Consider the following 54,776-nt stretch of genomic DNA (forward strand, 5'->3'; position numbering starts at 1 on the left):
AACCGCAACCGGGTCGCCCGCGCCATCGGCGAGCTGGACCGGCCGGCGGTGGTGGTGAGCCACGACCTGGACCTGCTGCAGGATTTCGAGCGCGTGCTGGTCGTGGTGGACGGCCGCATCGCGGCCGACGACGCGCCCGGCGCCGCGCTGCGCTGGTATCGCGAGCACTGCGCATGATGGTCGAACCCTTGTACGTGCGCGGCCGCAGTCCGTTGCACCGGTTGCCGGCGGCGCTCAAGCTGGCGGCGCTGGTGGCGGCCGGCGCCGGCCTGTTCCTGGTGCACGACCCGCGCCTGCTGGCGATCGCCGCGGGCGTGGCCGGGCTGCTGGTCTGGTCTACCGGGGTGGGGGCGGGGGCCCTGTGGCGCCAGACGCGCGGGCTGCTGTGGGTGCTGGCCGCGATCGGCTTGTTCGCGGGCGCGTTCCAGGGCTGGCTGCACGCGCTGGGCGTGTTGCTGCGCATTGTTGCGCTGGTGGGGCTGGCCCTGGCGGTGACGCTGTCGACCCGCAGTTCCGATTTGATCGCCGTCTGCGAGCGGGCCTTGCTGCCCTTGCAGCGGCTTGGCCTGCTGGACGCCGGCAAGGTCGCCCTGGCCCTGGCGCTGGCCCTGCGCTTCGTGCCGGAGATCTGGCGGCATTTCCAGGAGATCCGCGAGGCGCAGGCCGCGCGCGGCCTGGCGCGGCACCCGCTGGCCCTGGTCGTGCCGCTGGTGGTGCGCACGCTCAAGCGGGCCGACGAAGTCGCCCAGGCCATCGATGCGCGCAGTTGAGCCGCGGGCGCGTGCCTGCCGTTTTTCATTCCCCGACGTCGTTCCGACCAGGAGCCTTCGATGAAAACCAGAGATGTCGTGCTGATTGCCTTGTTCGCCGCGCTGATCGTGGTGCTGAGCCTGGTGCCGCCGATCCCGCTGCCCGCGATCCCGGTGCCGGTGACCCTGCAGACGCTGGGCACCATGCTGGCGGGCGCCATGCTGGGGCCGTTGCGCGGGGGCCTGGCCTGCTTGCTGTATTTGGTGCTGGCCGCCATCGGCCTGCCGGTGCTGCCGGGCGGACGGGGCGGCCTGGGCGTGTTTTTCGGGCCGACCGGCGGTTTCCTAGTGGGTATGACGCTGGGTGCCGTGGTGACTGGCTGGCTGGCGCGCCAGGCGGCCGCCCGCGTGCAGCGCGGCGGGCTTGCCGTGGCGGCGTATGCGGCGGCGTGCGTGGTTGGGGGCATTCTATTGGTGTACGCAGTGGGCGTGCCCTGGCTGGCCGCCGTGACGCAGATGGAGTTGGGCAAGGCGGCGCTGGCGGTGGCGGCTTTCGTGCCGGGCGACCTGGTCAAGGCCGTGGTGGCCGGCTGGGTGGCGTGGCGGGTGGAGCGGGTGTGGCCGTTGCTCCGGGAATCCCCTTACTGACGTGTATTTGCAAACTCGGCAAGATTCGCCATTATCAAATGCGTTCGATTTTTACCGTGAGCGGAGGTTTCCGGGTCGGTGGATGGAGTGCGGGATTGGGTGGTCGTGGCATGCACGAGGGCGGATTGTGTTCTTGAGACGTCCAGGCCGGGGCTGGCGCGCGCGGGCCGGCCACGTCGCTCGGCTCGGGCGCGCCACCAGGCGCCCTCGGCCCCCTGCGGGGCTGCCCTCGCTCCAACTGGCCGGCCGCGCGCGCCAGCCCCGGCCTAGACTCGCGGCGGCGGCATGCCTGGTCCGCTGACGAGCGGTTGGCGGATCGGCGGGCTATACCGATGCCTGGCATCGCATGTAGGTGTCACACCCCTGCGTACAGCCGTGCTCGAGGAGACGACGTGGACGGGGCCTGACACCGATATGAGACATTGCGAGCCCGCGCGTGCCGGCGGGGCCCGGGCGGCCAGTTGGAGCGAGGGCAGCCCCGCAGGGGGCGAGGGCGCCTGGTGGCGCGCCCGAGCCGAGCGACGTGGCCGCCCGGGCCCCGCCGGCACGCGCGGGCGTCTCAAGAACTCAAGAATTCAAAAATCCAAACACCTCAACCATTAACAAGCAGCTCAACGCCAACTCACTACACTAGGGAAGTCACGGGGTTTTATTTGAAGGGTATTTGATACACTTCAAGGCCGTTTAAGCATTTTTCTGTATGACGTTCAACCGGGCTCGGCGTACCCCGTCGGGGCAATAACAAGAGCCCTCACAGGAGACAACAAATGACGCGCAAGCATTCCCGCTTGTCCGTGGCCGCCGCGGCCGTTGCCTTGAGCCTGCCGCTGCTCGCCGGCGCGCAGGTCAAGGTCGGTGTCACGGTCGCCAGCACCGGTCCCGCCGCTTCGCTGGGCATCCCCGAGCGTAATACCGTCGCCTTGCTGCCGACCGAAGTCGCCGGCCAGAAGATCGAATGGATCGTCCTGGACGACGCCACCGACACCACCCAGGCCGTGAAAAACTCCCGCAAGCTGGTTTCCGAGGACAAGGTCGACGTGCTGGTCGGCACGTCCGTCACGCCAGGCTCGCTGGCGATGGTCGACGTCGCTGCCGAGGCCAAGGTGCCGATGATCAGCGTGGCCGCCAGCGCCAAGATCGTCGAGCCGGTCGACGACAAGCGCCGCTGGGTGTTCAAGACCCCGCAGAACGATGCGCTGATGGCTAGCGCCCTGGCCGACGCCCTGGTCAAGGCCAAGGTCAAGACCCTCGGCTTCATCGGCTTCGCCGACGCCTATGGCGACAGCTGGCTGGCCGTGATGCGCGACGCCCTCAAGGGCAAGGGCATCGAGATCACCGCCGTCGAGAAATACGGCCGCACCGATACCAGCGTTACCGGCCAGGTGCTCAAGCTGGTCAGCGCCAAGCCCGACGCCATCCTGATCGCCGGAGCCGGCACGCCGTCGGCCCTGCCGCAAAAAGAACTGCGCGCCCGCAACTACCAGGGCACCATCTACCAGACCCACGGCGCCGCCAACAATGATGTGCTGCGCGTCTGCGGCAAGGACTGCGAAGGCATGCTGCTGCCCGCGGGCCCGCTGCTGGTGGCCGAGCAACTGCCCGACAGCAACCCGGTGAAGAAATCGGCGCTGGCCTACACCCAAGCCTACGAGGCCAAGCACGGCGACGGCTCGACCAACACCTTCGGCGGCCATATGTGGGATGCCGGCCAGCTCATCGTGGCCGCGCTGCCCACCGCGCTCAAGAGCGGCGCCAAGCCCGGCACGCCGGAATTCCGCGCCGCCATGCGCGACGCGCTGGAAGGCATCAAGGACTTGCCCGCCTCGCAAGGGGTGTTCAACATGAGCGCCACCGATCATGCCGGCTTCGACGAGCGCTCGCGCGTCATGGTCAAGGTGGAAAAGGGCAAGTGGGTATACCAGCCCGACCTGTGACCGTATTGCCGCCGGCGCGGCGCCGCCGCCCCGCCGGCATCTCCGCGCACCGGCCGCCAGGCCGGTGTGTCGTATTCGCGGCATTGTCCGGAGCGGGGCCGGCGATGCCCGGAAACCCATAAGGTAGTGGTTCGATGGATTTCTCTATAGCGCTGATCCTGCTGCAGGACGGCATCGTCAACGGTGCCATCTATGCACTGCTGGGCATGGCGCTGGTGCTGGTCTTCACCGTCACCCGTGTCATCTTCATTCCGCAGGGCGAGTTCGTGGCGTTCGGCGCCTTGACGCTGGCCATGCTGGTCAACGGCCGCGTTCCCGGCACGGCTTATCTGCTGCCGCTGTTGGGCGGCATCGTGCTGGTGCTGGAAATACTGCGCGCCCTGCGCACCGGCAGCTGGGCCGCGCTGCCCAAGGTGCTGGCCAGCTGCGTGGCGCTGCCGCTGGCGCTGCTGTGGCTGACCACTTCCTATGTGGGCAGCGACAATTCCCTGTGGTTGAACATGCTGCTCGCGCTGGTGCTCATCATCCCGATGGGGCCGATGGTGTACCGCATCGTCTACCAGCCGCTGGCCGAGGCATCGGTCCTGGTGCTGCTGATCGTGTCGGTGGCGGTGCATTTCGCGCTGACCGGACTGGCGCTGGTGTTTTTCGGCGCCGAAGGCTGGCGTACGCCCGCCTTCGTGAGCGGCCAGGTCGAGCTCGGGCCGGTGACCTGGTCGGCGCAGAGCCTGTTCGTGGTCGGCACTTGCGCGCTGCTTATCGTGGCGCTGTGGCTGTTCTTCGACAAGACCCTGTACGGACGGGCGCTGCGCGCCACCGCGGTGAACCGCCGCGGCGCGCGCCTGGTGGGCATCAGCACCGCCATGTCGGGTAGCCTGACCTTCACGCTGGCGGTGGCCATCGGCGCCATGTCGGGCATGCTGATCGCGCCCATCACCACGGTTTACTACGACACCGGTTTCCTGATCGGCCTGAAGGGCTTCGTGGGCGCCATCATCGGCGGGCTGGGCAGCTACCCGGTGGCGGCCGCCGGCGCGGTGCTGGTCGGCGTGCTGGAGGCTTTCTCGTCGTTCTGGGCCAGCGCCTACAAAGAAGTCATCGTGTTCACACTGATCATCCCGGTTCTGGTGTGGCGTTCGTTCGGCAGCCATCACGCCGACGACGAGGAGTGATCCCCATGAACCCCATGAACCGCATCCTGCTCATCCTGTTCGTCGCCTTTATCGCGATCCTGCCGCTGGTGCCGGCCACGCCGGAATTCTGGATCACGCAACTCAACTACATCGGGCTGGCCGCCATGGTCGCGCTGGGCCTGGTGCTGCTGACCGGCGTGGGCGGGCTGACCTCGTTCGGCCAGGCCGCCTTCGTCGGGCTGGGCGCCTACACTACCGCCGTGTTGACCAGCCACTATGGCGCATCGCCCTGGCTGGCGCTGCCGGTGGGTTTGCTGCTGACCGCCGTGGTGGCGTATTTGCTGGGCATCATCACGCTGCGCCTTTCCGGCCATTACCTGCCGCTGGGCACGATCGCCTGGGGGCTGTCGCTGTATTTCCTGTTCGGCAACCTGGACTGGCTGGGCAAGCACGACGGCATCGCCGGGCTGGAGCCGATCAGCGTGTTCGGCTTTTCGCTGGCCAGCGGGCGCCACATTTACTACTTGATCTGGCTGTTCCTGCTGCTCTCGCTGTGGGCCACCAGTAACCTGTTGAGCTCGCGTCCCGGGCGCGCCATCCGGGCCCTCAAGAGCGGCGCCGGCATGGCCGAGTCGATGGGCGTCAACACCGCCGCCTACAAGGTGGTGATCTTCGTCTGGGCCGCGCTGCTGGCCTGCCTGTCGGGCTGGATCTACGCCCACATGCAGCGCGCCGTCAGCCCCAGCCCGTTCGGCTTGAACTACGGCATCGAATACCTGTTCATGGCGGTGGTCGGCGGCGCCGGCCATGTCTGGGGCGCGCTGGTGGGGTCGGCCGTCATCCTGGGCCTGAAAGACCAGTTGCAGAGCCTGTTGCCGGCCTTGCTGGACACCAGCGCCAACTTCGAGCTGATCGTCTTCGGCGTACTGTTGATCCTGGTGCTGCAGTACGCGGCCAATGGCTTGTGGCCGATCCTGTCGGCCGGCTGGGCGCGCCTGACCGGGGCGGCCGGCTCGCGCCGGCGCCTGGCAGCCCCGCCGGCGGCGCCGGCCCTGCCGCATCGCGAGCGGCCGCAGGGCGGCGCGCTGGTGCTGGAAGTCGATGCCGTGCGCAAAGAGTTCGGCGGGCTGGTTGCCGTCAACGACATTTCCTTCAAGGTGCGCGCCGGCGAGATCGTCGGCCTGATCGGCCCCAACGGCGCAGGCAAGAGCACGACCTTCAACCTGATCAGCGGGGTGTTGCCCGCCACGCGCGGCCAGGTGCGCTTCCTGGGCGAGCGCATCGATGGCCAGTCGGCGCGCGAGATCGCCCGGCGCGGCGTCGGTCGCACGTTCCAGCACGTGCAATTGCTGCCCGGCATGTCAGTGCTCGAGAACGTGGCGCTGGGCGCACACCTGCGTTCCGACGTCGGCGTAATGGCCGGCGCCCTGCACAGCGAGCGGGCGCAGGAAGCACGCCTGCTGCACGAAGCGGCCCAGCAGCTCACCCGGGTCGGGTTGGGGGATTATCTGTACGAACAAGCCGGCAACCTGGCACTGGGCCAGCAACGCATCCTGGAGATCGCGCGGGCGCTGGCCAGCGACCCCGTCCTGCTGCTGCTCGACGAGCCCGCCGCCGGCCTGCGCTACAAGGAAAAGCAGGAGCTGGCGCAGGTGCTGGAGCAGTTGCGCGCCGAGGGCATGAGCATCCTGCTGGTGGAACACGATATGGACTTCGTCATGCGCCTGACCAACCACCTGGTGGTGATGGATTTCGGCACCAAGCTGGCCGAAGGCGTACCGGCCGAGGTGCAGCAGAACCCCGCCGTGCTGGAAGCCTACCTCGGCGGCATCGACGACGATCTGCCGGAGGCCGGGGCGGCCGTGCCGGCCGACGGGAGCGCGCAATGAGCCAGCAACCGATTCTCGAAGTGCGCGGGCTGTGCGCCCGCTACGGCAAAGTCGGCGCGCTCAGCGAAGCGACCCTGAGCGTGGCGCCGGGCAGTATCGTCACGGTGATCGGCGCCAACGGCGCGGGCAAGTCCACTTTGCTCAATGCCATGATGGGGGCGCTGCCGACCACCGGCCATGCCTCCGGCGCCGTCTGCTACGCGGGCGCCGACGTATCCGGCTGGCCGGTCGAGCGGCGCGTCGCCGCCGGCATGTCGCTGGTCCCCGAACGGCGCGAGCTGTTCGGCAGCATGTCGGTGGAAGACAACCTGCTGCTGGGCGGATTCCGCCGCTACCGGGCGCGCGAAAGCGGCTGGCGCGGCACGCTGGACGAGGTCTTCGAGCTGTTTCCGCGCCTGCGCGAACGGCGGCGCCAGGAAGCCGGCACGCTGTCGGGCGGCGAACGCCAGATGCTGGCGGTCGGCCGGGCGCTGATGGCCAAGCCGCGCCTGCTGATGCTGGACGAGCCCAGCCTGGGCCTGGCGCCGCGCATCGTGCGCGAGATTTTCCACATCATCGCGCGGCTGCGCGAAACCGGCGTGGCCATCCTGCTGGTCGAGCAGAACGCCCGCGCCGCGCTGCAGGTGGCCGACTACGGCTACGTGCTCGAGACCGGCGAGGTCATCCTGCACGGGCCGGCGCGCGAACTGGCCGGCAATCCGCGGGTGATCGAAAGCTACCTGGGGCTGGGCAAGGGGAGCTGAAGCGTGGTGCCGCGGTGTCAGGCACCTGCGGACCCTGACACCTGCAACACTCGTTGTCGGGCTGGACCCGCTAGGTCTTGCTGCCGGGCCAGCGGCCGCCCAGCGCCTGGGTGGCCGCGGCGGCCGCCGCGCCGGCCAGCCGCGACATTTTCTTGACGGCGGCCGGGGTGAAGCGTTCCTTCGGGCCGGACAGCGAGATGGCTCCGCACATTTCGCCGTCCGGGCCGAATACCGGGCAGGCCACTGCCGCGCAGTTCGGGTCGCGCTCGCCCATGGAGATCATGCTCAGGCCGGCCTCCGCGACGGGCTGGCGCTTGATCAGGTAGGCCGTCAGCAGGCGGCCGGCGGCGCCCTTGTCGAGCGGCAGCAGGTCGCCGACGCGGATGCGGTCCAGCGTCGAGTGGTGCGAGTCGACGCGCAGCAGGCACATGCGCGTGCGGGCGTCGTGGTAGGCATGGAACGACGCGCTCTCGGTGCCCTGGTCGACCAGTTGCTGCAACAGCGGCTGCACCGTTTCGGTCAGGCGGTAGGTGGCTTCGTAGGCGCGCCCCAGGCGGTGCGCGTACGGGCCGAGCGCATAGCGCCCGTCGTTGCGGCGCACTACCAGGGCGGCCTTTTCGAGCGACGCGATGAGCCGCAGCAAAGTGCTTTTGTAGAAGCCCGTGGCGCGGGACAGGTCGGCCAGCGTGATGGCGTCGGTGTGTTGCGCGACGGCATCGACGATGGCCAGTGCGCGTTCGACGGCGGCTACGCCGTCGGAGGAGGGCTCGGGTTGGGGGCTGCGAGGCATGGACGAGGGTGCGGGGTTTAGGCCGAATCCGCGTCGACGAGCCGGCTGATCACCGGAAAATAGCGGTTGCCGTGGCCTTGCTCGATGGCGGCCGCGAACCACTGATCGACGGTGCGCGCGCCCGGCGCGTCGACGCCGGTCTGCGCGGCCAGGGCCAATGCGTAGCGCAGGTCCTTGCGGGCATATTCGACCGGAAAGGCTTTTTCGGGAAATTCACCGGGGAGAATAGCCTTTAAGCCATGGTTGCGCAACGCGAAGCTGTCGGCCGAGCCGCGCGTGAAGGTCTCCAGCAGCACCTGCGGGTCGACTCCCGAGCGCCGCGCGATGGCGCGCGCCTCCGACAGCGCCGCGACGGTCTCGAACAGCACCATGTTGTTGAGGATCTTGACCACCTGGCCGCAGCCCACGGGGCCGCAGTGGGTGATCTCCGACGCGAAGGTGGCGATCAGCGGCCGCACCCGCGCGTACACCTCGGCGGTGGCGCCCACCATCACGGACAGCGTGCCGGCCTCGGCCGCCGCGCGCGTGCGGGCCACTGGCGCGTCGATGAAAATGGCGCCCTTGGCGGCGAACTCGGCGGCCAGCGCGCGGGTGACGTCGACCGGCGATGTGCTGGTGTCCACGATCACCTGGCCGGGCCGCGTGTTGGCCAGCAGCCCCTGGGGCGCGCGCGCGACCTCGGCCACGACCTCGCCCGAAGGGAGGGAAAGGAACAGGACGTCGCTGCGCGCCGCCACGTCCGCCAGCGCGACGGCCGCGGCGACGCCGTGCGCGGCCAGCCGCTGCAGCGGGGCGGGGTTGCTGTCGTAGCCCAGCACGGGCAGCCCGCCTTTTTGCGCCAGGTTGCGGCAGATGGGTTCGCCCATAACACCCATGCCGATGAAGCCGGCATGCTTGAAATCAGTCATGTGAGTGGTCTCCGTGATTGTCGCGGCCTGCTTACAGGCCCCAGTAGATGCCCTTGGATTGCTGGTACAGGCGCAGCCCGGACAAGCCTTTCTCGCGCCCGATGCCGCTTTGCTTGAAGCCGCCGAACGGCGTGGCGATGGAAAGCTGCTTGTAGGTGTTGATCCATACGCTGCCCGCTTCCAGCCGGCGCGCCACCCGCCAGGCGCGCCGGTAATCGGCGGTCCAGATACCCGCCGCCAGCCCGTACGCGCTGTCGTTGGCCTGGGCGACCAGGTCTTCCTCGTCGTCGAACGGCAGCACGCACAGCACCGGTCCGAAGATTTCTTCGCGCACCACGCGGGCGTTGCCGTCCAGCCGGCCCAGGATGGTCGGCAGATAGAACGCGCCCGCCCGCAGCGCGTCGCTGTCGGGGCGGCGCCCGCCCAGCAGGATCTCGCCGCCGTCTTCCAGCGCCGAACCCACCATGCCCTCGATCTTGTCGCGATGCGCGAACGAGGCGATCGGTCCCATCTGCGCGCCGGCCGCATCCGGCAAATCGACCTTGAGCCGCCCGGCCCGCGCCACCAGCCGTTCCACGAAGGCCTGCGCGATGCCGCGCTGCACGTACAGCCGCGAGCCGGCCACGCAGGATTGGCCGCTGCCTTCGAAGATGCCGCCGATGACGGCATCGATGGCGGCGTCCTGCTCGGCGTCGGCGAACACGATGTGCGGCGACTTGCCGCCCAGCTCGAGCGCCACCGGCATCAGCTTGTCGGCGGCCACCCGCGCGATCGCCCGGCCGCTGGCGGTGCCGCCGGTGAACGACACCATGCGCACGCCGGGATGTTCCACCAGCCGCTTGCCGGCCGTGGCGCCCAGCCCGGTGATGACGTTGAGGATGCCCGGCGGCAGGCCGGCCTCGAGCGCGATGCGGCCCAGTTCGAGCGCCGGCGAGGAAGTGACCTCCGACGGCTTGAGGATGACCGCGTTGCCCGCCGCCAGTGCCGGCGCGACCTTCTGCGCCTCCATGGTCATGGGCGAATTCCATGGCGTGATGGCCGCCACCACGCCATAGGGCTCGTACTGCGTCATCGACAGGTAATCGCCGCGCGGCGGCGTGACTTCGGCCGTGAGCGTCTCGCACACGCCGGCGTAATAGCGGAACGTGGCCGACGCGCTGGCGACCTGGGCCCGGCATTCCGCCTGGACCTTGCCGTTCTCGATCATCTGCAGGCGCGCCAGCGTATCGGCATGGCGGTCCATGCCGTCGGCAATGGCGCGCAGCAAGGCGGCCCGCTTGTGCGGCAGCATGTCGCGCCAGGCGGGCTGCCGCACGGCATTCCAGGCGCTCTCGACAGCCTGGTCCACGTGGGCCTCGGAGGCCGCGCTGATCAGGAAATTGGCTTGCCCCGTGGCTGGGTTGACGGATTCGAACGCCTGGCCGGGCGCGGCGATCCATTCGCCGGCGATGAGCAGCGGCTTGAGGGCGGGAGGGGTTTCAGAAGCGGCGGACATGCATGCGGTTCCTTGTCGTGGCGTGGCTGTCCGCAGGTGGGGAAAACCTGGATGACAGCATTTTGTCGTTGACACCTTGTCGGGCGCAACCTATAAAATAGAATACGTGTTCTGTAGAACGGAACACAAAGAATATTACAAACGATCCTGAGATGACAAGAGGAGATTCGTAAAAATGCTCAAGCAGTGGATCCGCGCCGGCCTGTGCGCGATGGTGTTGACAGGCGCGGCGGCGCACGCCGATCCGTATCCCGCCAGACCGGTCAGCATGGTCGTGCCCTATCCCGCCGGCGGGGCCACCGACGTGGTGGCGCGCGCCGTGGCGGAGCAGCTGACGCAAGCCTGGAAGCAGCCCGTGGTGGTGGAGAACCGTGCCGGCGCCGGCACCACGATCGCCGCGGCCGCCGTGGCGCGCGCGCCGGGCGATGGCTACACGCTGTTCATGACCACGTCGGCGCACACCATCAGCGGCCATCTCTATCCCCAGCTGCCGTACGACCCGGTCAAGGACTTCGCGCCGATCACGCTGGTCACCAAGGTGCCGCTGGTGCTGGTGGTGAATCCCGCGGTGCCGGCCGCCACGCTGCCCGAGTTCCTGGACTACCTGAAGGCGCATGGCGACAAGGTCAATTTCGCGTCGCCCGGCAATGGCACCGCCCAGCACTTGAGCGGCGAGCTGTTCAAGCTGGCCACGCAATCGCAGATCATCCACGTGCCATACCGGGGCGACGCGCCGGCGTTCACCGACCTGGCGGGCGGGCAGGTGCAGATGATGCTGGCCACCATCACCTCCGCGTTGCCGCTCATCAAGTCCGGCAAGCTGCGCGCGCTGGCCGTGGCGCATGGCAAGCGCGTGCCGGCCCTGGCGGAGGTCCCCACCTTCGCGGAGGCCGGCATGCCCGGGTTCGAGGCCGCCACCTGGTTCGGCCTGCTGGCGCCCGCCTCGCTGCCGCCCGGACTGGCCCAGCGCATCTACCAGGACGTCGCGCGCATCGTCGACACCCCGCAGATGCGCCAGCGCATCGAGGCGCTGGGCGGCGATGTCGCCAACAGCACGCCGCAGCAATTCGCCGAGTTCATTGCCGCCGAACAGCAGAAGTGGGGCAAGGCGGTGCAGGCGGCAGGGGCCGCCAAACCCTAGCGGCGACGCCGCTCGCACAAACACAAGAGGAGACATCAATGAACAAGAGCACATCCTGGCTGGCCGCCGCCTGCGCGGCGTTGTCCCTGGCCGGCGCGGCGCCGGCGTCGGCCGCCTATCCCGACGCGCCCGTGAAGTTCGTGGTGGGCTTCAGCCCGGGCAGCACCATCGACAGCGTGGCGCGTATCGTGGGCGACGCCCTGGCCGCCCGCACCGGACAGTCTTTCGTGGTGGAAAACAAGACCGGCGCCAACGGCATGATCGCGGCCCGCACGGTGGCCCAGGCCGATGCCGACGGCTACACCATCCTGATCAGCAATTCCAGTTCCATCACGGTCAATCCCTTGCTCTACAAGGACCTGGGCTACCACCCGCTGAAGGATTTCGAACCGGTCAGCACCGTGGTGGCCGTGCCGTTCGTACTGACCATCAATCCCGGCAGCAGCCGCATGCAAGCGGTGGACAGCGTCCAGGACCTGGTTGCCATGGCGCGGCGCAACCCCGGCTCGGTCAGCTACGGGTCGGCCGGCAACGGCAACCTGATGCACCTGGCTGGCGCCCAGCTGGCCACCATGGCGGAAGTGCAGATGCTGCACGTGCCCTACCGCGGCGCGGCGCCCATGGAAGCGGGCCTGTTGGCCAATGAGGTGGATTTCGGCTTCGACACGCTGTCGGGCGTGCCGCTCATCAAGTCCGGCAAGCTCAAGGCGCTGGCCGTGTCCACCAAGGAGCGCTGGCACGACCTGCCCGACGTCCCCGCGGTGGCCGAGCTTGGCTACCCGGAATTCGACATTTCCTTCTGGGTCGGCGTGTTCGCGCCGGCCGGCACGCCGCCCGAGGTCGTGGCCAGCCTGAACCAGGCCATAGCCGCCGCCGCCGCCGACCCCCAGGTGCGCCAGCGGCTGGCTGCCCAGGGCCGGCCGGCGACGCAGTCGCCGCAGGCTTTCCGCGCCAAGATCGCCGATGAGCTGAAACAAAACCAGGCGCTGATCCAGCGCGCCAACATCAAGATCGATTGACCACGCCGGCGGCCATGCCGGCGCGAAAAGGAGCAAAGCGTGTCGTGGCAGAACGAACTGGATGAGCTCGCCTTGCGCAAGCAGCTGGCGGCCCGCATGGGCGGCGAGGAGAAAGTGCGGCGCCATCGCGACGGCGGCAAATTGCCGGTGCGCGAGCGCATCGAGCGCATGGTGGACGCGGACTCGTTCCGCGAAGTGGGAGCGCTGGCCGGCAGCGGCCAGTACGATGAGCAAGGACGCCTGCTCGACCTGACTCCCTCCAACCTGTTGATCGGGCGGGCCCGCATCGACGCGCGGCCGGTGGTGGTGGCCGCCGACGATTTCACCGTGCGCGGCGGCGCCAACGACGGCGCGGTCGGCGACAAGCTGGTCGAGTCCGAGCGCATGGCGCAGGACCTGCGCGTGCCGCTGGTGCGGCTGGTGGACGGCACCGGCGGCGGCGGGTCGGTGCGCAATGTCGAGGTCAAGGGGCATACCTTGCTGCCCAAGCTGCGCATGTGGCCGTTGATGGCGCAGAACCTCGCCACCGTGCCGGTGGTGTCGCTGGCGCTGGGTTCAGTGGCGGGGCTGGGCGCCGCCCGCGTCGCCGCCAGCCATTACTCGGTCATGGTGCGCGACACGGCGCAGTTGTTCATCGCCGGTCCGCCGGTGGTGGCGCGCATCGGCCAGCAACTGGACAAGAATGAGCTGGGCGGCAGCGACATCCACACCCGCAATGGCGTGGTGGACGACGAAGCGGAATCGGAGGAGGCCGCCTTCGCGATGGCGCGCCGCTTCCTGTCGTACCTGCCGCGCTCGGTGCACGAGCTGCCGCCGCGCGGGCCCGTGCCCGCGGCGGCCGACCCGGACCTGGCCTGGCTGCGCGCGGCCGTGCCGCGCGACAGCCGCGCCGTCTACAAGATGCGGCCGATCGTCGAGGCCCTGGTGGACCCCGGTTCATTCATGGAGCTGGGGCGCCGCTGGGGCCGCGCCGTCATCACCGGGCTGGCGCGCCTGGACGGCTGGCCGGTGGCCGTGTTCGCCAGCGATCCCTACATTTACGGCGGCGGCTGGGACGGGCCCGCCGCCGAAAAATTCACCCGCCTGCTGGACCTGGCGGAAACCTTCCATTTGCCGGTGGTGAATTTCGTCGACATCCCGGGTTTCCAGATCGGGCTCGCGGCCGAGAAATCCGGGGCGATGCGCTATGGGGTGCGCGCCCTGACCGCGGTGGCCCAGTCCACTGTGCCATGGTGCACGATCCTGGTGCGCAAGGCATTCGGCGTGGCCGCCGGCGGGCACCAGAGCGCGGGACGCTTCAACTTCCGCTATGCCTGGCCTTCCGCGCAGTGGGGCTCGCTGCCCATCGAGGGCGGCCTGGAGGTGGCTTACAAAGCCGATATCGAGGCGGCGGCGGACCCGCAGGCCAAGATGCGCGAGATCGAGGCCCGCGTGCGCAGCCTGACTTCGCCGTTCCGCAGCGCCGAGGCCTTCGTGGTCGAGGACATCATCGACCCGGCCGAGACGCGCGCGGTGCTGCGCGAATTCATCGACGTGGTGACGCCCTTGCGCCAGCCCGGCGAACGCCGCGTCGGCTATCGGCCTTGAGGAGCGCGCCATGAAACGCGTATTGGTGGCCAATCGCGGCGCGGTCGCACGGCGCGTGATCCGGGCGCTGCGCGAGCTGGGCCTGGAGTCGGTGGCGGTGTATTCCGAGGCGGATCGCGACATGCCTTATCTGCGCGAGGCCGACCACGCCTGCCTGATCGGCCCGGCGCCGGCCGCGGCCAGCTACCTGGATGCGGCGGCGCTGCTGCGCGCGGCGCGCGAGCACGGTGCCGATGCCGTGCATCCAGGCTACGGCTTCCTGTCCGAGAGCGCCGAATTCGCCCAGGCGGTGGAGGATGCCGGCCTGACCTTCGTGGGCCCGTCGCCGCGCTGGATCCGCCTGCTGGGTCACAAGGTCCAGGCGCGCGAGGCCATGCGCGCGCGCGGCATGCCGATGGTGCCCAGCAGCGCGGTGCTGGGCGATGACCTGGATGCGGTGCGGCAGGCGGCCGCCGGGCTGGGCTATCCGGTGCTGGTCAAGCCGGCGGCGGGCGGCGGCGGCATCGGCATGGTGCCGCTGGCGGGGCCGGACGAGATCGCGACGCAGTGGCCGCGCGCCAGGGCCATGGCCGAGCGCGGCTTCGGGCGCGCCGACCTGTACCTGGAGAAACTGTTGCAGGCGCCGCGCCACGTGGAGTTCCAGTTCCTGGCCGACCGCCACGGCGGCGTGCGCTGCCTGTACGAGCGTGACTGCTCGACGCAGCGTCGCCACCAGAAAGTCATCGAAGAGGCGCCGGCGCCGGGCATCGCGCGCGCCGCGCTGCAGGCGATGGCCGCGCAACTGCAGGAGATCCTGGCGGGCCTGGGCTACGACGTGATCGGCACCGTCGAGATGCTGTATACGCCGCAGACCGGCTTCTCGTTCCTGGAGGTCAATACGCGCCTGCAGGTCGAGCACGCCGTCACCGAGCAGATTACCGGCGTGGACCTGGTGGCCGCCCAGTTGCGGCTGGCCGCGGGCGAACGCATCGACGCGGTGCTGCCGGCCGTGCCCGCGCCGGCGGGCCATGCCGTCCAGGCGCGCGTCTATGCCGAAGACCCGTTGCGTTTCCTGCCATCGCCCGGCCTGCTGCGGGCGTTCGAGCCACCGGCGCAGGACGGCGTGCGGGTCGAGACAGGCTATGCGGCCGGTTGCCGGGTCTCGAGCCACTATGACCCGTTGCTGGCCAAGGTGATTGCCCACGCGGCCACGCGGGACCAGGCGATCGACCGGCTCGGGCAGGCGCTGGCGGCATTCCGCGTCGAAGGCGTCAAGACCAATATTCCATTCGTCATGCGGGTGCTGGCGGACCCGGAGTTCCGGGCCGGGCGGCTGTCGACTGGCATGGCCGCCCGCGTGCTGGCCGCCGCCGACGCGCCCGCGCAGATTTCCTGAGGAGAACGCAATGAGCAAGTTGGAAACACCCGTGGGCGGCCGCGTCGTGTCGGTGGCCGTGAATGCCGGCGACCGCATTGCCGCGGGCGACGTCGTGGCCACGATCGAATCGATGAAAATGGAGATCCCGGTGGAGGCCGAGCGCGGCGGGACGGTCGTGCGCGTACTGGCGGCGCCGGGCGAAGAGGTCGACGAGGGCCGCGCGCTGCTGGAGCTGGAGTGAAGGCCATGCCCATCATTCGCACGGAAATGCGGGCGCAGGGCAGCGTGGCGCTGCTGACGCTCGACCACCCGCCGGTCAACAGCCTGGGCGCCGCCACGCGCCAGGAGCTGCACGCCGCCGTCGACGCCGCGCTGGCCGACCCGCAGGTCGTGGCGGTGGTGCTGGCGGGGGCCGGCAAGCTGTTTTGCGGCGGCGCCGAGATCCGCGAATTCAATACGCCGCAGTCGACCCGCGAGCCGACGCTGCGCGACATCGTCCGGCAGTTCGAGCGCGCCGCCAAGCCTATCGTGGCCGCCATTCATGGCATGGCGCTCGGCGGCGGACTGGAGCTGGCGCTCGGCTGCCACTATCGCGTGGCCCGGCAAGACGCCATGCTGGGCCTGCCCGAGGTGACACTGGGCATTCTGCCGGGCGGCGGCGGCACCCAGCGCCTGCCGCGCGCCATTGGCGTGGCGCGGGCGCTGGACATGATCGTCACGGGCGATCCGGTCGATGCGCGCACCGCGGCGCAATGGGGCCTGGTGGACGCGGTGTTCGAGGACGATCTGGTCGCCCGGGCGGTGGACTATGCGCGGCAGCAGGCCGGCGCCGCGCTCGACCAGCGGGTGCTGGGCGCGCGCCGCGCGGCGCCGCCGGCCGACGCGTCGGCCTATGAGCGGGCGCGCGCGCTGGGCGAACGGCGCTATCGCGGCTGCATCGCGCCGGCCGCTTGCGTGGATTGTGTCGAGCAAGCCGTGGCCAGCGATATCGACACGGGCCTGGCCTATGAGCGCCGGCGTTTCGTCGAACTGGTGGAAGGCGGGCAATCGCGCGCGCAACGGCATTTGTTCTTCGCCGAGCGGCAAGCCCAGAAGCTGCCCGCCGAGTGGCGCGGCGACCTGGCGTTCGCGACTGTCGGCGTGGTGGGCGCCGGCACCATGGGCGGAGGCATTGCCATGAGCCTGGCCAATGCCGGGATCGACGTGGTGCTGGTCGAGCGCGACGCGGCGGCCCTGGAGCGCGGCTGGGCCACCATCCAGAAGAACTATGCCGCCACCGTGGCCAAGGGCCGCCTGACCGGGGCCGAGCGCGACGCGCGCCTGGGCCGCATCCGCCGCAGCCTCGACATGGCGGAGCTGGCCGACGCGGACCTGGTGATCGAAGCGGCATTCGAGGACATGGCGGTCAAGCTCGATCTGTTCCGGGCGCTGGACCGGGCCTGCAAGCCGCAGGCGGTGCTGGCGTCGAACACGTCGCGCCTGGATATCGACACGCTGGCCGACGCCACCGCGCGGCCCGAGCGCGTGCTGGGCACGCACTTCTTCAGCCCCGCCAATGTCATGCGGCTGGTCGAGGTGGTGCGCGGGCAGCGCACCGGCGGCGCCGTCATTGCCTCGGTGTTCCGCCTGGCGCGCCGCATCGGCAAGCTGCCGGTGCTGGTCGGCGTGTGCGACGGCTTCGTCGGCAACCGCATGGTTAGCCCATATACCCGCGAGGCGCATTTCCTGCTGGAAGAGGGCGCCTCGCCGCAGCAGGTCGATGGCGCCCTGCAGCGCTTCGGCTTCGCCATGGGGCCGTTGCGCATGGCCGACATGGCCGGCCTGGACATCAGCTGGGCGGCGCGCAAGCGGCTGGCGCCCACCCGGCCGGCGCACCTGCGCTATTCGCGCGTGGCCGACAGCCTGTGCGAGCAGGGCAGACTGGGCCAGAAGACCGGCGCCGGCTTCTACCGCTATGCGCCGGGCAGCCGCGACCCGCTGCCCGATCCCGAGGTCGAGGCCCTGATCGTGCGCTGCGCGCGCGAGGACGGCATCGCGCGGCGCGCCATCAGCGATGCCGAGATCGTGCAGCGCACCGTGTATGCGCTGGTCAACGAAGGGGCGAAGATCCTGGAGGAAGGCATTGCCGCCCGCGCTTCGGATATCGACGTGATCTACGCCAACGGCTACGGCTTTCCCATGCACCGGGGCGGACCGATGTTCTACGCCAGCCAGGTGGGCCTGCCGGAAGTGCTGCAGACCATCGAGCGCTTCCATCGCGAACATGGCGAGCTGTGGACACCGGCGCCGCTGCTGCGGCGGCTGGCGCAGGAAGGCCGCGCTTTCGACGCCGCATGACCATGACCCACAGCCGCGGAGCGGACGCGACGCGCCTGCGCCGCTTCCCGCAGCAGATAGACAAAAGGAGACCCGCATGACTGACGCGATGCCCGGGCCCGGCCCGCAGGCGCGCTATTTTGCCGCGCTGGCCGCAGGTCGGTTCGAGATCCAGCGCTGCGACGCCTGCCAGGCGTGCCAGTTCTTTCCCCGCGCGATATGCATGCACTGCGGCGCCACCCGCTTGCAGTGGCTTCGGCCCAGCGGCCGCGGCACGGTGTATTCCACCAGCGTGGTGCGGCGCAAGCCCGAGGCGGGCGGCGACTACAACGTGGCGCTGGTCGACCTCGAAGAAGGGGTGCGCCTGATGAGCCGCGTCGAGGGACTGGCCCCGGGGGCGGTGCGCATCGGCATGGCCGTGCAGGCGCGGGTACGGTCCGAAGGGACGGAGCCATCGCTCTTTTTCGTGGCGCGGGAGGAAACATGAAGAACCTGGAGAACCTGCGTGGCCAAGTCGCCATCGTGGGAGTAGGGCACGCCGGCATCGGCGAAGCCCATGGCTATACCGAAATGGAGATTCTCGCGCAGGCCGCCGCCCGCGCCGTCGCCGACGCCGGCCTGTCGATGCGCGACATCGACGGCCTGGCGACCTGCAGCTCGTCGGCCACCATGTGGAGCATGCCGGTGGCCGAATACCTCGGCCTGCGGCCCCGCTACATCGAGGCGACCATGCTGGGCGGGTCCAGCTTCGTGGCGCATCTGCTGCCTTCGGTCATGGCCCTCGCGGCGGGCCAGTGCGACGCTGTGCTGGTGTGCTACGGCAGTACCCAGAGAACGGCCGCCTTTGGCCGCAAGGAAGGCGTCAAGGCGCGCGCCCTGCTCGATCCGCAGCCGTTCGAGCAGCCTTATGCGCCGCTCTCGCCGGTCACCTCCTATGCGCTGGCCGCCGCGCGGCACATGCACCAGTACGGCACCACGCGCGAACAGCTGGCCGAGGTGGCCGTGGCCGCGCGGCAGTGGGCCCGGCTCAATCCCGAGGCCGCCATGCGGGACCCCCTTTCCATCGACGACGTGCTGGGCGCGCGCATGGTGTCCGAGCCGCTGGGCGTGCGCGATTGCTGCCTGGTCACCGATGGCGCCGGCGCCTATGTGATGGTGCGCGCCGACCGCGCGCGCGATCTGGCGCAGTCGCCGGTGTATGTGCTGGGCAGCGCCACCGCGGTGTGGAACCGCCAGATATCCAGCATGGCGGACCTGACCGTCACCGCCGCCGCGGAATCGGGGCGGCGCGCTTTCGACATGGCCGGGTTGGGCGTGGACGATATCGACGTGGTCGAGTTGTACGACGCTTTCACCATCAATACCCTGCTGTTCCTGGAAGACCTCGGCTTCTGCCGCAAGGGCGAAGGCGGGGCGTTCGTGCAGGGCGGCGCCATTGCGCCGGGCGGGCGCCTGCCGGTCAACACCAACGGCGGCGGGCTGTCGTGCGTGCACCCCGGCATGTACGGCATCTTCCTCGTCATCGAGGCCGTGCGGCAGTTGCGCGCCCAGGCGGGCGAGCGCCAGGTCGCGGGCGCCGAGATCGCGCTGGTGCACGGCAACGGCGGCACGCTGTCCAGCCAGTCGACCGCCATCCTGGGCGGGCCGGCAGCGCGCTAGCCGCGGCCGCATCGCGAGGAGGACCGAGATGTTGGACAAGACTGTGGAATCGCTGCACGAGGCCGTGGCCGGCGTGCAGGACGGCGCCGTCGTGCTGGTCGGCGGCTTCGGCGCGTCGGGCGTGCCGACCGCCCTGATCTGCGCCTTGCTGGAACAGGGCGCGCGCGAACTGACGATCGTCAACAACAATGCCGGCAACGGCGCGCGCGGGCTGAGCCAGCTGATCGAAGCCGGACGCGTGCGCAAGATGATCTGCTCGTTCGCGCGCTCATCGGACCGCAAGAACCCCAACGCGGCGGCGTTCGCCGAGGCGTACCGCGCCGGGCGGATCGAGCTCGAATGCGTGCCGCAGGGCACCATGGCCGAGCGCATGCGGGCCGCGGGCGCCGGCATGGGGCCGTTTTTCACGCCCACGGCCTACGGCACCCCGCTGGCGCGCGGCAAGGAGACGCGCGTCATCGACGGCGTGGGTTATGTACTGGAAACGCCGCTCAAGGGCGATGTGGCGCTGGTCAAGGCGCAGCGGGGCGACCGCTGGGGCAACCTGGTGTACCGCTATGCCGGCCGCAATTTCGCGCCGGTGATGTGCATGGCGGCCACGCTGACCGTGGCGCAGGTCGACGAGATCGTGCCGCTGGGCGCCCTGGAGCCGCAGCATGTCATGACGCCGGGCATTTTCGTGCAGCGCGTAGTGCAGGCGGGAGACGGGCATGAACATTGAAAAACTGTCGCGTCGCGAAATCGCGCGACTGGTGGCGCAAGACATTCCGGACGGCGCCTATGTGAACCTGGGCATCGGTATTCCGACGCTGGTGGCCGGTTTCCTGCCGGCCGACCGCGATGTGATCCTGCATACCGAGAACGGTATCGTCGGGATGGGGCCGGGCGACCCCGCGCGGCCGCTCGACCTGGACCTGATCAATGCCAGCAAGGAGGCCGTGACCTTGCTGCCCGGCGCCTCGATCACCGACCACGTCGTGTCGTTCGCCATGATGCGCGGCGGCCATCTCGACCTGACGGTGCTGGGGGCGTTCCAGGTGTCGGGCCGCGGTGACCTGGCCAACTGGGATACCGGCGAACCCGGCACCATCCCGGCGGTGGGCGGCGCCATGGACCTGGCGGCCGGTGCGCGCCAGGTCTATATCACCATGGAACACACGACCAAGCAGGGCGCACCCAAGATCGTGCGGGAATGCAGCTATCCGCTGACCGGCGCCGGCGTGGTCGACCGCATCTACACGGACTTGGCCATCATTGACGTGACGCCGGCCGGGCTAGTGGCACGCGCCATGGCGGCCGGCCTGACGCTGGGCGCGCTGCAGGCCGTGACGGACTGCCCGTTGACGCTGGCGCCCCAGTGGCGCGAGCTGGGGCCCGGCGCGGCCTAGGGGGCTTGCTGGTACTCCCCGGTTGACAGGGAAAAATCGCCGTGCCTAGAATGTTCTTATAGAAAGAATAAACGTTCTGTACAAAAGAACGCATTGGAAGGAAGGAGACATGGAATCCCAGGCTTGCGCATCTTCGGGCCGGCAATTGGCGGCGCATTTCACGCGGGTCGCGGCGTCCTTCGCGCGGGCGCGGCCGTTCAACGCCGATATCCTGGTGCAGTTCGGTCCCACGCCGGTGCTGGCGCGAGTGCGCGACGGCGCCGTGGTCGGGCTGGAGACGCAGTTGCCGCCGCTGCTCTCCTGGGATTTCGCCGTGCGCGCGTCCGAGCGCGCCTGGCGCGAGTTCTGGCGCGCCGTGCCGGCGCCGGGCTGGCACGATCTGTTCGCGCTCGGCAAGCGGGGCGAACTGAGCGTCGAAGGCAATCTCCAGCCGCTGATGGCCAATCTGCAATATGTGAAGGATCTACTGGCGGCCGGCCGGGAGGGCCGGACATGAGCGCCGAGTTCGAGCCCATCGTGGGTCGCTATGTGCGCCTGGATATCGCCGGGCGACCCCACCGCGTCTATTTCGAGGAGGCGGGGCAGGGCATCCCGCTGGTCTGCCTGCATACCGCCGGCGCCGACAACCGCCAGTACCGCCATCTGATGTGCGACGACGCCGTCACCGGGCGGTTCCGCGTCATCGCGTTCGACCTGCCGTGGCACGGCAAATCCTACCCGCCCGAGGGCTGGCAGGACACCGAATACCGGCTGACCACCGAGCTTTATGTGCAGACCATCCTGGCCTTCTGCGAGGCGCTGGCCCTGGACCGGCCGGCGCTGATCGGCTGCTCCATCGGCGGGCGCATCGTGCTGGAATTGGCGCGCCTGCATGCCGCGCGCTTTCGCGCGCTGATCGGCGTGGAAGCCGCCGATTTCCAGCAGCCCTGGTACGACACCGCCTGGCTGCATCGCGGCGATGTGCATGGCGGCGAGGTCTGCGCGGCGCTGGTGTCCGGGCTGGTGGCGCCGCAGTCGCCGCCGGTGCATCGCCACGAGACGCTCTGGCAATACATGCAGGGCGGTCCCGGCGTGTTCCGCGGCGATTTGTATTTCTACCGCGTCGACGGCGACCTGCGGGGACGGCTGGACGGCATCCGCACCGACGCCTGCCCGCTGTACCTGCTGACCGGCGAATACGACTTTTCGTGCACGCCCGAGGATACGCTGCGCACCGCCGCGGCGATTGCCGGCGCGCAGGTCACCATCATGCGCGAAGTGGGGCATTTCCCCATGAGCGAGAACCCGCGGCAATTCCGCGGCTACCTGCTGCCCGTACTGGATGCCATCGCGGCCCGGGAGGGCCTGCCGCCCCCACAGGAGACAATATGAAAACGACCCCTATCGCCGCATTGCTGGCCTGCCTGGCCCTGCCGGCAGCCGTCCAGGCGCAGGAAACCCTCAAGATCGGCGCGCTGGTGACGCTGTCCGGCGCGGGCGCATCCTGGGGCCAGGGCATGAAGAACGCCGCCGAGATCGCCGCCGACCAGGTCAACCAGGCCGGCGGGCTGGAGGTAGGCGGCAAGAAGTACCAGGTCAGCGTGGTGGCCTACGACGACAAGTACCAGGCCAACGAAGCGGTCACCGTGGCCAACCGCCTGGTGTTCGAGGACAAGGTGCGTTACATCATCGGTCCGGTGGGCTCCGCGCCGGTGCTGGCCATCCAGCCCATCACCGAGAAGAACGGGGTCATCGTGATGACGCTGGGTTTCACCGCCAAGGCGCTGGGGCAGGGGAAGTCCTATACATTCCGCCCCAACGTCACCACCGCCGAAGTGTCGCAGCCGCAGATCGACTGGCTGGTCAAGGCGCAGGGCCTGAAGAAGGTGGGCGCGCTGTTCCCCAACGACGAGACCGGCCAGCAGATCGCCGCCGACCTTGAAGCGGCATACAAGCAGGCTGGCGCGACGCTGGCGGTCAAGGAATTCTTCGAACGCGACCGGGTCGACTTCGTGCCGCTGCTGACCCGCATGATGGCGCGCGGCATCGATGCGATCGAACTTGACGGCAATTCGCCCACCACGGCGGGCCTGATCGTCAAGCAGGCGCGCGAGCTCGGATTCGAGGGCAAGATCGTCCGCACCGGCGGGCCGGCCACGCAGGAAATCGTCAACGTGGCGGGCCAGGAGGCCGCCGAAGGCATGTTCGTGCATACGCCCGTCGATCCCGCGCTGCCATCCACCAAGGCCTATGCCGAGCGGTACGCGGCCAAGTACAAGCATGCAATGAACGGCTTCAGCCCGGCGTTCTATGACGGCACCAACATGCTGTTCGAGGCCATGCGGCGCGCCGGTACGGTGACCGACACGGCCAAGGTGCGCGACGAGCTGGAAAAAATCCGCGATTTTGCCGGCGCCTTGGGAAGCCTGAACTGGACCGGCAAGGCCATGTACGGCATCGGCCACCAATTGAATGCGCCGTTCTATGTGGCGGAAGTGCAGGGCGGCAAGGAAGTGATCCGGGCGCGCTGCACGGTCGAGGGATGCCAATAGGAGACGCACGTGGACTGGAGCATCCTGGCCGCGCAGGCGACCATCAACGGCCTGGTGGTCGGCCTGTTGTACCTGTTGATGGCGGTGGGCTTCACGCTGGTGTTCGGCGTGATGCGCATGGTGAACTTCGCGCACGGCGAGTTCTACATGCTGGGCGCATTCGGCGCCTATTTCCTGACCACCGGGCTGGATCTGCCGTTCCTGCCCGCGGTGGCGGCCACGTTCGCCGGCGCCGTCATCGCGGGGGCGTTGCTGGAATGGGCCGTGCTGCAGCCGTTCCGGCACGATGAACTCAACGGCATGATCGCCACCATCGGGCTGGCGATGATCCTGCAGAACCTGGCGCTGATGTTCTTCGGGCCCGATCCGTTGTCCATGCCCGCCGTGGCGCGCGGCGCCGTGCGGCTGGGCGCGGCGGTGGTGCCGGCCGCGCGCCTTTACGTGGTGGTGTTCGCGCTGGCGGTGCTGGCGCTGCTGTATGGGTTCCTGCGCTATTCGCGGCCGGGGCGCGCCCTGCGCGCCGTGGTCGAGGATTTCGAGATCGCGTCCATCCAGGGCATACGCGCGCGCATCTACTATCCGCTTGGATTCGGCCTTGGCGTCGGCCTGGCGGCGGTGGCCGGGGCGCTGATGGCGCCGTTGTTCTCGGTGTCGCCATTCGTGGGCGCCACGCCGCTGCTCAAGGCATTCATCGTCGTCATCCTGGGCGGGCTGGGCAGTATTCCCGGCGCCGCGGCGGCCGGCCTGCTGCTGGGCCTGGTGGAGAGCTACGCCAGCCTGTTCCTCAGCAGCAGCACCGCCGACATGCTGATTTTCGTCCTGGTGATCGCGATGCTGGTGGTGCGCCCCAAGGGCCTGCTCGGCAAGGGGGAGGCCTGACATGACTGCCTTGTCGCTGACTTCGCAAGCCCGGGGCCGTCCGGCCTGGCGGCTGGCGGGCGCCGCCGCGCTGGCCGCCGCGGCGGCGCTGCCGTGGTTCGGCAGCCCCTTCGTGCTGCACCTGGCGGTGCTGGCCGCCCTCAACGTGCTCATCGTCAACGGCCTGGCGCTGATCAGCCGCTGCGGCCAGCTTTCGCTGGGCCACGCCGCCTTCGTGGCGATCGGCGCCTATGCCTCGGTGCTGGCCGCCAGCCGCCTGGGCTGGAGCTTCGCCGCGGCGGCCTTGCTGGGCGCGGTCGCGGCCGGGCTGGTCGGCGGCGCGCTGGGCTGGGTGATCCTGCGCCTGCGCGGCGTGTACTTCGTGCTGGTGACCTTCGCGTTCGGCGAGCTGGTGCGGCTGGCCCTGCTCGACGGCGCGGGTTGGAGCGGCGGCGCCAACGGTATTGCCGGCATTCCCGCCGCCTCGCTGCTAGGCTATGCCTTCGACACGCGGTCCCGTTTCTATGGCCTGGCACTGGCGGCCGCGCTGCTGTCGAGCGCCGGCCTCTGGTGGCTGTTCCGGCGCCCGCTGGGCCACGCCATCGACGCCGTGCGCGACAATGCCGCGCTGGCCGAATCGACCGGCCTGAACGTGCACCGGCTGCAGGTATTGTGCTTCGTGGCCGGCTGCATGCTGGCCGCGCTGGGCGGCGCGCTGCAGGCGCGCTATATCGGCTTTGTCTCGCCGGAGTCGTTCAACACAGGTATATCGGTGGCGTTCGTCATCATGCTGGTCATCGGCGGGCGCCAGTCCGTCTGGGGGCCGCTGGTCGGCGCGCTGGTGTTGACCCCGCTGCCGGAGCTGTTCCGCGGCGCCGTGCAGACGCAGCATGTGTTCTATGGCGCGGCGCTGATCCTGATCCTGCGCTTCCTGCCGGACGGGCTGGCCGGCCTGGCGCGCCACCTGTCCAGGAGTTCCTCATGAGCGCCGCGCTTTTGCAGGTGGATGGCCTGTCGCGCCGGTTCGGCGGCCTGGCGGCGTTGCGCGGGCTGTCCTTTGCGGTGGCCGAGGGCGAGATCTTCGGGCTGATCGGCCCCAACGGCGCGGGCAAGACCACCGCATTCAACGTCATCAGCGGCAGCATGCCGCCCTCGACGGGTCGCGTGCGCTTCGCCGGCCGCGATATCGCCGGCGGGCCGCCCAGCCGCGCCGTGGCGGCCGGGCTGGCGCGCACGTTCCAGTCCACTTCCACCTATCCGGCGATATCGGTGGCCGAAAACGTGTATCGCGGCATGTTGTCGCGCATGGCGGGCTCGATGGCCGCGCGCCTGGGCGGCCGCCGCGATGCCACGCTGGCGCTGCGGCAGGTGGCTGACGAAGTGGACGGCATCCTGCGCATGACCGACCTGCTGGCGTGGCGCGATGCGCCGGCCGGCGCGCTGGCCTACGGCCTGCAGAAGAAGCTCGGCATCGCCGTGGCGCTGGCCGCGCGGCCGCGCATGCTACTGCTGGACGAGCCCGCCGCGGGGCTGAACCATGAAGAATGCCGGGAGCTGGGGCGCCTGCTACGCCGCCTGCGCGACGAGCAGGGCCTGACGCTGTTGCTGGTTGAGCACCACATGGCGCTGGTCATGGAGCTGTGCCAGCGCATCGTGGTGCTGGTGCAGGGCGAGAAAATCGCCGAAGGCACGCCGCGGCAGATCCGCGCGCATCCGGCCGTCATAGAAGCCTACCTGGGAGCTCCCGACTATGCCCATGCTTGAGGTCCGCAGCCTGACCGTGCGCTACGGTCCGCTGGAAGCCGTGCGCGGCATTGATTTCCGGGTCGAGGCTGGCCAGATCGTGGCGCTGGTCGGCTCCAACGGCGCGGGCAAGAGCACCACCCTGAAGGCCGTGATCGGCCTGGTGCGCGCGGCCGAAGGCGCGATCGAGCTGGACGGCCGCGATATCCGCGCGCAAGGCGCGGCGGCGCGCGTGGCTGCCGGAATCTCGCTGTCGCCGGAAGGGCGCCGCTTGTTCGGCCGCATGTCGGTGCGCGACAACCTGCTGGCGGGCGCGCACGGCGTGCGCTCGCGCGCCGTGGTGCGGCGCGGCCTGGATGAGGTCTATGCGCTGTTCCCGCGCGTGCACGAACGCCGGGGCCAGCTGGCCGGTTCGCTGTCGGGCGGCGAGCAGCAGATGGTAGCCATCGGCCGCGCGCTCATGGCCAACCCGCGGCTGCTGATGCTCGACGAGCCGTCGCTGGGCATTGCGCCCAAGATCGTCGGCGAGATCGCCGCGGCCATCGAACGCATCAACCGCGACAAAGGCATGGCCATCGTGCTGGTCGAGCAGAACGCCCGCCTGGCGCTGCGGCTGGCTCACCACGCCTACGCGCTGGAGCACGGCGAGGTGGTGCGCACCGGACGCGGGGTCGAACTGCTGGCCGATCCGTTCGTGCAGAAAGCCTACCTGGGGGTATGACCGATGGCACAGGCATCGGCGGGCGCCTGGCCCGAGTATGAGGTCTATGCGTTGCGCTACGCGCGCATGCCGCGCCGGCGCGCCGACAATTTCCTGGGCGGCGATCCGCACGACGGTCCCATGCCCATGGACTTCTTCGTCTGGCTGGTGCGCGGCGCGGGGCGCTGCGTGCTGGTCGATACCGGCTTCAACGCGGCAACCGCCGCGCGCCGCCGCCGCGACCTGCTGGGCTGCCCCATCGCGGGCCTGGCGCGCCTGGGCGTCGCGCCGGAACAGGTCCAGGACGTGGTGTTGACCCACTTGCACTACGACCATGCCGGCAACCTGGCCAAGCTGGCGGGCGCGCGGCTGCATGTGCAGGACGCCGAACTCGACTACGCCACCGGCCGCTGCATGTGCCACCCGCCGTTGCGCCATGCCTACGAGGTCGAGGACGTGGTGACGCTGGTGCGGCGCGTGTACCAGGACCGTGTGGTTTTTCACGACGGCGACGCCGTGCTGCACCCCGGCATCGAGCTGCTGAAGATCGGCGGCCATACCAAAGGGCTGCAGGCGGTGCGCGTGCATACCCGGCGCGGCTGGGTGGTGCTGGCGTCCGACGCCAGCCACTACTACGAAAACATGGAGTCCGGCCGGCCGTTCCCGATCGTGTTCAATGTGGCGGACATGCTGTCGGGCCACGTGCGCGTCCACCAGGCCGCCAGCAGCCCCGCGCACGTGGTGCCGGGGCACGATCCGCAGGTGCTGGCGCGCTACCCCGCCTACCGGGGCGACCCCGACATCGCCGTGCTGCACCAGCCGCCGGCGCCGGCGGACGCGCCCTGAGGCGCGCCGCGCGGCCTATTTGCCGGCGCGCGCGTACTCCATGTACAGCCGGTGCGCCCGCTGTGCCAGCGGGCCGTACGGCAGGGCGCGCTGTTCCACGCGGTTGACATGGACCACCTTGCCGTAGTTGCCGGTGGAGAATACCTCGTCGGCCTGCTCCACGTCGGCGCGCGTGAGGGCGCGCTCCTGCACGTCCACGCCATCGGCGCGCAGCAGGGCCAGTACGCGCTGGCGGGTGATGCCGTTGAGGAATGTGCCGTTGACGGCCGGGGTGGCCACGCGGCCGTCCTTGGCGATCCACAGGTTGGCGGTGGCGAATTCCGCCACGTTGCCGTCGCCGTCGAGCATGATGGCGTTGTCGAAGCCGCGCGCGGCCGCTTCGCGGATGGCGCGCTGCCCGTTGGGGTACAGGCACGATGCCTTGGCATCGGTGGGCGCCATGTTGGGCCAGGCGCGCACGAAACTGGAGAAGCAGGCCGAAAAGCCCTGGTCGCCCGGCATGGGCACCTTGAATACGTGCAGCACGAACTGCGTGCGCTCGGCGTCGGGCAGCAGGAAGCCGTCGGCACAGAAGAACATGGGCTTGATGTACAGCGCCTCGCCAGTCGGGAAGCGCGCCACGGCCTCCAGGCACAGGTCGCGGATGGCTTCCCAGCCGAGCTGCGGCTGCATCAGCATTTTCTCGGCCGAGCGCACCACGCGCTGGCAATGCAGGTCCAGGTCGGGCGTCAGGCCGTCGAAGGCGCGCGCGCCGTCGAACACCATGCTGGCCATCCAGAAGGCATGGTCGGCCGGGCCGAGCAACTTGGGGTTTTCGGTGGTCCAGCGGCCATCATGCCAGTAAAGCGCTTCCATGTCGGTCCTTCCTTGATCGGTTGCGCGCCGGAGGGCGCGGCGCCCGCGCAGCATACACCCGCGGGCGCCGCGCGCGCGAGCCTACAACTTGGCCTGGACCTTGCCGGCGACCTCGGCCGGCACCCACTGGCGCCAGACATCGGGGTACTTGCGCAGGAAGTACAGCGCGGCGTCGTCCGGCTCGGCGCCCTGGTTCTCGAGCCAGCCCAGGGTGTCGTCGATGGCCGGGCCCGGCACGCTGAGTTTTTCGAAAAACGCCTGCAGCCGCGGGGCCTGGCGGGCGAACTCGGCGTTCAGGCCGGTGACGACCTTGTTGGGCCTGAACTCGGTAGGCACCGGGTTCTCGCACTTGGGATCGGTCATGCAGGTATAGGCGGCCTGGTCGAACTTGGGTAATTGCAGCTTGACCAGGTCCAGCGAGCCGACCAGTGCGGTGGGTGTCCAGTAGTAGAAGACGATGTCGCGCTTGCGCTTGTAGGCCGATACGATGGCGGCTTTCTGCGCGGCGCCCGAGCCGGGCGCGAACATGCTGTACTGGTCTTCCAGGCGCAGCGCCTTGAGCAGGTTGGCGTTGAGCGTGCCGCACGCCCAGCCGGCCGGGCAGCCGTAGATGCGGCCGCGCGCGGGGTCTTCCGGGTCGGCGAAGACTTTGGCGTAGCGGGCCAGGTCGGCCGCGCTCTTCAGGTCGGGGTGGCGCTCTGCGGTGTAGCGCGGGATGTACCAGCCTTCGCCCGCGTCGAACACGTGGCCCGCGGCCAGCACCTTGCCCGATTTCAAGGCCTTGTCCCAGGCGACCTCGATCTGGCCGGGCCAGACTTCCGGGGTGACATCGACATCGCCGCGTTGCAGGGCGGCCAGCATGGCGAGGGTCTCGCCGATCTCGACCGACGTTTCGCAGCCGTAGCCATGCTCGACGATGAAGCGCTCGATACCCGCCAGCACCAGGTTGGATTCCCAGTTCAGGCCGCTGAAGCGCACCGGGCGGTCGACCTCGCACTGCGTGGCTGCCGCGGCGGGCGCCGCCCAGGCCAGGGGCGCGGCCGTGGCCAGCGCCGCCATGAAAGAAAGTAGGGATCGCGTCGCACGCATGGGCAATGTCTCCTGGGCTCGCGGTGGCCGAGGAGGCGCCCGCTGGATTTATTGTACGGGCATCGCGGCGCGTGCCCGCCGCCGTTGTACCAGCGCGTGCCATTCGCCCACGATGCCGCGGCGGAAGGCCAGCACGCAAATGACAAAGATCAGGCCGATCACGATCGTGACCGACTCGCCCAGCCGCAAGAACCAGCTATTGCCGGTGAGCTCGGCCATGAAGCGGCCGAAGTCGCCTACCTTGTTCTCGAGCAGCACCACGATGAAGGCGCCGAGGATCGGCCCGGTCAGGGTCCCGAGACCGCCGATCAGCGTCATCAGGATGACCAGCCCGGACATCTGCCAAGTGGCGTCGGACAAGGTGGCGGATACGAACACCAGCGTCTTGGTGGCGCCGGCCAGTCCGGCGATGGCGGCGGACAGCACGAAGGCCAGCAGCTTGAAGCGGTCCACGTCGTAGCCGAGCGACAGGGTGCGCGGCTCGTTCTCGCGCAGCGCCTTGAGCACCTGTCCGAAGGGCGAATGCACCGTGCGCCAGATGATGAAATAGCCCAGCGCGAAGACCGCCATCACCAGGTAATACAGGTTCAGGTCGCTGCGCAGGTCGATGAAGCCCAGCAGCGTGCCGCGCGGCACCCGTTGCAGTCCGTCTTCGCCGCCGGTGAATTCGGCCTGCAGGAAAAAGAAGAAAACCATCTGCGCCAGCGCCAGCGTGATCATGGCGAAGTAAATGCCGCTGCGCCGGATGGCCAACAGCCCCATCGCCAGGCCCAGCAGGGCCGCCACCAGCACGCCGAACAGCAGGCCCAGCTCGGTGGGCAAGCCCCATACTTTCAGCGCGTGGCCGGCCGCGTAGGCGGCGCTGCCCAGGAAGGCGGCGTGGCCGAACGACAGCAGGCCGGTGAAGCCCAGCAGCAGGTTGAATGCGCAGGCGAACAGCGCGTAGCACATGACCTTCATGGCGAAGATCGGATAGACGCCGATGAACGGCAGGATGGCCACGATGATGGCCGCTGCCGCGTAGCTGACAAGTTGGCGGTTCATTTCTCTTTTCCGAACAGCCCGGCGGGGCGCAGCAACAGGACGATGGCCATGATGATGAACACGACGGTGCTCGAGGCTTCCGGCCAGAATACCTTGGTCAGGCCCTCGATGACGCCGAGTCCCAGGCCGGTGAGGATGGCGCCCAGGATGGAGCCCATGCCGCCGATCACCACCACGGCGAACACCACGATGATCAGGTTCGAGCCCATCAGCGGCGAGATCTGCAGCACCGGCGCGGCCAGCACGCCGGCAAAGCCCGCCAGCGCCACGCCGAAGCCGTAGGTCAGGGTGACCATGCGCGGCACGTTCACGCCGAAAGCCTCGACCAGCTTGGGGTTCTCGGTGCCGGCGCGCAGCAGGGCGCCGAGTCGGGTGCGTTCAATGATGAACCAGGTAGCCAGGCAGACGGTGACCGATGCCACGACGACCCAGGCCCGGTAATTGGGCAGGATCATGAAGCCCAGGTTGGTGGCGCCGCGCAACAGGTCGGGCGTGGGGTAGGGCTGGCCGGAGACCCCGTAGAAGCTGCGGAACAGCCCTTCGATCAACAGTGTCAGCCCGAAGGTGAGCAGCAGGCCGTACAGGTGGTCCAGCTTGTACAGGTGCTTGAGCAGCAGCTTCTCGATCACGATGCCGAACAGGCCCACCACCAGCGGCGCCAGGATCAGCATGATCCAATAATTCAGCCCCAGGTACGAGAGGCCCATCCAGGCCACGAACGCGCCCAGCATGTACAGCGAGCCGTGCGCGAAATTGATGACGTTCAGCAGTCCGAAGATGACCGCCAGGCCCAATGACAGCATGGCGTAGAACGACCCGTTGACCAGGCCCAGCAGCAGTTGTCCTAGCAAGGCCTGTATGGGTATGCCGAAGATGTCGATCATGTCGGGAGAATCCTGCGCGTTCGGATGGATGCGTGCCGGTTCGCGGCGCGGCCCGGCCGGATTGGCACGGGCGCGCCGGAAGCTTCAGCGGATTACTTCTTGAAGACCTTGCAGGTCGATTCCGAGGGCTTGGTGTAGACCTCGTCGCCGGGCAGCGTCGCCACGACCTTGTAGTAGTCCCACGGGCCCTTGGATTCCTCGGGCGTCTTGACCTGCATGAGGTACATGTCATGGATCATGCGGCCGTCTTCGCGCACATAGCCGCCCTGGGCGAAGAAGTCGTTGATCTTGTTCGACTTCATCCACTTCATGAGCGCGTCGCCGTCGTCCGTGCCGGTTTCTTTCACGCCTTTCAGGTAGAACGATACGGAGGAGTAGTCGCCCGCCTGCAGCATGGACGGCTTGCGGCCGACCTTTTCCTCGAACTTCTTGGCCCAGGCGCGCGAGGCATCGGAGTGGTCCCAGTACCAGCCGGTGGTCAGGTACATGTTCTGCGTGGTCTTGAGCCCCAGCGAGTGCACGTCGTTGATGAAGACCAGCAGGCCGGCCATTTTCATGGTCTGCGTCACGCCGAATTCATTCGCGGCCTTGATCGAATTGATGGTGTCGCCGCCGGCATTGGCCAGGCCGAGGATCTGCGCCCCCGAGGCCTGCGCCTGCAGCAGGAAGGACGAGAAGTCGGCGGTCGACAGCGGCGCCCGCACCGCGCCCTTGATCTCGCCGCCGTTGGCCTTCACCACCGCGGTGGTGTCGCGCTCCAGCGCGTGGCCGAAGGCGTAGTCGGCGGTCAGGAAGAACCAGGTCTTGCCGCCGTTCTTCACGACCGCCGAGCCGGTGCCGCGCGCCAGCGCCACGGTATCGTAGGCGTAGTGCACGGTGTAGGGCGTACATTGCGCGTTGGTCAGGTCCGAGGCGCCCGGGCCGATGGCGATGAAGGGCTTTTTCTTCTCGGCCGCCACGGCCGCCATGGCCAGGTTGGTGGCGGAGTTGGTGCCGCCCACCAGCATGTCCAGGCCTTCCTGGTCGAACCACTCGCGCGCGCGGCTGGAAGCGATGTCGGCCTTGTTCTGGTGGTCGGCCGTCACCAGCTCGATCTTCTTGCCGTTGACCGCGCCGCCCGCGTCGGCGATTGCCATGCGGATGGCCTCTACGCCGGCCGGGCCGTCGATGTCGGAATACACGCCCGACATGTCCGTGATGAAACCGATGCGGATGACGTCGCCGGAGATGCCTTGCGCCTGGGCGGGTAGCCCGGCAAATCCCAGGCCGGCCAGGGCCAGCGCGGCAGTGATGTGATGCAGCTTCATGGGATGACTCCTCGCTTCTCTGTGGGGTGCCGATGGTGCGGCGGATGACAGGATTCCTATACGCCCAGCAGTTCGTTGAGCGTATCCTGCTTCTGTTGAAGTTCGCTGGCTTCGAAATGCTCGACGATCTGGCCGTGCTCCATGACATAGAAGCGGTCGGACAGCGGCGCGGCGAAGCGGAAATTCTGCTCGACCATCACGATGGTGTAGCCACGCTGTTTCAGCGCGGTGATCATGCGCGCCAGCGCCTGCACGATGACCGGCGCCAGGCCTTCCGATATTTCGTCCAGCAGCAGCAGGTTGGCGCCGGTGCGCAGGATGCGCGCCACCGCCAGCATCTGCTGCTCGCCGCCGGACAGGCGGGTGCCGGGCGAATTGCGGCGTTCGTGCAGGTTGGGAAACATGTCGTAGATTTCCGCCAGCGACATGCCGCCGCCGAGCGCGCCGCCCACGGCGGGCGGCAGCAGCAGGTTCTCCTCGCACGACAGGCTGGCGAAAATCCCGCGCTCCTCGGGGCAATAGCCGACACCCAGGTGCGCGATCTTGTAGGTGGGCAGGTCGACGGCCTCGGTGCCGTGGATGCGCACCGACCCCTTGCGGCTGCCGGTCAGGCCGAGAATGGCGCGCAGGGTGGTGGTGCGGCCGGCGCCGTTGCGCCCCAGCAGGGTGACGACCTCGCCGGGCGCGACGCGCATGTCGACGCCATGCAGGATGTGCGATTCGCCGTACCAGGCCTGCAGGCCGGAGATTTCCAATGCGGCGGTGGTACTCATGCGTGCGCTCCCTGCAATTCCCCCTCGGTGGTCCCCATGTAGGCCTGCATGACGGCGGGATGGCGCGACACTTCCGCGTAGGGGCCTTCGGCCAGCACCGAGCCGCGCGCCAGCACGGTGATGGTGTCGGCGATGGAGGACACCACGTTCATATTGTGTTCGACCATCAGGATGGTGCGGCCTCGGCCCACCCGCTTGATCAACTGCGTGACGCGGTCGACGTCCTCGTGGCCCATGCCCTGGGTGGGTTCGTCGAGCAGCATCAGTTCGGGTTCCATGGCCAGGGTGGTGGCGATCTCGAGGGCGCGCTTGCGGCCGTACGGCAGGTTGATGGTGGTCTCGTCGGCGAAGGCGGCCAGGTCGACCTGCTCGAGCAAGTCGCGCGCGGCCGGGTCGAGGCTGGTCAGCCGCTTTTCGCTTTTCCAGAAGTGGAATGACAGTCCCGTCTTGCGTTGCAGGCCGATGCGCACATTTTCCAGCACGGTCAGGTGCGGGAACACGGCCGAAATCTGGAACGACCGGATAATGCCGCGCCGCGCAATCTGCGCGGGGCGTTCGCCGGTGATGTCGATGCCGTTGTAGACGATGCGGCCGGAGGTGGGCGACAGGAATTTGGTCAGCAGGTTGAAGCAGGTGGTCTTGCCTGCGCCGTTGGGCCCGATCAGGGCATGGATCTGGCCGCGCTTGACACGCAGATCGACCCCGTTGACCGCGACGAAGCCGCGAAATTCTTTCGTGAGGCCTTTTGTCTCCAGGATAATGTCATCCATGTCCGCGGTACCGCCCTGGGATTTTTTTTAAGAGTTGCCGGCGAGTATGCGGACCTATCCCCCAAAATGCCATGAGGGTTTTTCATAGGTATTGCGCTGCGGCATGCGACATTGTCGGGCGGCCGACAATGTCGCGGGGAATCCCTGTTCAGGGCAGGGTTTTCTGCTTGTATTCGCACAAGTCCGCAATGCCGCACTGCGGGCATTTCGGCTTGCGCGCCACGCAGACGTAGCGGCCGTGCAGGATCAGCCAGTGGTGGGCGTCCTGCATGTATTCAGCCGGTACGAATTTTTCCAGTTTGTGTTCGACTTCCAGCACGTTCTTGCCGGGGGCGATGCCGGTGCGGTTCGAGACGCGGAAAATGTGGGTGTCGACCGCCATGGTCGGCTGGCCGAACGCGGTGTTCAGGACCACATTGGCGGTCTTGCGGCCGACCCCGGGCAGCGCCTCCAGCGCCTCGCGCGAGGTCGGGACCTCGCCGCCATGGCGTTCGATCAGCAGCCTGCAGGTGGCGATCGCGTTCTTGGCCTTGGTACGGTACAGCCCGATGGTCTTGATGTACTCCGCCAGGCCTTCCTCGCCCAGCTCCAGCATGGCTTGCGGCGTGCCGTGGCGGGGGAAGAACTTGCGCGTGGCCAGGTTGACCGATTTATCGGTGGCCTGCGCCGACAGCAGCACCGCGATCAGCAACTGGAACGGCGTGTCGTATTCCAGTTCGGTGGTCGGGTGCGGGTTGGCCGCCTGCAGGCGGGCGAAGATGGCGCGTCGTTTGGTGGCGTTCATGTGGACGGAGAGGTGCGGCGGGCGCGCGCGCGCGCCAGGGCCGACTCGATGGCGGCGCGCTTGCGCGCCTCGTCGTCGGGCCGGGTGGCGGCCGGCGGCGGCCCGGGCGGGGTGTCGGCGGCCGCGGTCAGGCGCATGTTGTCGGCGGTTTCGCGCGCCAGGCGGTCCTGGCGGGCGCGATGGCGCTGGCGCGCCGCCCGGGCATCGTCCGGCGTCCAGGCGCGGCCCGCCGGCACCATGGCGATGCAGTCCACCGGACAGGGCGCCACGCACAGATCGCACCCCGTGCACCAGTCGGCCAGCACGGTGTGCATGCGCTTGTTGGCGCCCACGATGGCATCGACCGGACAGGCGCGGATGCACAGCGTGCAGCCGATGCAATGGGTCTCGTCGATGCGCGCCACTGTCAGGGGGCCCGGCGTGCCGCGCGACAGGTCCAGCGGCAACGCGGCGGTGTCGAGCAGCTCGGCCAGCGCCGCGATGCCTGCCTCGCCGCCGGGCGGGCAGCGGTTGATCGGCGCGGCGCCGTCGGCAATGGCCTGGGCATACGGCCGGCAGCCGTCATAGCCGCATTTGGTGCACTGCGTCTGCGGCAGCAGGGCATCGATGCGGTCGGCAAGGGAAAGACAGGGCATGGCGGGTGAGGCGGGGAGGCGGGCCGGCGGGCCCGTGGGCCCGCGGGCGCTATGCCTGGCGGATGAATTCGGCGATTTTAGGACAGATCGTCTCGCGCCAGCGGCGGCCCGAGAAAATGCCGTAATGGCCGCAGCCGGCCGCCATGTAGTGGCGCTTGCGGGCGGCCGGGATGCCGCGGCACAGCCCGATGGCGGCGCGGGTCTGGCCCTGCCCGGAGATGTCGTCGAGCTCGCCTTCGATGGTCAGCAGCGCCACGTCCTTGATGTCGGCCGGGCGCACCGGCTGGCCATCGACCTGCCAGGTGCCGCTGGGCAGCTGGAATTCCTGGAAGACCATGCGGATGGTGTCCAGGTAGAACTCGGCCGGCATGTCGAGCACGGCGTTGTATTCGTCGTAGAAACGCCGGTGCGCCGCGGCATCGCCGTCGTCGCCGCGCAGCAGGTCGAGGTAGAAATCGTAGTGGGACTTGAGATGCCGGTCGGGGTTCATGGCGACGAAGCCGGCATGCTGCAGGAAGCCCGGGTAGACGCGCCGGCCGGCGCCGGGGTAGCGCGCCGGCACCGTGTCGATGAGCTGCTTCTCGAACCAGCTGTAGGGCTTGGTGGTGGCCAGGCGGTTGACCTGGGTGGGCGACTGGCGCGGATCGATCGGGCCGCCCATCATCACCATGCTGCGCGGCCGGGCCGGATCGCCGGTCGAGGCCATGAGCGAGATCGCCGCCAGCACCGGCACGGTGGGCTGGCACACCGAGATCACATGCGTGTCGGGCCCCAGGTGGCGCAGAAAGTCCTGGATGTAGCGGACATAGTCGTTCAGGTGGAACGGGCCCGCCGCGGCCGGCACCATGCGGGCATCGACCCAGTCGGTGACATAGACATCGTGCGCCGGCAGCAGCGCGCGCACGGTGTCGCGCAGCAGCGTTGCGTGGTGGCCCGACAGCGGCGCCACCAGCAGCACGCGAGGGTCGGCGCGCCGCGCGGCGCGCTGGAAGTGCAGCAGCCGACAGAACGGCAGGTCCTGGGCCACGGCTTCGGTGACGCGCACTTGCTCGCCATCGATGTGCGTGAAGGGCAGGTTCCAGAGCGGCTTGTGATATTCCTTGCCGAGCCGGTGCATGAGCTCGCAACTGGCCGCCAGCTGGCGCGACAACGGTGTATACGCCAGCGGGCTGTAGGGGCTGGAGAACAGTTGCGAACCGGCGTCGGTGAAAGCGGCGAAGGGCGTCAGGAAGGCCCGCTGCATTTCATGCAAGTGGTACAGCATGTGGCGAGAATCCTCTGGGAGCTGGAATGATTATTACCGGCGCGTGTAAGGATATATCCAATTCGTCTAGCGAACCGGTACCAATCGGGCCAATTCTGTTGTGAAAATGCGACCGCCGCGCGCCGGCGGGCGTGTGTTACCAGTAATTCTCGACCGCCAGGTTGCCCGGGACGCCGCGCCGCCCGGGAGCGAATCCGCGCCCGGCCAGCAGCTTGCGGGCGTCGGCCAGCATGGCCGGATTGCCGCACAGCATGATCCTGGAGCGTTCGGGATCGAGGGTTTCGCCGGCCAGGCGCTCGAGCCCGCCATCGGCGATGAGGGTGGTCAGGCGCGCCTGCGGAGTGTCCGGCAGCGCCTCGCGTGTGGCGACAGGCAGGTAGACGAGCTTGCGCGGGTCTTCCTGGAAATAGCGCGCGTAGGCCGGTTGGCGGTGCCACTGCAGGATTTCGTCGCGGTACGCCAGTTCCTGGGCCGTGCGCACGCCGTGGACCAGGATGATGCGCCGGAACGCCTGCCAGGTGGCGGGATCGCGCAGGATGGACAGATAGGCCGACAGGCCGGTGCCGGTGGCCAGCAGCCACAGGTCGCCGCCCGGGGCGAAGCGGTCGATGGTCAGGAAGCCGAACGGGTTTTTCTCGATGTACAGCGCGTCGCCCGGCTGCAATTGCGCCATGCGCGGGCTGAACAGGCCCTCGGGCACCACGATGGAATAGAACTCCAGGCCGTCTTCATGCGGGGCGGACACCATGGAATAGGCGCGCCACAGCGTCGGCGGGCCATCGGGGGCTTCGGCGCCGGGCAGGCCCACGCGGGCGAACTGGCCGGCCTGGAACTGGAACGCCGGGTCGCGGGTCACGCATAGCGAGAACAGCTTGCCGGGAACCCAGGTCCGTACTTCGGTGACGGTCTGGCGCGTGTATTTGGAATCGGTCATCAGCTCGGGGCGGGGCGCGCCGTGGCGCGCGGCGCGGCCAGCTTATTTTTCCAGGTATTGCAGCTTGTCCTGCACGCCGTTCCAGTCGTCGGCATCGGGCAGCGGTTTCTTGGCGCGGCTGATGGGGGCGAACTCGGGGGTCAATTCGGCGTTCAGGGCGATGAACTGGACTTGGTCCTGGGGCACGTCCTCTTCGGCGTAGATGGCATTGGCCGGGCATTCGGGAATGCAGACCGCGCAATCGATGCACTCGTCGGGGTCGATCACCAGGAAGTTGGGGCCTTCACGGAAACAGTCTACGGGGCACACGTCGACGCAATCGGTGTACTTGCATTTGATACAGTTTTCGGTAACGACGTGGGTCATTCAGGACTCCGGAGACGAGCAACAGCTTTTTGGCCTTTGCAAGATTTTACCCAAATGCGGGCGGGCGGGGCGGCCATAACCCTGGCCGCGGTAGTGCCGTGGCCGGCCGGGAAGCCGTGTTTGCTTATGCTATGGTGTGAGGAAACGAACCGCGCAACCAACCGCGCCATCATGATAATTACTTCGCTGCTCGACACCGATCTGTACAAGTTCAGCATGATGCAGGTGGTGCTGCATCATTTTCCCGCTGCGCAGGTCGAATACCGCTACAAGTGCCGCACGCCCGGCGTGAACCTGCGGCCCTACCTGGACGAGATCCGGGCCGAGGTGCACGAATTGTGCCAGTTGCGCTTCACGGAAGAGGAACTGCAGTACCTGGGCAGTTTGCGCTTCATCAAAAGTGATTTCGTCGATTTCCTCGGGCTGTTCCACCTGCCCGAGCGCTGCATTTTCATCGGCGAGGGCGACGCGCCGGGCGAGATCTCCATCACGGTGAAAGGGCCGTGGCTGCATACCATCCTGTTCGAGATCCCGGTGCTGGCCATCGTCAACGAGGTCTATTTCCGCAACACCCGCAAGAATCCCGACTGGGAAGAAGGGCGCCAGCGGCTGCAGTCCAAGATGCACCTGGTGCTCGACGATCCCGCGCTGGCCGATTTCCGCGTGGCCGAATACGGCACCCGGCGGCGCTTTTCCAAGCTGTGGCACGAGGAGATCGTGTCCACCATGAAAGCCCGGATGGGCGTGCATTTCGCCGGCACCAGCAATGTGCTGCTGGCCATGCGGCACAACGTGCTGCCGCTGGGCACCATGGGCCACGAGTACCTGCAGGCTTGCCAGGCGCTGGGGCCGCGCCTGCGCGATTCCCAGGTCTTCGCCCTGGAAGTGTGGGCCAAGGAATATCGCGGCGACCTCGGCATCGCGCTGTCCGACGTCTACGGCATGGATGCCTTCCTGCGCGATTTCGACATGTATTTCTGCAAGCTGTTCGACGGCGCACGCCACGACTCGGGCGATCCCTTCGTATGGGGCGAGCGGCTGCTCGAACACTACCGCAAGAACCGCGTGGATCCGCGCGCCAAGACGCTGGTGTTCTCCGATTCGCTGACATTCCCGCGCGCCATCGAACTGGCCCGCCAGTTCGCCGGCCGCTGCAAGGTGTCGTTCGGCATCGGCACCAACCTGACCAACGACCTGGGCCACGAGCCGCTGCAGATCGTGATGAAGATGGTCCGCTGCAACGGCCAGCCGGTCGCCAAGGTGTCCGACGCGCCCGAGAAGACCATGTGCGACGATCCCGCCTACCTGGCCTACCTGCGCCAGGTATTCCAATTGCCGCCGGCCTGACGGCGCCGCGGCTTCCTTTCTTTTTTGCCAACTGTTCTCTCAGGGGATATTTCATGAGCAGCATCAAGCGCGTCAATGTGGAAAAACGGCTGTCCGACATGGCCGTGTACAACGGCGTGGCCTACCTGGCCGGCCAGGTGCCCGACGACGCCTCGCTGGACATGGCGGGCCAGACCAGCCAGGTCCTGGCCACCATCGACCGCCTGCTGGCCGAGGCCGGCACCGACAAGAGCAAGATCCTGATGGCCCAGATCTTCGTGGCCAACATGAAAGAGTTCGACGCCATGAACCAGGCCTGGGATGCCTGGGTCGCCCCGGGCAACGCGCCGCCGCGCGCCACCGTCGAGGCGCGCCTGGCCAATCCCGACTACAAGGTCGAGATCGTGGTGACGGCCGCCGTGGCCTGATCCGAGCCCGCCCGCATGCTCCAGGCCCCCGGTTTCCGGGGGCTTTTTCATTGCTGGCCGGGGCGGGTGTGTCCAGGTGTCAGACACCCGCGAGACGCCGGTGGCATGCCGGCGCCATTGCAGGGGTGTCTGACACCGCCCTGGACAAGGGGCCGTTTCCCCGCCGCTCAGGCACGCCGCTTGCAGACGGCGCGACAGGCGGCCGTTGGCCGCCGTCCCGACAATCACAAGGAGCACGCCATGGGTACCATTCTGCTGATCATCCTGATCCTGTTGTTGATCGGCGCTTTCCCGAGCTGGCCCTACAGCCGCGGCTGGGGGTACTACCCGAGCGGCCTGCTGGGCATCGTGGTCATCGTGCTGATCGTGATGCTGCTTACCGGCAGGCTGTAGGCTTCATTCCACGCCGGTCAGCAGGGTGGCGGCCAGCAGGCCGCCAAGTTCCTCGCAGCGCGCCAGGGCGTCGGCCGATACGGTCTTGGGCGCCAGGATCTCGGCCGGCGCCTGGGCGCCGTTGCGTTCGACCAGGGCCGGCGCCGCAGCGCGCAGCCGCCAGCCGGTGCAGATGCGTTCGGCCTGGCGCGCAGCGCCCGCGCCGTCGGTGCCCGCGCTGATCGCCAGGGCGTACGGGCGGCCCTCGATGCGGTCGAGCGCGCCGTAGTAGCAGCGGTCGAACAATTCCTTCATTTCGCCGCTCAGGCTGCCAAGGTTTTCCGGGGCGCAGAACAGGTAGCCGTCGCTGGCCAGCAGGTCGACCGGCTCGACGGAGCGGGCCGGCCGCAAGTCAACCTGCAGGTCGGCGGCCTGCTCCAGCTCCCGGGCGGCCTGCGCCGCACCGCGCGCCAGCGCGCGCGCCATCTGCTCGGCGGCGCCGGTGCGCGAATGCCAGGCGATCAGCAGGCGTTTCATGCGGTTGTCCCGTTTGCCGTTCAGCGCGGGCCGGCTTGGGCCATGCCGCCGGCTGCCCGCGCCAGGCGCGCCAGGGGATCCTGGCGGTAGTAGGTGCGCAGCATGCCGTACCATTCCGGCAGGGCCTCGGCCAGCGGCGCGGGGTCTACGAAGAAGTGTTCCGAGCTGACGGCGAAGAATTCCGCCTCGTCGGCCGCCGCATAGGGGTCGAGCGGCAGGCGGGCGTACCACGCGTCGGCGGCTTCGCTTTCGGGATCCACATCGGGCGGGATGGCCGCCTCGATGGCATCCAGCGCGGCAACGAAGCGGTCCAGGCTGTCGTCCAGCACGCGCCTCCAGTCGCGCGGCCGCAGGTCCGGGTGGGCGCCCAGGCCGGGCATGCCGTCGGCCTGGCCCGACAGCAGGTCGAGCTTGTGGGCGAATTCATGGATGACGACGTTGAAGGCGCCCTCGGCCGGCAGCGCGTCGGCCCACGACAGGATGACCGGCCCGCCCTCCCAGGCCTCGCCCGCGGCGGCTTCGTCGTATTCGTGCACGACCCCCGCCTCGTCCTGGCGCACGCGAGGAATGGAAAAGCCCTCCGGGTAGACGATGATCTCGTCCCAGCCTTCATAAAGCTCCGGCGGCAGGTTGAGAATGGGCAGGGCGGCCTGGGCCGCGATCGACAGCCGCATGAAATCCGTCGGCTCGAGGCCGCGCGCGCCGTTGAGATTCTTGCTGGCAAGCAGCCAGGCGGCGCGCGCCAGCAACTGTTCCGCCTCGGCGGCATCGAGCGCCGCCAGGAACGGGTGGGTGTCCAGCACCTGGCGCCACAGCCCGGGCGAAATGCGGGCCCGCACCTGCGCCACCGCCGATTCGGCGGCGCCCCGGCCCTTCAGCCATCGCAACATAACTCAGCGTTCCTTGTTCATGCTTGCCGCGCGCTCCGCGCGCTCGCGCTTAGTGTAGAGTGTAGGAAAATTTCGATCTCCTGCCGGTCCGGTTCGTTCCGCGATGTCCGTTATTCCCGATACCGATGCGCTCTCGCCATTCGATGACGCCTGGCGCCAGGCGGCGGGCGCGGGCCTCGACGCCGACGCCCCCGCGCGCATCGAACGGGCGGTAGCCTGGGCCGTGCCGCAATTCGCCGGCCAGCAGATGGGCACCGGCGAGCCGGCGGCCTACCATGCGGCCGGCACCGTGCGCATCCTGGCGGGCCTGCAGACCGACGCCGCCACCCGCATCGCGGCCCTGGTGGCCGCCTTGCCGACCGACCTGGCCACTCCCGCGCCGCCGCTGCGCACCGATCCGCTGGCCGCCGAATTCGGGCCGGAGGTCGCGCGCCTGGTGCAGGGCGCGCGCGCCCTGTTGCGGCTGGGCATGGTGGCGCGCCGCGCCAGCGACAGCGAGGCCGACAGCGGCGACCAGAAGGAAATGCAGCGCAAGATGCTGCTGGCCATGGCGGCCGACCTGCGCATCGTGCTGATGCGGCTCGCCTCGCGCCTGCAGACGCTGCGCTGGCATGCCGAATCCAAGACGCCGTGCTCGCAGGCGTTCGCCCGGGAAACGCTCGACCTCTACGCGCCGCTGGCCAACCGGCTGGGCATCTGGCAGGTCAAGTGGGAAATGGAAGACCTGGCGTTCCGCTTCCTGGAGCCCGGGCGCTACAAGGAAATCGCCCGCCTGCTCGAAGAAAAGCGGATCGAGCGCGAGGCCTTCATCGCCGGCGCGATCGAGCGGCTGCAGGGGGCGCTGGCCAAGGCTGGCATCCAGGCCGAAGTCAGCGGCCGGCCCAAGCACATCTACAGCATCTGGAACAAGATGCGCCTGAAGGGCCTGGAATTCTCGCAGTTGTACGACCTGCGCGCGCTGCGGGTCATCGTCGACGACGTGCGGGCCTGCTATACCGCGCTGGGCATGGTGCACGACATGTGGACCCCGATGCCGGACGAGTTCGACGATTACATCTCGCGGCCCAAGCCCAACGGCTACCGTTCGCTGCATACCGTGGTGGCCGACGATGACGGCAGGCCGTTCGAGGTGCAGATCCGCACGCGCGGCATGCACCAGTTCGCGGAATACGGCATGGCCGCGCACTGGCGCTACAAAGAGGCGGGGGCCAAGGGCGGCCAGGTGGCCGCCTCCAGCGAATACGACCGCCAGTTGTCGTGGATGCGCCAGCTGCTGGCCTGGAATTCCGACATGGAGGCGGGCGGCACGCGGGCAGCGCCCGCCGGCGCGCCGCGCGAAGAGCGCCTCTACGTCCTCACGCCGCAGGCGCGCGTCATCGAGCTGCCGGCCGGCGCCACGCCGGTCGATTTCGCCTACCACCTGCATACAGACCTGGGCCATCGCTGCCGCGGCGCCCGCGTCGACGGGCAAATGGTGCCCCTGCAAACCCGCCTGGCCACTGGCCAGACGGTCGAGATCATCGCGGCCAAGTCGGGCGGGCCGTCGCGCGACTGGCTCAACCCGCAGCTGGGCTTCCTGGCCAGCCCGCGCGCGCGCGCCAAGGTGCGCATGTGGTTCAACGCCATCGAGCTGCAGCAGCGCATCACCACCGGCCAGGCGCTGGTCGAAAAAGAACTGCAGCGCCTCGGCAAGACCGCCGTCAACCTGGAGCAGCTGGCGCAGAGCCTGGGGTTCGCGCGCGCCGACGACCTGTACGTCGCGGCCGCCAAGGAAGAATTCAGCCTGCGCCAGATCGACGCCGTGTTCCAGCAGCCGGCGCCCGAGGCGGAGCCCGAGGCGGCCGACCTGGCCCATGCGCACAGCGCCGACAGTGCCGCGCGCAGCGGCAAGAGCGGGGTCCTGGTAGTGGGAGTGGGCTCGCTGCTGACCCAACTGGCGCGCTGCTGCCGCCCGGCGCCGCCCGACGAGATCGCCGGCTTCGTGACGCGCGGGCGCGGCGTGTCGATCCACCGCACCGGGTGCCACAGCTACCAGGCGCTGGCCGCCCGCGAGCCCGAACGGGTGATCGAGGTGGCCTGGGGCCAGACCTCCGAGGCCTTCTACCCGGTCGATATCAGCGTGCGCGCGCATGACCGTTCCGGGCTGCTGCGCGACCTGTCCGAAGTGTTCGCGCGCCAGCGCCTGAACGTGGTGGGCGTCAACACCCAGAGCCGCCAGTCGCTGGCCCACATGATCTTCACCGTCGAGGTGCGCGGCGGCGAATCGCTGGGCAAGGCGCTGGCCGCCCTTTCCGAGGTCCCGGGCGTCACCTCCGCCACGCGCCACTGATCCGCCGCGCGGCTGGCGGTTTGTCCTACACTCGGTGTTTTACTCCGTCGAGATTCGTCACATGGATACGCGCACCTGGCTGGAAACGCTGGTCGGCATCGATACCACCAGCCGCAATTCGAACCTGGGCTTGATCGAAACCGTGCGGGACCGGCTCAAGAGCCAGGGCGTGCAGGCATGGCTGGCCCACAACGCCGAGCGGACCAAGGCCAACCTGTTCGCCACGCTGCCCGCCGCGGATGGCGGCGAGCAGGGCGGCATCGTGCTGTCGGGCCACACCGACGTGGTGCCGGTGGACGGCCAGGCCTGGTCCACCGACCCGTTCGTGCTGTCCGAGGCCGATGGCCGGCTCTACGGCCGCGGCACCTGCGACATGAAGGGCTTCATCGCGGCCAGCCTGGCGCTGGTGCCCGAATACCTGGCGATGCCGCGCAAGAAGCCCATCCACCTGGCTTTTTCGTACGACGAGGAAGTCGGCTGCGTGGGGGCGCCCGTGATGCTGGCCGAGCTGCGCGAGCGCGGCATCCGGCCCGATGGCTGCGTGGTGGGCGAGCCCACCGGCATGCAGGTGGTGGTGGCGCACAAGGGCATCAACCTGTTCCGCTGCTGTGTGCACGGCAAGGCGGCGCATTCGTCCCTGACGCCGCGCGGCTGCAATGCCATCGAGTACGCGGCGCGCCTGATCTGCCGCATCCGCGAGCTGGCCGACGCGTTCAAGGCCAAGGGGCCGTACGACGAGTTCTACGACGTCCCGTATTCCACCCTGACCACCAACCTGATCCAGGGCGGCATCGCCGTCAATACCATTCCCGAGCTGTGCGAGTTCTCGTACGAGTTCCGCAACCTGCCGGGCATGCCGGCCGACGCTATCCAGGCCGAGGTCGAGCGCTATGTGCAAGAGACGCTGCTGCCGGCCATGCGCGCCGAATTCGACGGCGCCCGCATCGACATCCGCAGCGGCGCCCGCGCGCCGGGCCTGGACGCCTCCGAGGCCGCCGCCATCACGCAGCTGGTGCGCGCCCTGACCGACGACCGCGCCACCCGCAAGGTGGCGTACGGCACCGAGGCCGGCCTGTTCCAGAGCATCGGCGTGCCCACCGTGGTTTGCGGGCCGGGGCATATCGAGCAGGCCCACAAGCCCGACGAGTACGTCGCGCTGGACCAGCTCGAGGCTTGCGAGAAATTCCTGCGTCGCCTGGGGCAGTCGCTGCTCGGTTAAAATGGCGGGTTGCGAAGCGGGCTTCGCGGCCGCCGTGCCTGCCGCAGCCCAGGAGAAACTGGTGAAATCTTACGACCTTCCCGACGCCCAGGGGCATTTCGGCCCCTACGGCGGCGTATTCGTGGCGGAAACACTGATGCACGCGCTCGACGAGCTGCGCGCGGCCTACGATCGCTGCCGGGTCGATCCCGAGTTCATCGCGGCCTTCAACTACGAGCTCAAGCATTTCGTCGGGCGTCCCAGCCCGGTCTACCACGCGGCCCGCTGGTCGCGCGAGCTGGGCGGCGCGCAGATCTGGTTCAAGCGCGAAGACCTGAACCATACCGGCGCCCACAAGGTCAACAATTGCATCGGCCAGGCCCTGCTGGCGCGCCGCATGGGCAAGCCGCGCGTCATCGCCGAGACCGGCGCCGGCCAGCACGGCGTGGCCACCGCCACGGTGGCGGCGCGCTACGGCATGGAATGCGTGGTCTACATGGGCAGCGAGGACATCCGCCGCCAGGCGTCGAACGTCTACCGCATGAAGCTGCTGGGCGCCACCGTGGTGCCGGTCGAGTCGGGCTCGCGCACCCTGAAGGACGCCTTGAACGAGGCCATGCGCGACTGGGTCACCAATATCGAGAACACCTTCTACATCATCGGCACCGTCGCCGGCCCCGATCCCTATCCGCGCCTGGTGCGCGACTTCCAGACCGTCATCGGCAACGAATGCCTGACGCAGATGCCCGAGGAAGCCGGCCGCCAGCCCGACTACGTCGTGGCGGCGGTGGGCGGGGGCTCGAACGCCATGGGCATCTTCCATCCGTACATCCCGTACGAAAACGTGCGCCTGATCGGCGTGGAAGCGGCCGGCGAAGGCCTGGATACGGGCCGCCACGCGGCCTCGCTGGCGGCCGGGCAGGTGGGCGTGCTGCACGGCAACCGCACCTATGTCATGCAGGATGCCGACGGCCAGGTCCAGGAGACGCACTCGGTCTCGGCCGGGCTGGACTACCCCGGCGTGGGCCCGGAGCACGCCTGGCTCAAGGACAGCGGCCGCGCCGAGTACGTCGGCGTCACCGACGCCGAAGCCTTGGCGGCGTTCCACGACTGCTGCCGCATCGAAGGCATCATGCCGGCGCTGGAGTCCTCGCACGCCATCGCGCACGCGGTCAAGATGGCCCCCTCGCTGCCCCAGGACACCATCATCCTGGTCAATTTGTCCGGCCGCGGCGACAAAGACATGCACACCGTCGCCGAACGCGCGGGTATCCAGTTCTGACACCATGACCACCCGAACCGACCGTATCGCAGCGGCCTTCGCCCGCGTCGCCGAGTCCGGCCGCGCGGCCGCGCTGATCCCCTACATCGCCGCCGGCGACCCGTCGCCCGAGGCCACCGTGCCGCTGATGCACGCCTTGAAGCAGGCGGGCGCCGACATCATCGAGCTGGGCGTGCCGTTTTCCGACCCGATGGCCGACGGGCCGGTGATCCAGCGCGCCACCGAGCGCGCCATCGCCCAGGGCGTCGGCCTGCGTCGCGTGCTGGAGCTCGTGGCGCAGTTCCGCCGCGACGACGACGCCACCCCGGTGGTGCTGATGGGCTATGCCAACCCCATCGAGCGCATGGGCCTGCAGGCCTTCGCCGAGGCGGCGCAGGCCGCCGGCGTCGACGGCGTGCTGGTGGTCGATTATCCGCCCGAGGAGATCGACGCCTTCGCCGGCCACCTGGAAGCCCATGGCATCGCGCCGATCTTCCTGGTGGCGCCAACCACCACCGAGGCGCGCATCCAGGCTGTCGCGCGCATTGCGCGCGGCTACGTTTATTATGTGTCGCTCAAGGGCGTCACGGGTTCCGGCAGCCTGGATACGGATGAAGTCGCGGCCCGCGTGGCGCTCATCCGCCGCCATGTCGGCGTCCCGGTGGGCGTGGGCTTCGGCATCCGCGATGCCGCCAGCGCGCAGCGCATCGCGCGCGCCGCCGACGCCGTGGTCATCGGCAGCAAGCTCATCGAAACCCTCGAACAGGCGGTCGCAAGCGCGCCCGCCGGCGAACAGACGGGCGCCGCCGTCGCCGCCGCCAGCCAGTGGCTGGCCGGCATCCGGCAGGCGCTCGACCAAGTCAAACGAGACCACCCGCCGGCCTGAAGCCACGGCGCGCGGCCTCCCAACGGAAGAACGACAATGAGCTGGATCGAAAAACTCCTGCCTCCCCGCATCAACAAGACCAGCGACAGCGGCGCGCGCCGCGTGCCGGAAGGGCTGTGGGTCAAGTGCCCGTCCTGCGAGTCGGTGCTCTATAGCGAAGACCTCGCCGCCAACCTGCATGTGTGCCCCAAGTGCGACCACCATATGCGCATCGGTTCGCGCGCCCGTCTCGATTCCCTGCTCGACGTGGAAGGGCGGGTCGAGATCGGCCAGAATACGCGCTCGGTCGATTCGCTGAAATTCAAGGACACGCGCAAGTATCCCGAGCGCGTCCAGGAAGCCATGAAGCAGACCGGCGAGACCGACGCGCTGGTGGTCATGAGCGGTTCCATCCGCGGCGTGCCGGCGGTGGTGGCGTGTTTCGAATTCGAATTCATGGGCGGCTCGATGGGTTCGGTGGTGGGCGAGCGCTTCGCGCGCGGCGCCCAGGTGGCCCTGGACAACAAGACGCCGTTCATCTGCGTGGCCGCCTCCGGCGGCGCGCGCATGCAGGAAAGCCTGCTGTCGCTGATGCAGATGGCCAAGACCAACGCCATGTTGACCCGCCTGTCGGCCGCCGGCCTGCCGTTCATCAGCGTCCTGACCGATCCGACCATGGGCGGGGTGTCGGCCAGCTTCGCCTTCATGGGCGACGTCGTCATCGCCGAGCCGAAGGCGCTGATCGGTTTTGCCGGCCCGCGCGTCATCGAGCAGACCGTGCGCGAGAAACTGCCGGAAGGCTTCCAGCGCGCGGAATTCCTGCTGCAAAAGGGCGCCATCGACATGGTGGTCGACCGCCGCCAGTTGCGCGAAGAGATCGCCCGCCTGCTGGCGCTCCTGACCGACCAGCCGGCCGACGTCGTGGCGGCCTGACGCGCGATATTTCCATATACGCTAGGAATCCACCCGGTATCTTCCACGCCACGTTGGATTTTCCGGCCGGACTGTTGCCTGGCTTATACAGGCAGGGCGGGGCGCGGCTGAATTTCTGCTATGTTTACCGGTGTGCAAAACACAGGATCTGGAGCATTCATGTCGAGTCTCAATAAGAAGAATATCCGGGCGGCCCTGGCCGCCTTCTCGTTGGCTGGCCTGGCGTTCTCGGCGCAGGCCCAGCAATCTACCCAGGGCGGCATCGGCCTGCACTACGGGGTGGGCGAACACTATCAGCGCGCCGAGCTGGTCTATGAAACCCCGGGCCTGAACCTGTACGAATTCGGCGGCAACTGGGGGCGCCTGGACCTCACCGGCGAATTCGGCGCGGCCTACTGGTGGGCCAGCGGCTCGCGTTCGCCCAGCAGCGTGTGGCAATTCAATGCCATCCCGATGTTCCGCTGGTGGATGACCGAGCGCTTCTACGTCGAGGCCGGCATTGGCGCCACGGCCTTCACGCATACCCGCTTCGCCGACGAGAACATCAGCACCGCGTTCCAGTTCGGCGACCACCTCGGCATGGGCTTCATGGTCACGCCCCACAACCGGCTCGGCCTGCGATATTCGCATTTCTCCAATGCCAGCATCAAGCGCCCGAACCCGGGCCTGGACGTGCTGCAGCTGACCTACACGTACCAGTTCTGACGCGGCGCGGCGGCGCCACGCATGCCAGGCGGGGCCGGGTATTCACCCGGCCTTTTTGTCGTCCATGGAAATCGTGCGGGCGGACATGCCGGCGCTATGCGCCGGGCACGGCATAACGGGCCAGCCGTTGGCGATGGCGGTCGGGCACCGGCACCGGGCGGCGCGATCGCGGATCCACGTACGCGTGCGTGAACAGGCCGGTGGCATGGCAGGCCTGGCGGCCCGCGCTGAAGACGCCCAGGCGGTAGGTGACGCTGCTGGTGCCCAGCCTGGCCACGCGCAGCCCGATCTCGACGGGCGTGGGGAACGACACCGGCTCGAAATACTGGCACTGGCTGCCGACCACCAGGCCGATGGCCGTGGGCGAGTCCGCGCCGGCGATGCCTTCGGCGATCAGCATGCCGTTGACCGCCGTGTCGAACCACGAGTAGTAGACGACGTTGTTGACGTGGCCGTAGACGTCGTTGTCCATCCAGCGCGTGGCGATGGGCGTGAAGTGCCGGTACGCCGCGCGGTCTTCCGGCGCCAGTCGGTCTGTCATGGTTGCTCCGCCATTGATGTCATGGCGCTACCTTGCCCAAAAACAACGCCGGCAGCAATGCCGGCGTTGTTCTTCAATGGCCGGGCGGGATCCGCCCGGGCGCATCAGTGGCGCTGGGTTTCCACCTGCACCAGCGGCTCGTTGGAGACGGGGGGCACCGGCTTGCGTTCGCGGCCCAGGCGCGCCGGCGTGTAGCTGGCGGCGATGCGCTGCTGCGTCTGCGCGTGGCGCTCGGGGTCGGTCTCGACCCATTGCAGGCCGGCCGCGCTGACCACCTCGTGCAGGGCTTGGCTGGAGACGGCCGGGGCGGCCGCGGGCACCACGATGGGCTGCGCCGCCGCGGGAGCCGGTGCGGCCGTGACCGCCGGCTCGGCCGGCTGGACGGGCGGCTCGGCCGTTTCGACCGTGACCGGGGCCGGCGCCTCGGCGGGCGCCGCCACGGGGGCCGGTTCGGGGTGCGATACCGGTTCGGCCGCCGCCGGCGCCTGCGCGCTGGCGGTTTCGGGGGCTTCCTCTACCGGAGCGGCGGCTTCCGCCGGAGCGGCGGCCGGGGCTGGTCCGGCCGGGGCCGCCGGCGTGGCGGGAGCCGGCTCGGCGGTGGCCGGGATGCTGGCCGCCGCCGGAGCGACAGGGGCCGGCACGGCGATCTCGGGCGTGCCTTGCGCGACGGCCGCGGCATTGGAGACGTCGGCCAGGTCGGCGGCCGGGGCCTGCAGGGGCGACGGCGTGGCTGCGGCGGCTTCAGTCGCTGCCGGCTCACCGGTCGCGGCATCGGCTTCCTGGGCGTCCTCGGCCTGGCCTTCGGCGCCGGTCGCGGCCAGCTCGTCCTGGCCGCGGCGGCCGCGGCGGCTGCGACGGCGGCGGCGCTTGCGTTCCGGATCGGCGGCGCCTTCAGCGGCTTCCTGGTCGCCAGCCGGAGCTTGCGCGCCCGGAGCCGAGTCGGCTTCGGCCTCGGCCCGTTCCGTCAGGGCGGCGGCAATGGCCGGACCCTGGGCGGCGGGCAAGGCGGTGGCGACCGTTTCCGCCAGGGCGGCGACCATGCTTTCCTGCTCGCTCATGGGCGCGTCCTGCTGCGTGTCCTCGCGCCGGTTGCGGCCACGGCCGCGACGGCCGCGATTGCCGCGGCCGCCGGACGTTTCCTCGGCGGCCTCGGGCGCCAGGGCGCGCTCGGGGCGGGCGGCTTCCCGCTCGCCGCGGGCGGGCCGCTCGGCGCGTTCTTCAGGGCGACGGTTGCCGCGCACGTGGTGGCGGGCGGCGCCTTCGGCCGGCTCGCTGGCCTCGCCGCGCGCCTCGCCCCGGCGATGGCGGCCGCGGTCCGAGCCGTGGCGCTCGCCACGGCGTTCCTGGCCATCATGCGCGCGCTTGCCGCGGGCGGCGCCGGCGCGCTTGGGTTCTTCCTTGGGGGTCTCCGGGGCGGCGGGCTCGGCGCTGCCGCTCAGCCAGCCGACCAGGCGCTTGAACAGGCCGCCGAAGCCGCCTTCGGCGGGCGCGGGCGCTGGGGCGGCCGCGGCCGGCGCCGGGGCCGAGACGGGCGCCGGCTGCGACGGCGTGATGCCCTTGACCAGGGCCTCGGGGCGCGCCTTGACTTCCTGGTCGCGCGGCGCCCAGGCCATGTCGGTCGAGGGGGCCTCGGCCAGTTCGAAGCTGGTCTTCACTTCCTCGAGACGCGGGTCGTCGTGGCGCAGGCGCTCGATGTGGTGGTGCGGGGTTTCCAGGTGCTTGTTGGGGATCAGCACCAGGTTCACTTTCAGGCGGGCCTCCATCTTGGCGATGTCGGAGCGCTTTTCGTTGAGCAGGAAGGTGGCCACGTCGACCGGCACCTGGGCGTGCACCGCCGCGGTGTTTTCCTTCATGGCCTCTTCCTGCAGCAGGCGCAGCACGTGCAGCGCGCTGGATTCCGCGTCGCGGATCACGCCGGTGCCGTTGCAGCGCGGGCAGGTGATGTGCGAACCTTCGTTCAGGGCCGGGCGCAGGCGCTGGCGCGACAGTTCCATCAGGCCGAAGCGCGAGATCTTGCCCATTTGCACGCGGGCGCGGTCGAAATGCAGGGCGTCGCGCAGGCGCTGTTCGACGGCGCGCTGGTTCTTGCCGTCTTCCATGTCGATGAAATCGATCACGATCAGGCCGCCCAGGTCGCGCAGGCGCAGCTGGCGGGCCACTTCATCGGCCGCTTCCAGGTTGGTGCGCAGGGCGGTTTCCTCGATGTCGGAGCCGCGCGTCGAGCGCGCCGAGTTCACGTCGACCGCCACCAGGGCTTCGGTATGGTCGATCACCACCGCGCCGCCCGAGGGCAGTTGCACGGTGCGCGAATACGCGGTCTCGATCTGGTGCTCGATCTGGAAGCGCGAGAAGAGGGGGATGTCGTCGCGGTAGCGCTTGACGCGCTGGACGTTGTCGGGCATCACCACGCTCATGAACGCGGTGGCCTGGTCGGCGATCTCGTCGGTGTCGATGAGGATCTCGCCGATTTCGGGGGAGAAATAGTCGCGGATGGCCCGGATGACCAGGCTGGATTCCAGGTAGATGAGGATCGGCGCGGCGTTGTCGCGGGCGGCGCCGTCGATGGCCGTCCAGAGTTGCAGCAGGTAGGACAAGTCCCATTGCAGTTCTTCGACGCTGCGGCCGATGCCGGCGGTGCGGGCAATGATGCTCATGCCCTGCGGGACTTCCAACTGCTCCATGGTGTCGCGCAGTTCCTGGCGGTCCTCGCCCTCGACGCGGCGCGAGACGCCGCCGCCGCGCGGGTTGTTGGGCATCAGCACCAGGTAGCGGCCGGCCAGCGAAACGAAGGTGGTCAGGGCGGCGCCCTTGTTGCCGCGCTCTTCCTTTTCGACCTGGACGATCAGTTCCTGGCCTTCGCGCAGGGCGTCCTGGATGCGGGCGGTGCGGACGTCGACGCCTTCCTTGAAGTAGCTGCGGGCCACTTCCTTGAACGGCAGGAAGCCGTGGCGGTCTTCGCCGTAGTTGACGAAGCAGGCCTCCAGGCCCGGTTCGATGCGGGTGATGACACCTTTGTAAATATTGCCTTTGCGCTGTTCGCGGCCGGCGGTTTCGATGTCGAGATCGATGAGCTTCTGCCCATCGACGATGGCAACGCGCAGTTCTTCCTGGTGCGTTGCATTGAACAGCATGCGCTTCATGAGTGGGGTTCTCCGTTGTCATGACGCGCCGATATCGGCGCGTGACCTCGGGCCACTCGGGCTGCGGACTGAAGCAGGCAAGAGATGCGGCCGGTTGCCGGGCTGCGCCCAGGCATGGCCGCCGCGGGTCAGGCGGGCACGTCGTGCCGTACGGCACGCGGTTCTGTCAGCAGGGGGGTCAGGTTCACTAAGTGTGGTTGACGGAAGGGTTGCTGTGAACGGCAGGTGCGGCGGGGATCTGCCAGCACGCACCTGGTGCTTTAATTACGCGACGATTCTTGCAGTGCTCCAGAGCCGCTTGCGGCAGGCAACGGACCTGCGGACGGCGGGCAAAGGAGTGCCACACCACCATCCGGCAGGGCGCGGTTGCGCCGGCGACCGAGAGGCCCCGGAGCTGAATGAGCAGGCAGTACAATGGCGGCCCGCGCGCTCGACGGAGACGCGCACAAATGCATCTCTACGCCAGGCGGCTTGTTCAGCCCCTTAAGGCTGTCCCGATTATATGTCGCTTTCCGCAATGCGCAAAGAAACTTCCTCTCCCGCCAGCTCGCCCGCGGTCCGCATGGTCGAGGTGGGGGCCGAGCACGAAGGCCAGCGCATCGATAATTTCCTGCTGCGCCTGTGCAAGGGCGTGCCCAAGAGCCACATCTACAAGGCGATCCGGGCCGGCCAGGTGCGGGTAAACAAGGGACGCATCCAGGCCGATTACCGCGTGGCCGCGGGCGACCTGGTCCGCGTGCCGCCCCTGCGGCTGCCGGCCCCCGGCGAAGCCCGGCCGGTGCCCGGCGCCGAATTCCCGGTCGTCTACGAAGACGATGCGCTGCTGGTGATCGACAAGCCGGCCGGCGTGGCGGTGCATGGCGGCAGCGGCGTCTCGTTCGGCGTGATCGAGCAGCTGCGGGCGGCCCGGCCGCAGGCGCGCTTCCTGGAGCTGGTCCATCGCCTCGACCGCGAGACTTCCGGGCTGCTGATGGTGGCCAAGAAGCGCAGCGCGCTGCTGGCGCTGCACGCCATGCTGCGCGAAGGCAAGGGCGACAAGCACTACCTGGCCCTGGTCGAAGGCGACTGGGTCAACGAGCGGCAGCATATCCGCCTGGCGCTCACCAAATGGACCACCCAGTCGGGCGAGCGGCGCGTGCGGCCCGACCCGGCGGGGCAGGCCGCGCATACCATCGTCACCCTGCGGCAACGCTATGGGGGGTACAGTCTGGTCGATGCCGAATTGCGCACGGGGCGCACGCACCAGATCCGGGTTCACCTGGCGGCCGGTGGCTTTCCCATCGTCGGCGATGATAAATACGGGACGGATGAAGTCCGGGCGCGGTTCGCGCGCCAGGGGTTCGGGCGCATGTTCCTGCATGCGCACCAAGTGACCCTGCCGCATCCGCTCACCGGAGAAACCCTGCGGCTGACGGCGGAACTGCCCGCCGCCTGCCGGAAACTGCTGCAGCAACTGGAGAGCGCTTGAATATGCCCTATTCGCTGGTCGTGTTCGATTGGGACGGCACCTTGATGGATTCCACCAACGGCATCGTGGCCGCCATCCAGGGCGCCTGCCGCGACCTGGACCTGCCCGTGCCGACCGCCTCGGCCGCCAGCTGGGTGATCGGCCTGTCGCTCGAGAGCGCGCTGCGCCGCGCCGTCCCCGAACTGACCCAGGCGATGGTGCCGCGCTTCCTGGAGCGGTACCGTACCCATTATTTGCTGCGCGACCCCGACCTGAAGCTGTTCGACGGCATCGAGCCCCTGCTGGGCGCGCTGGCGGACCGCCAGGTGCGCCTGGCGGTCGCCACCGGCAAAAGCCGCGTGGGGCTGAACCGCGTGCTGGCCGCCACTGGCCTGGGCAGCGTCTTCGACGCCACCCGCACCGCCGACGAGACCTTCAGCAAGCCGCATCCGGCCATGCTGCACGAACTCATGGACGAACTGGGTGTCGAACCGGAACGCGTGGTCATGGTGGGCGACACGTCGCACGACCTGCAGATGGCCACCAATGCGGGCGTCCACGGGCTGGGCGTGGCCTATGGCGCGCACAGCCCGCAGGAACTCGAAGGCTGCCGGCCGCAGGCGGTGGTCGACAGCGTCGCGGCGCTGCGCGAATGGCTGCTGCCG

The 54,776-nt window shown here is 68.9% G+C and carries 55 protein-coding genes (2 of these 55 cut by a window edge); 36 read left to right on the forward strand and 19 right to left on the reverse strand.

All coding sequences use genetic code 11. The features are described from left to right. From ACKTT0_RS14930 to ACKTT0_RS14960, 7 genes are all read left to right on the forward strand, one after another. Positions 1–177, forward strand: partial view of an energy-coupling factor ABC transporter ATP-binding protein gene (locus ACKTT0_RS14930; protein ID WP_407850628.1) — the 3' end only. The gene continues 501 nt to the left of window position 1, outside the view; 177 of the gene's 678 nt are visible here — the last part of the coding sequence; its start codon lies beyond the left edge, outside the window; it ends in the stop codon at positions 175–177. Beyond that, a complete protein-coding gene (locus ACKTT0_RS14935) occupies positions 177–770 on the forward strand; it encodes an energy-coupling factor transporter transmembrane component T family protein (RefSeq protein WP_407852435.1) in 594 nt (197 codons plus the stop codon). Before ACKTT0_RS14930 ends, ACKTT0_RS14935 begins: the two co-directional genes overlap by 1 nt. Positions 771–830: 60 nt before the next feature. Continuing rightward, positions 831–1,397: a biotin transporter BioY gene (locus tag ACKTT0_RS14940; RefSeq protein WP_407850629.1), complete on the forward strand. Its 567-nt coding sequence runs from the start codon at positions 831–833 to the stop codon at positions 1,395–1,397. A gap of 767 nt (positions 1,398–2,164) precedes the next feature. Continuing rightward, positions 2,165–3,331, forward strand: a complete 1,167-nt coding sequence (locus ACKTT0_RS14945) for an ABC transporter substrate-binding protein (RefSeq protein ID WP_407850630.1) — start codon at positions 2,165–2,167, stop codon at positions 3,329–3,331. A gap of 134 nt (positions 3,332–3,465) precedes the next feature. Further along, positions 3,466–4,503, forward strand: a complete 1,038-nt coding sequence (locus tag ACKTT0_RS14950) for a branched-chain amino acid ABC transporter permease (RefSeq protein ID WP_407850631.1) — start codon at positions 3,466–3,468, stop codon at positions 4,501–4,503. A gap of 14 nt (positions 4,504–4,517) precedes the next feature. Then, positions 4,518–6,353, forward strand: a complete 1,836-nt coding sequence (locus ACKTT0_RS14955; protein ID WP_407852436.1) for a branched-chain amino acid ABC transporter ATP-binding protein/permease — start codon at positions 4,518–4,520, stop codon at positions 6,351–6,353. Further along, a complete protein-coding gene (locus ACKTT0_RS14960) occupies positions 6,350–7,096 on the forward strand; it encodes an ABC transporter ATP-binding protein (RefSeq protein ID WP_407850632.1) in 747 nt (248 codons plus the stop codon). The genes ACKTT0_RS14955 and ACKTT0_RS14960 overlap by 4 nt, the downstream gene beginning before the upstream one ends. Before the next feature lie 70 nt (positions 7,097–7,166). Here ACKTT0_RS14960 and ACKTT0_RS14965 read toward each other — a convergent pair whose 3' ends face one another. From ACKTT0_RS14965 to ACKTT0_RS14975, 3 genes are read right to left on the reverse strand one after another with little or no spacing between them, the layout of a single operon-like run. Next, positions 7,167–7,886: an IclR family transcriptional regulator gene (locus tag ACKTT0_RS14965; protein ID WP_407850633.1), complete on the reverse strand. Its 720-nt coding sequence runs from the start codon at positions 7,884–7,886 to the stop codon at positions 7,167–7,169. A 17-nt stretch (positions 7,887–7,903) separates the two neighbouring features. Continuing rightward, positions 7,904–8,794: an NAD(P)-dependent oxidoreductase gene (locus ACKTT0_RS14970; protein ID WP_407850634.1), complete on the reverse strand. Its 891-nt coding sequence runs from the start codon at positions 8,792–8,794 to the stop codon at positions 7,904–7,906. Positions 8,795–8,825: 31 nt separating this feature from the next. Next, positions 8,826–10,289 carry an aldehyde dehydrogenase gene (locus ACKTT0_RS14975; protein WP_407850635.1) on the reverse strand — a complete coding sequence of 488 codons (1,464 nt, stop codon included), beginning with the start codon at positions 10,287–10,289 and terminating at the stop codon, positions 8,826–8,828. Between the two features lie 175 nt (positions 10,290–10,464). On the opposite strand from ACKTT0_RS14975, the gene ACKTT0_RS14980 reads away from it, so the two are divergent. The 18 genes from ACKTT0_RS14980 (at position 10,465) to ACKTT0_RS15065 (ending at position 27,434) form a co-directional block, all read left to right on the forward strand. Continuing rightward, positions 10,465–11,430 (forward strand): tripartite tricarboxylate transporter substrate binding protein, encoded by a 966-nt coding sequence (locus ACKTT0_RS14980; protein ID WP_407850636.1) that lies wholly within the window; start codon positions 10,465–10,467, stop codon positions 11,428–11,430. Positions 11,431–11,468: 38 nt separating this feature from the next. After that, positions 11,469–12,449 carry a Bug family tripartite tricarboxylate transporter substrate binding protein gene (locus ACKTT0_RS14985; RefSeq protein WP_407850637.1) on the forward strand — a complete coding sequence of 327 codons (981 nt, stop codon included), beginning with the start codon at positions 11,469–11,471 and terminating at the stop codon, positions 12,447–12,449. 39 nt (positions 12,450–12,488) lie between these two features. After that, positions 12,489–14,036: an acyl-CoA carboxylase subunit beta gene (locus ACKTT0_RS14990; RefSeq protein WP_407850638.1), complete on the forward strand. Its 1,548-nt coding sequence runs from the start codon at positions 12,489–12,491 to the stop codon at positions 14,034–14,036. Between the two features lie 10 nt (positions 14,037–14,046). Then, positions 14,047–15,411 (forward strand): acetyl-CoA carboxylase biotin carboxylase subunit, encoded by a 1,365-nt coding sequence (locus ACKTT0_RS14995; protein WP_407850639.1) that lies wholly within the window; start codon positions 14,047–14,049, stop codon positions 15,409–15,411. A gap of 10 nt (positions 15,412–15,421) precedes the next feature. Further along, a complete protein-coding gene (locus ACKTT0_RS15000; RefSeq protein ID WP_407850640.1) occupies positions 15,422–15,634 on the forward strand; it encodes an acyl-CoA carboxylase biotin carboxyl carrier protein subunit in 213 nt (70 codons plus the stop codon). A gap of 5 nt (positions 15,635–15,639) precedes the next feature. Next, on the forward strand, positions 15,640–17,730 hold the full coding sequence (locus ACKTT0_RS15005) for a 3-hydroxyacyl-CoA dehydrogenase NAD-binding domain-containing protein (RefSeq protein ID WP_407850641.1): 2,091 nt from the start codon (positions 15,640–15,642) through the stop codon (positions 17,728–17,730). A 76-nt stretch (positions 17,731–17,806) separates the two neighbouring features. Continuing rightward, positions 17,807–18,196, forward strand: coding sequence for a Zn-ribbon domain-containing OB-fold protein (locus ACKTT0_RS15010; protein ID WP_407850642.1), 390 nt, complete (start codon positions 17,807–17,809; stop codon positions 18,194–18,196). Next, positions 18,193–19,368: a thiolase gene (locus ACKTT0_RS15015; protein WP_407850643.1), complete on the forward strand. Its 1,176-nt coding sequence runs from the start codon at positions 18,193–18,195 to the stop codon at positions 19,366–19,368. The genes ACKTT0_RS15010 and ACKTT0_RS15015 overlap by 4 nt, the downstream gene beginning before the upstream one ends. 28 nt (positions 19,369–19,396) lie before the next feature. Next, positions 19,397–20,089 carry a 3-oxoacid CoA-transferase subunit A gene (locus ACKTT0_RS15020; RefSeq protein WP_407850644.1) on the forward strand — a complete coding sequence of 231 codons (693 nt, stop codon included), beginning with the start codon at positions 19,397–19,399 and terminating at the stop codon, positions 20,087–20,089. Next, positions 20,079–20,756 (forward strand): 3-oxoacid CoA-transferase subunit B, encoded by a 678-nt coding sequence (locus ACKTT0_RS15025; RefSeq protein ID WP_407850645.1) that lies wholly within the window; start codon positions 20,079–20,081, stop codon positions 20,754–20,756. The genes ACKTT0_RS15020 and ACKTT0_RS15025 overlap by 11 nt, the downstream gene beginning before the upstream one ends. Positions 20,757–20,865: 109 nt before the next feature. Beyond that, positions 20,866–21,252 carry a hypothetical protein gene (locus ACKTT0_RS15030; RefSeq protein ID WP_407850646.1) on the forward strand — a complete coding sequence of 129 codons (387 nt, stop codon included), beginning with the start codon at positions 20,866–20,868 and terminating at the stop codon, positions 21,250–21,252. Further along, positions 21,249–22,127 carry an alpha/beta fold hydrolase gene (locus ACKTT0_RS15035; protein WP_407850647.1) on the forward strand — a complete coding sequence of 293 codons (879 nt, stop codon included), beginning with the start codon at positions 21,249–21,251 and terminating at the stop codon, positions 22,125–22,127. Before ACKTT0_RS15030 ends, ACKTT0_RS15035 begins: the two co-directional genes overlap by 4 nt. Beyond that, positions 22,124–23,287: an ABC transporter substrate-binding protein gene (locus ACKTT0_RS15040; protein WP_407850648.1), complete on the forward strand. Its 1,164-nt coding sequence runs from the start codon at positions 22,124–22,126 to the stop codon at positions 23,285–23,287. Before ACKTT0_RS15035 ends, ACKTT0_RS15040 begins: the two co-directional genes overlap by 4 nt. Before the next feature lie 9 nt (positions 23,288–23,296). After that, positions 23,297–24,166 carry a branched-chain amino acid ABC transporter permease gene (locus ACKTT0_RS15045; RefSeq protein WP_407850649.1) on the forward strand — a complete coding sequence of 290 codons (870 nt, stop codon included), beginning with the start codon at positions 23,297–23,299 and terminating at the stop codon, positions 24,164–24,166. 1 nt (position 24,167) lies between these two features. Continuing rightward, positions 24,168–25,130, forward strand: coding sequence for a branched-chain amino acid ABC transporter permease (locus ACKTT0_RS15050; RefSeq protein WP_407850650.1), 963 nt, complete (start codon positions 24,168–24,170; stop codon positions 25,128–25,130). After that, positions 25,127–25,909, forward strand: a complete 783-nt coding sequence (locus ACKTT0_RS15055; protein ID WP_407850651.1) for an ABC transporter ATP-binding protein — start codon at positions 25,127–25,129, stop codon at positions 25,907–25,909. Before ACKTT0_RS15050 ends, ACKTT0_RS15055 begins: the two co-directional genes overlap by 4 nt. Further along, positions 25,896–26,609, forward strand: coding sequence for an ABC transporter ATP-binding protein (locus ACKTT0_RS15060; protein ID WP_407850652.1), 714 nt, complete (start codon positions 25,896–25,898; stop codon positions 26,607–26,609). The genes ACKTT0_RS15055 and ACKTT0_RS15060 overlap by 14 nt, the downstream gene beginning before the upstream one ends. A gap of 3 nt (positions 26,610–26,612) precedes the next feature. Continuing rightward, positions 26,613–27,434: an N-acyl homoserine lactonase family protein gene (locus ACKTT0_RS15065; protein WP_407850653.1), complete on the forward strand. Its 822-nt coding sequence runs from the start codon at positions 26,613–26,615 to the stop codon at positions 27,432–27,434. Between the two features lie 15 nt (positions 27,435–27,449). Here the strand turns inward: ACKTT0_RS15065 and ACKTT0_RS15070 are convergent, their stop codons facing one another. The 12 genes from ACKTT0_RS15070 to fdxA all read right to left on the reverse strand — a co-directional run bounded on the left by ACKTT0_RS15070 (position 27,450) and on the right by fdxA (position 38,139). Then, positions 27,450–28,289: a branched-chain amino acid aminotransferase gene (locus ACKTT0_RS15070; RefSeq protein WP_407850654.1), complete on the reverse strand. Its 840-nt coding sequence runs from the start codon at positions 28,287–28,289 to the stop codon at positions 27,450–27,452. Positions 28,290–28,370: 81 nt separating this feature from the next. Then, positions 28,371–29,378: an ABC transporter substrate-binding protein gene (locus ACKTT0_RS15075; RefSeq protein ID WP_407850655.1), complete on the reverse strand. Its 1,008-nt coding sequence runs from the start codon at positions 29,376–29,378 to the stop codon at positions 28,371–28,373. A 48-nt stretch (positions 29,379–29,426) separates the two neighbouring features. Then, complete coding sequence (locus ACKTT0_RS15080; protein ID WP_407850656.1) at positions 29,427–30,422, reverse strand: branched-chain amino acid ABC transporter permease; 996 nt, start codon at positions 30,420–30,422, stop codon at positions 29,427–29,429. Then, positions 30,419–31,306 (reverse strand): branched-chain amino acid ABC transporter permease, encoded by an 888-nt coding sequence (locus ACKTT0_RS15085; protein ID WP_407850657.1) that lies wholly within the window; start codon positions 31,304–31,306, stop codon positions 30,419–30,421. The genes ACKTT0_RS15080 and ACKTT0_RS15085 overlap by 4 nt, the downstream gene beginning before the upstream one ends. A gap of 92 nt (positions 31,307–31,398) precedes the next feature. Further along, positions 31,399–32,613 (reverse strand): ABC transporter substrate-binding protein, encoded by a 1,215-nt coding sequence (locus ACKTT0_RS15090; RefSeq protein WP_407850658.1) that lies wholly within the window; start codon positions 32,611–32,613, stop codon positions 31,399–31,401. A 56-nt stretch (positions 32,614–32,669) separates the two neighbouring features. Continuing rightward, entirely contained in the window at positions 32,670–33,386 is a 717-nt protein-coding gene (locus ACKTT0_RS15095) for an ABC transporter ATP-binding protein (protein ID WP_407850659.1), read from the reverse strand. Further along, positions 33,383–34,156, reverse strand: coding sequence for an ABC transporter ATP-binding protein (locus tag ACKTT0_RS15100; protein WP_407850660.1), 774 nt, complete (start codon positions 34,154–34,156; stop codon positions 33,383–33,385). Before ACKTT0_RS15100 ends, ACKTT0_RS15095 begins: the two co-directional genes overlap by 4 nt. A gap of 148 nt (positions 34,157–34,304) precedes the next feature. Next, positions 34,305–34,940 carry an endonuclease III gene (gene nth / locus ACKTT0_RS15105; RefSeq protein ID WP_407850661.1) on the reverse strand — a complete coding sequence of 212 codons (636 nt, stop codon included), beginning with the start codon at positions 34,938–34,940 and terminating at the stop codon, positions 34,305–34,307. Next, entirely contained in the window at positions 34,937–35,575 is a 639-nt protein-coding gene (gene rsxB, locus ACKTT0_RS15110) for an electron transport complex subunit RsxB (protein ID WP_407850662.1), read from the reverse strand. The genes nth and rsxB overlap by 4 nt, the downstream gene beginning before the upstream one ends. Before the next feature lie 49 nt (positions 35,576–35,624). Next, entirely contained in the window at positions 35,625–36,839 is a 1,215-nt protein-coding gene (locus ACKTT0_RS15115; protein WP_407850663.1) for a polyhydroxyalkanoate depolymerase, read from the reverse strand. A gap of 136 nt (positions 36,840–36,975) precedes the next feature. Next, positions 36,976–37,773: a ferredoxin--NADP reductase gene (locus ACKTT0_RS15120; RefSeq protein WP_407850664.1), complete on the reverse strand. Its 798-nt coding sequence runs from the start codon at positions 37,771–37,773 to the stop codon at positions 36,976–36,978. A gap of 42 nt (positions 37,774–37,815) precedes the next feature. Beyond that, complete coding sequence (gene fdxA / locus ACKTT0_RS15125; protein ID WP_028356384.1) at positions 37,816–38,139, reverse strand: ferredoxin FdxA; 324 nt, start codon at positions 38,137–38,139, stop codon at positions 37,816–37,818. Between the two features lie 171 nt (positions 38,140–38,310). On the opposite strand from fdxA, the gene pncB reads away from it, so the two are divergent. The 3 genes from pncB to ACKTT0_RS15140 all read left to right on the forward strand — a co-directional run bounded on the left by pncB (position 38,311) and on the right by ACKTT0_RS15140 (position 40,286). After that, the gene (gene pncB, locus ACKTT0_RS15130; protein WP_407850665.1) at positions 38,311–39,486 is read left to right on the forward strand and encodes a nicotinate phosphoribosyltransferase; all 1,176 of its coding nucleotides are present in this window, start codon (positions 38,311–38,313) and stop codon (positions 39,484–39,486) included. 53 nt (positions 39,487–39,539) lie between these two features. Further along, a complete protein-coding gene (locus ACKTT0_RS15135) occupies positions 39,540–39,893 on the forward strand; it encodes a RidA family protein (RefSeq protein WP_407850666.1) in 354 nt (117 codons plus the stop codon). Positions 39,894–40,133: 240 nt separating this feature from the next. After that, a complete protein-coding gene (locus ACKTT0_RS15140) occupies positions 40,134–40,286 on the forward strand; it encodes a DUF3309 domain-containing protein (protein ID WP_012248655.1) in 153 nt (50 codons plus the stop codon). Between the two features lie 3 nt (positions 40,287–40,289). On the opposite strand, the gene ACKTT0_RS15145 is transcribed toward ACKTT0_RS15140, so the two are convergent. After that, on the reverse strand, positions 40,290–40,802 hold the full coding sequence (locus ACKTT0_RS15145) for a flavodoxin family protein (RefSeq protein ID WP_407850667.1): 513 nt from the start codon (positions 40,800–40,802) through the stop codon (positions 40,290–40,292). A gap of 20 nt (positions 40,803–40,822) precedes the next feature. Next, positions 40,823–41,692, reverse strand: coding sequence for a M90 family metallopeptidase (locus tag ACKTT0_RS15150; RefSeq protein ID WP_407850668.1), 870 nt, complete (start codon positions 41,690–41,692; stop codon positions 40,823–40,825). A gap of 103 nt (positions 41,693–41,795) precedes the next feature. Here ACKTT0_RS15150 and ACKTT0_RS15155 point away from each other — a divergent pair, with 103 nt between their 5' ends. The 6 genes from ACKTT0_RS15155 to ACKTT0_RS15180 all read left to right on the forward strand — a co-directional run bounded on the left by ACKTT0_RS15155 (position 41,796) and on the right by ACKTT0_RS15180 (position 48,983). Continuing rightward, positions 41,796–44,021 (forward strand): RelA/SpoT family protein, encoded by a 2,226-nt coding sequence (locus ACKTT0_RS15155; RefSeq protein ID WP_407850669.1) that lies wholly within the window; start codon positions 41,796–41,798, stop codon positions 44,019–44,021. A 61-nt stretch (positions 44,022–44,082) separates the two neighbouring features. Further along, positions 44,083–45,240, forward strand: coding sequence for an acetylornithine deacetylase (gene argE / locus ACKTT0_RS15160; protein ID WP_407850670.1), 1,158 nt, complete (start codon positions 44,083–44,085; stop codon positions 45,238–45,240). Positions 45,241–45,301: 61 nt separating this feature from the next. Next, positions 45,302–46,501, forward strand: coding sequence for a tryptophan synthase subunit beta (gene trpB, locus ACKTT0_RS15165; RefSeq protein ID WP_407850671.1), 1,200 nt, complete (start codon positions 45,302–45,304; stop codon positions 46,499–46,501). A 4-nt stretch (positions 46,502–46,505) separates the two neighbouring features. After that, complete coding sequence (gene trpA / locus ACKTT0_RS15170) at positions 46,506–47,366, forward strand: tryptophan synthase subunit alpha (RefSeq protein WP_407850672.1); 861 nt, start codon at positions 46,506–46,508, stop codon at positions 47,364–47,366. A 36-nt stretch (positions 47,367–47,402) separates the two neighbouring features. Continuing rightward, positions 47,403–48,278: an acetyl-CoA carboxylase, carboxyltransferase subunit beta gene (gene accD / locus ACKTT0_RS15175; RefSeq protein WP_407850673.1), complete on the forward strand. Its 876-nt coding sequence runs from the start codon at positions 47,403–47,405 to the stop codon at positions 48,276–48,278. A gap of 159 nt (positions 48,279–48,437) precedes the next feature. After that, positions 48,438–48,983 (forward strand): acyloxyacyl hydrolase, encoded by a 546-nt coding sequence (locus tag ACKTT0_RS15180; protein WP_407850674.1) that lies wholly within the window; start codon positions 48,438–48,440, stop codon positions 48,981–48,983. A 94-nt stretch (positions 48,984–49,077) separates the two neighbouring features. Here ACKTT0_RS15180 and ACKTT0_RS15185 read toward each other — a convergent pair whose 3' ends face one another. Continuing rightward, entirely contained in the window at positions 49,078–49,524 is a 447-nt protein-coding gene (locus tag ACKTT0_RS15185) for an acyl-CoA thioesterase (protein ID WP_407850675.1), read from the reverse strand. A gap of 104 nt (positions 49,525–49,628) precedes the next feature. Further along, positions 49,629–52,664 carry an Rne/Rng family ribonuclease gene (locus tag ACKTT0_RS15190; protein ID WP_407850676.1) on the reverse strand — a complete coding sequence of 1,012 codons (3,036 nt, stop codon included), beginning with the start codon at positions 52,662–52,664 and terminating at the stop codon, positions 49,629–49,631. A gap of 502 nt (positions 52,665–53,166) precedes the next feature. Here ACKTT0_RS15190 and ACKTT0_RS15195 point away from each other — a divergent pair. Next, positions 53,167–54,132 carry an RluA family pseudouridine synthase gene (locus ACKTT0_RS15195; protein ID WP_407850677.1) on the forward strand — a complete coding sequence of 322 codons (966 nt, stop codon included), beginning with the start codon at positions 53,167–53,169 and terminating at the stop codon, positions 54,130–54,132. A gap of 2 nt (positions 54,133–54,134) precedes the next feature. Further along, positions 54,135–54,776, forward strand: partial view of an HAD family hydrolase gene (locus tag ACKTT0_RS15200; RefSeq protein WP_407852437.1) — the 5' portion only. Its footprint extends 15 nt past the window's final position; only the first 642 of its 657 coding nucleotides appear in the window; its start codon is at positions 54,135–54,137; its stop codon lies beyond the right edge, outside the window.

This window comes from Bordetella saccharivorans, assembly GCF_045862855.1.
Taxonomy (GTDB): Bacteria; Pseudomonadota; Gammaproteobacteria; order Burkholderiales; family Burkholderiaceae_B; genus Bordetella_A; species Bordetella_A petrii_F.

Bases quoted from the DNA above. Each gene is read 5' to 3' on its own strand.
- ACKTT0_RS14935 (WP_407852435.1), top strand. From the start codon at position 177: ATGGTCGAACCCTTGTACGTGCGCGGCCGCAGTCCGTTGCACCGGTTG.
- ACKTT0_RS14940 (WP_407850629.1), top strand. From the start codon at position 831: ATGAAAACCAGAGATGTCGTGCTGATTGCCTTGTTCGCCGCGCTGATC.
- ACKTT0_RS14945 (WP_407850630.1), top strand. From the start codon at position 2,165: ATGACGCGCAAGCATTCCCGCTTGTCCGTGGCCGCCGCGGCCGTTGCC.
- ACKTT0_RS14950 (WP_407850631.1), top strand. From the start codon at position 3,466: ATGGATTTCTCTATAGCGCTGATCCTGCTGCAGGACGGCATCGTCAAC.
- ACKTT0_RS14955 (WP_407852436.1), top strand. From the start codon at position 4,518: ATGAACCGCATCCTGCTCATCCTGTTCGTCGCCTTTATCGCGATCCTG.
- ACKTT0_RS14960 (WP_407850632.1), top strand. From the start codon at position 6,350: ATGAGCCAGCAACCGATTCTCGAAGTGCGCGGGCTGTGCGCCCGCTAC.
- ACKTT0_RS14965 (WP_407850633.1), bottom strand. From the start codon at position 7,886: ATGCCTCGCAGCCCCCAACCCGAGCCCTCCTCCGACGGCGTAGCCGCC.
- ACKTT0_RS14970 (WP_407850634.1), bottom strand. From the start codon at position 8,794: ATGACTGATTTCAAGCATGCCGGCTTCATCGGCATGGGTGTTATGGGC.
- ACKTT0_RS14975 (WP_407850635.1), bottom strand. From the start codon at position 10,289: ATGTCCGCCGCTTCTGAAACCCCTCCCGCCCTCAAGCCGCTGCTCATC.
- ACKTT0_RS14980 (WP_407850636.1), top strand. From the start codon at position 10,465: ATGCTCAAGCAGTGGATCCGCGCCGGCCTGTGCGCGATGGTGTTGACA.
- ACKTT0_RS14985 (WP_407850637.1), top strand. From the start codon at position 11,469: ATGAACAAGAGCACATCCTGGCTGGCCGCCGCCTGCGCGGCGTTGTCC.
- ACKTT0_RS14995 (WP_407850639.1), top strand. From the start codon at position 14,047: ATGAAACGCGTATTGGTGGCCAATCGCGGCGCGGTCGCACGGCGCGTG.
- ACKTT0_RS15000 (WP_407850640.1), top strand. From the start codon at position 15,422: ATGAGCAAGTTGGAAACACCCGTGGGCGGCCGCGTCGTGTCGGTGGCC.
- ACKTT0_RS15005 (WP_407850641.1), top strand. From the start codon at position 15,640: ATGCCCATCATTCGCACGGAAATGCGGGCGCAGGGCAGCGTGGCGCTG.
- ACKTT0_RS15010 (WP_407850642.1), top strand. From the start codon at position 17,807: ATGACTGACGCGATGCCCGGGCCCGGCCCGCAGGCGCGCTATTTTGCC.
- ACKTT0_RS15015 (WP_407850643.1), top strand. From the start codon at position 18,193: ATGAAGAACCTGGAGAACCTGCGTGGCCAAGTCGCCATCGTGGGAGTA.
- ACKTT0_RS15020 (WP_407850644.1), top strand. From the start codon at position 19,397: ATGTTGGACAAGACTGTGGAATCGCTGCACGAGGCCGTGGCCGGCGTG.
- ACKTT0_RS15025 (WP_407850645.1), top strand. From the start codon at position 20,079: ATGAACATTGAAAAACTGTCGCGTCGCGAAATCGCGCGACTGGTGGCG.
- ACKTT0_RS15030 (WP_407850646.1), top strand. From the start codon at position 20,866: ATGGAATCCCAGGCTTGCGCATCTTCGGGCCGGCAATTGGCGGCGCAT.
- ACKTT0_RS15035 (WP_407850647.1), top strand. From the start codon at position 21,249: ATGAGCGCCGAGTTCGAGCCCATCGTGGGTCGCTATGTGCGCCTGGAT.
- ACKTT0_RS15040 (WP_407850648.1), top strand. From the start codon at position 22,124: ATGAAAACGACCCCTATCGCCGCATTGCTGGCCTGCCTGGCCCTGCCG.
- ACKTT0_RS15050 (WP_407850650.1), top strand. From the start codon at position 24,168: ATGACTGCCTTGTCGCTGACTTCGCAAGCCCGGGGCCGTCCGGCCTGG.
- ACKTT0_RS15055 (WP_407850651.1), top strand. From the start codon at position 25,127: ATGAGCGCCGCGCTTTTGCAGGTGGATGGCCTGTCGCGCCGGTTCGGC.
- ACKTT0_RS15060 (WP_407850652.1), top strand. From the start codon at position 25,896: ATGCCCATGCTTGAGGTCCGCAGCCTGACCGTGCGCTACGGTCCGCTG.
- ACKTT0_RS15065 (WP_407850653.1), top strand. From the start codon at position 26,613: ATGGCACAGGCATCGGCGGGCGCCTGGCCCGAGTATGAGGTCTATGCG.
- ACKTT0_RS15070 (WP_407850654.1), bottom strand. From the start codon at position 28,289: ATGGAAGCGCTTTACTGGCATGATGGCCGCTGGACCACCGAAAACCCC.
- ACKTT0_RS15075 (WP_407850655.1), bottom strand. From the start codon at position 29,378: ATGCGTGCGACGCGATCCCTACTTTCTTTCATGGCGGCGCTGGCCACG.
- ACKTT0_RS15080 (WP_407850656.1), bottom strand. From the start codon at position 30,422: ATGAACCGCCAACTTGTCAGCTACGCGGCAGCGGCCATCATCGTGGCC.
- ACKTT0_RS15085 (WP_407850657.1), bottom strand. From the start codon at position 31,306: ATGATCGACATCTTCGGCATACCCATACAGGCCTTGCTAGGACAACTG.
- ACKTT0_RS15090 (WP_407850658.1), bottom strand. From the start codon at position 32,613: ATGAAGCTGCATCACATCACTGCCGCGCTGGCCCTGGCCGGCCTGGGA.
- ACKTT0_RS15095 (WP_407850659.1), bottom strand. From the start codon at position 33,386: ATGAGTACCACCGCCGCATTGGAAATCTCCGGCCTGCAGGCCTGGTAC.
- ACKTT0_RS15100 (WP_407850660.1), bottom strand. From the start codon at position 34,156: ATGGATGACATTATCCTGGAGACAAAAGGCCTCACGAAAGAATTTCGC.
- nth (WP_407850661.1), bottom strand. From the start codon at position 34,940: ATGAACGCCACCAAACGACGCGCCATCTTCGCCCGCCTGCAGGCGGCC.
- rsxB (WP_407850662.1), bottom strand. From the start codon at position 35,575: ATGCCCTGTCTTTCCCTTGCCGACCGCATCGATGCCCTGCTGCCGCAG.
- ACKTT0_RS15115 (WP_407850663.1), bottom strand. From the start codon at position 36,839: ATGCTGTACCACTTGCATGAAATGCAGCGGGCCTTCCTGACGCCCTTC.
- ACKTT0_RS15120 (WP_407850664.1), bottom strand. From the start codon at position 37,773: ATGACCGATTCCAAATACACGCGCCAGACCGTCACCGAAGTACGGACC.
- fdxA (WP_028356384.1), bottom strand. From the start codon at position 38,139: ATGACCCACGTCGTTACCGAAAACTGTATCAAATGCAAGTACACCGAT.
- pncB (WP_407850665.1), top strand. From the start codon at position 38,311: ATGATAATTACTTCGCTGCTCGACACCGATCTGTACAAGTTCAGCATG.
- ACKTT0_RS15135 (WP_407850666.1), top strand. From the start codon at position 39,540: ATGAGCAGCATCAAGCGCGTCAATGTGGAAAAACGGCTGTCCGACATG.
- ACKTT0_RS15140 (WP_012248655.1), top strand. From the start codon at position 40,134: ATGGGTACCATTCTGCTGATCATCCTGATCCTGTTGTTGATCGGCGCT.
- ACKTT0_RS15145 (WP_407850667.1), bottom strand. From the start codon at position 40,802: ATGAAACGCCTGCTGATCGCCTGGCATTCGCGCACCGGCGCCGCCGAG.
- ACKTT0_RS15150 (WP_407850668.1), bottom strand. From the start codon at position 41,692: ATGTTGCGATGGCTGAAGGGCCGGGGCGCCGCCGAATCGGCGGTGGCG.
- ACKTT0_RS15155 (WP_407850669.1), top strand. From the start codon at position 41,796: ATGTCCGTTATTCCCGATACCGATGCGCTCTCGCCATTCGATGACGCC.
- argE (WP_407850670.1), top strand. From the start codon at position 44,083: ATGGATACGCGCACCTGGCTGGAAACGCTGGTCGGCATCGATACCACC.
- trpA (WP_407850672.1), top strand. From the start codon at position 46,506: ATGACCACCCGAACCGACCGTATCGCAGCGGCCTTCGCCCGCGTCGCC.
- accD (WP_407850673.1), top strand. From the start codon at position 47,403: ATGAGCTGGATCGAAAAACTCCTGCCTCCCCGCATCAACAAGACCAGC.
- ACKTT0_RS15180 (WP_407850674.1), top strand. From the start codon at position 48,438: ATGTCGAGTCTCAATAAGAAGAATATCCGGGCGGCCCTGGCCGCCTTC.
- ACKTT0_RS15185 (WP_407850675.1), bottom strand. From the start codon at position 49,524: ATGACAGACCGACTGGCGCCGGAAGACCGCGCGGCGTACCGGCACTTC.
- ACKTT0_RS15190 (WP_407850676.1), bottom strand. From the start codon at position 52,664: ATGAAGCGCATGCTGTTCAATGCAACGCACCAGGAAGAACTGCGCGTT.
- ACKTT0_RS15195 (WP_407850677.1), top strand. From the start codon at position 53,167: ATGTCGCTTTCCGCAATGCGCAAAGAAACTTCCTCTCCCGCCAGCTCG.